General features: G+C 67.5%; 50 protein-coding genes, 2 tRNA genes, 2 rRNA genes and 1 pseudogene (2 of these 55 cut by a window edge). 35 read left to right on the top strand and 20 right to left on the bottom strand.

What is annotated here, in order from left to right:
* The 4 genes from DK427_RS25845 to DK427_RS25830 form a co-directional block, all read right to left on the bottom strand.
* Positions 1-203, bottom strand: the 5' portion of a protein-coding gene (locus DK427_RS25845) for a hypothetical protein (protein ID WP_109953880.1). The gene continues 784 nt to the left of window position 1, outside the view; the window shows 203 of its 987 coding nt (coding positions 1-203); it begins with the start codon at positions 201-203; the stop codon falls past the left edge of the window.
* Positions 204-730: 527 nt separating this feature from the next.
* Complete coding sequence (locus tag DK427_RS25840) at positions 731-994, bottom strand: hypothetical protein (protein ID WP_109953879.1); 264 nt, start codon at positions 992-994, stop codon at positions 731-733.
* Positions 976-1,872 carry a BRO family protein gene (locus DK427_RS25835; protein ID WP_162559898.1) on the bottom strand — a complete coding sequence of 299 codons (897 nt, stop codon included), beginning with the start codon at positions 1,870-1,872 and terminating at the stop codon, positions 976-978. The genes DK427_RS25840 and DK427_RS25835 overlap by 19 nt, the downstream gene beginning before the upstream one ends.
* A 110-nt stretch (positions 1,873-1,982) precedes the next feature.
* Positions 1,983-3,722, bottom strand: coding sequence for a DUF4214 domain-containing protein (locus tag DK427_RS25830; protein ID WP_109953877.1), 1,740 nt, complete (start codon positions 3,720-3,722; stop codon positions 1,983-1,985).
* Between the two features lie 77 nt (positions 3,723-3,799).
* On the opposite strand from DK427_RS25830, the gene DK427_RS26585 reads away from it, so the two are divergent.
* Positions 3,800-4,279, top strand: coding sequence for an N-acetyltransferase (locus DK427_RS26585; protein ID WP_162559897.1), 480 nt, complete (start codon positions 3,800-3,802; stop codon positions 4,277-4,279).
* 106 nt (positions 4,280-4,385) lie between these two features.
* On the opposite strand, the gene DK427_RS25825 is transcribed toward DK427_RS26585, so the two are convergent.
* From DK427_RS25825 to DK427_RS26575, 4 genes are all read right to left on the bottom strand, one after another.
* On the bottom strand, positions 4,386-4,949 hold the full coding sequence (locus DK427_RS25825) for a recombinase family protein (RefSeq protein WP_109953876.1): 564 nt from the start codon (positions 4,947-4,949) through the stop codon (positions 4,386-4,388).
* 1,210 nt (positions 4,950-6,159) lie between these two features.
* The gene (locus DK427_RS25815) at positions 6,160-6,597 is read right to left on the bottom strand and encodes a hypothetical protein (protein ID WP_109953874.1); all 438 of its coding nucleotides are present in this window, start codon (positions 6,595-6,597) and stop codon (positions 6,160-6,162) included.
* A gap of 131 nt (positions 6,598-6,728) precedes the next feature.
* Complete coding sequence (locus tag DK427_RS26580; protein ID WP_162559896.1) at positions 6,729-7,436, bottom strand: hypothetical protein; 708 nt, start codon at positions 7,434-7,436, stop codon at positions 6,729-6,731.
* 598 nt (positions 7,437-8,034) lie between these two features.
* Positions 8,035-8,412 (bottom strand): hypothetical protein, encoded by a 378-nt coding sequence (locus DK427_RS26575; RefSeq protein WP_162559895.1) that lies wholly within the window; start codon positions 8,410-8,412, stop codon positions 8,035-8,037.
* Positions 8,413-8,578: 166 nt separating this feature from the next.
* On the opposite strand from DK427_RS26575, the gene DK427_RS25810 reads away from it, so the two are divergent.
* The 3 genes from DK427_RS25810 to DK427_RS25800 all read left to right on the top strand — a co-directional run bounded on the left by DK427_RS25810 (position 8,579) and on the right by DK427_RS25800 (position 10,211).
* A complete protein-coding gene (locus tag DK427_RS25810) occupies positions 8,579-8,803 on the top strand; it encodes a hypothetical protein (RefSeq protein WP_109953873.1) in 225 nt (74 codons plus the stop codon).
* Between the two features lie 127 nt (positions 8,804-8,930).
* Positions 8,931-9,581 carry an SOS response-associated peptidase gene (locus tag DK427_RS25805; RefSeq protein WP_109953872.1) on the top strand — a complete coding sequence of 217 codons (651 nt, stop codon included), beginning with the start codon at positions 8,931-8,933 and terminating at the stop codon, positions 9,579-9,581.
* Positions 9,582-9,836: 255 nt separating this feature from the next.
* The gene (locus DK427_RS25800) at positions 9,837-10,211 is read left to right on the top strand and encodes a hypothetical protein (RefSeq protein ID WP_204165238.1); all 375 of its coding nucleotides are present in this window, start codon (positions 9,837-9,839) and stop codon (positions 10,209-10,211) included.
* Between the two features lie 380 nt (positions 10,212-10,591).
* On the opposite strand, the gene DK427_RS25790 is transcribed toward DK427_RS25800, so the two are convergent.
* Positions 10,592-11,146, bottom strand: coding sequence for a hypothetical protein (locus DK427_RS25790; RefSeq protein WP_109953870.1), 555 nt, complete (start codon positions 11,144-11,146; stop codon positions 10,592-10,594).
* Positions 11,147-11,244: 98 nt separating this feature from the next.
* On the opposite strand from DK427_RS25790, the gene DK427_RS25785 reads away from it, so the two are divergent.
* Positions 11,245-12,681, top strand: a complete 1,437-nt coding sequence (locus DK427_RS25785) for an IS1182 family transposase (RefSeq protein WP_109953869.1) — start codon at positions 11,245-11,247, stop codon at positions 12,679-12,681.
* A 226-nt stretch (positions 12,682-12,907) separates the two neighbouring features.
* Here the strand turns inward: DK427_RS25785 and DK427_RS25780 are convergent, their stop codons facing one another.
* Together DK427_RS25780 and DK427_RS25775 are read right to left on the bottom strand one after the other, a co-directional pair.
* Positions 12,908-14,194 carry a cation:proton antiporter gene (locus DK427_RS25780; RefSeq protein WP_109953868.1) on the bottom strand — a complete coding sequence of 429 codons (1,287 nt, stop codon included), beginning with the start codon at positions 14,192-14,194 and terminating at the stop codon, positions 12,908-12,910.
* A 508-nt stretch (positions 14,195-14,702) separates the two neighbouring features.
* Complete coding sequence (locus DK427_RS25775; protein ID WP_109953867.1) at positions 14,703-15,503, bottom strand: SDR family NAD(P)-dependent oxidoreductase; 801 nt, start codon at positions 15,501-15,503, stop codon at positions 14,703-14,705.
* Between the two features lie 400 nt (positions 15,504-15,903).
* Here DK427_RS25775 and DK427_RS25770 point away from each other — a divergent pair, with 400 nt between their 5' ends.
* The 4 genes and pseudogenes from DK427_RS25770 (at position 15,904) to DK427_RS25755 (ending at position 20,472) form a co-directional block, all read left to right on the top strand.
* A complete protein-coding gene (locus DK427_RS25770; protein ID WP_245930725.1) occupies positions 15,904-16,053 on the top strand; it encodes a hypothetical protein in 150 nt (49 codons plus the stop codon).
* A 115-nt stretch (positions 16,054-16,168) separates the two neighbouring features.
* A pseudogene (locus DK427_RS25765) lies at positions 16,169-16,948 on the top strand (FAD-dependent oxidoreductase); the annotation flags it as partial.
* Positions 16,949-16,997: 49 nt separating this feature from the next.
* On the top strand, positions 16,998-17,294 hold the full coding sequence (locus DK427_RS27465; protein ID WP_342772552.1) for a permuted SH3 domain-containing protein: 297 nt from the start codon (positions 16,998-17,000) through the stop codon (positions 17,292-17,294).
* Positions 17,295-17,319: 25 nt separating this feature from the next.
* Complete coding sequence (locus DK427_RS25755) at positions 17,320-20,472, top strand: efflux RND transporter permease subunit (RefSeq protein ID WP_109953866.1); 3,153 nt, start codon at positions 17,320-17,322, stop codon at positions 20,470-20,472.
* Positions 20,473-20,661: 189 nt separating this feature from the next.
* On the opposite strand, the gene DK427_RS25750 is transcribed toward DK427_RS25755, so the two are convergent.
* Positions 20,662-22,908, bottom strand: coding sequence for an HWE histidine kinase domain-containing protein (locus DK427_RS25750; protein ID WP_245930723.1), 2,247 nt, complete (start codon positions 22,906-22,908; stop codon positions 20,662-20,664).
* A 191-nt stretch (positions 22,909-23,099) separates the two neighbouring features.
* On the opposite strand from DK427_RS25750, the gene DK427_RS25745 reads away from it, so the two are divergent.
* Positions 23,100-23,651 carry a hypothetical protein gene (locus DK427_RS25745; RefSeq protein WP_109953865.1) on the top strand — a complete coding sequence of 184 codons (552 nt, stop codon included), beginning with the start codon at positions 23,100-23,102 and terminating at the stop codon, positions 23,649-23,651.
* Positions 23,652-24,779: 1,128 nt separating this feature from the next.
* Here DK427_RS25745 and DK427_RS25735 read toward each other — a convergent pair.
* The gene (locus DK427_RS25735; protein ID WP_109953863.1) at positions 24,780-25,931 is read right to left on the bottom strand and encodes an HPP family protein; all 1,152 of its coding nucleotides are present in this window, start codon (positions 25,929-25,931) and stop codon (positions 24,780-24,782) included.
* A gap of 262 nt (positions 25,932-26,193) precedes the next feature.
* Here DK427_RS25735 and DK427_RS25730 point away from each other — a divergent pair, with 262 nt between their 5' ends.
* The 5 genes from DK427_RS25730 (at position 26,194) to DK427_RS25710 (ending at position 33,079) form a co-directional block, all read left to right on the top strand.
* Positions 26,194-27,657 carry a sensor domain-containing diguanylate cyclase gene (locus DK427_RS25730; RefSeq protein ID WP_109953862.1) on the top strand — a complete coding sequence of 488 codons (1,464 nt, stop codon included), beginning with the start codon at positions 26,194-26,196 and terminating at the stop codon, positions 27,655-27,657.
* Positions 27,658-27,918: 261 nt separating this feature from the next.
* Complete coding sequence (locus tag DK427_RS25725) at positions 27,919-30,174, top strand: ATP-binding protein (protein WP_109953861.1); 2,256 nt, start codon at positions 27,919-27,921, stop codon at positions 30,172-30,174.
* A gap of 1 nt (position 30,175) precedes the next feature.
* Positions 30,176-30,637 carry a response regulator gene (locus tag DK427_RS25720; protein ID WP_109953860.1) on the top strand — a complete coding sequence of 154 codons (462 nt, stop codon included), beginning with the start codon at positions 30,176-30,178 and terminating at the stop codon, positions 30,635-30,637.
* Positions 30,619-32,361, top strand: a complete 1,743-nt coding sequence (locus DK427_RS25715) for a response regulator (protein WP_425452612.1) — start codon at positions 30,619-30,621, stop codon at positions 32,359-32,361. The genes DK427_RS25720 and DK427_RS25715 overlap by 19 nt, the downstream gene beginning before the upstream one ends.
* Positions 32,362-32,566: 205 nt before the next feature.
* Positions 32,567-33,079 (top strand): pilus assembly protein N-terminal domain-containing protein, encoded by a 513-nt coding sequence (locus tag DK427_RS25710; RefSeq protein WP_109953858.1) that lies wholly within the window; start codon positions 32,567-32,569, stop codon positions 33,077-33,079.
* Between the two features lie 200 nt (positions 33,080-33,279).
* Here the strand turns inward: DK427_RS25710 and DK427_RS25705 are convergent, their stop codons facing one another.
* Positions 33,280-33,735 (bottom strand): hypothetical protein, encoded by a 456-nt coding sequence (locus DK427_RS25705; protein ID WP_245930722.1) that lies wholly within the window; start codon positions 33,733-33,735, stop codon positions 33,280-33,282.
* Between the two features lie 299 nt (positions 33,736-34,034).
* Between DK427_RS25705 and DK427_RS25700 the strand changes: the two genes are divergently transcribed.
* Both DK427_RS25700 and DK427_RS25695 read left to right on the top strand, forming a co-directional pair.
* Positions 34,035-34,793 (top strand): AMP-binding protein, encoded by a 759-nt coding sequence (locus DK427_RS25700; RefSeq protein ID WP_162559894.1) that lies wholly within the window; start codon positions 34,035-34,037, stop codon positions 34,791-34,793.
* A 106-nt stretch (positions 34,794-34,899) separates the two neighbouring features.
* Positions 34,900-35,697: an enoyl-CoA hydratase gene (locus DK427_RS25695; protein ID WP_109953856.1), complete on the top strand. Its 798-nt coding sequence runs from the start codon at positions 34,900-34,902 to the stop codon at positions 35,695-35,697.
* A 13-nt stretch (positions 35,698-35,710) separates the two neighbouring features.
* Here the strand turns inward: DK427_RS25695 and DK427_RS25690 are convergent, their stop codons facing one another.
* The 5 genes from DK427_RS25690 to DK427_RS25675 form a co-directional block, all read right to left on the bottom strand.
* On the bottom strand, positions 35,711-37,105 hold the full coding sequence (locus DK427_RS25690) for a UDP-glucose dehydrogenase family protein (protein WP_109954394.1): 1,395 nt from the start codon (positions 37,103-37,105) through the stop codon (positions 35,711-35,713).
* 157 nt (positions 37,106-37,262) lie between these two features.
* Positions 37,263-38,732, bottom strand: coding sequence for a PAS domain S-box protein (locus DK427_RS25685; RefSeq protein WP_245930721.1), 1,470 nt, complete (start codon positions 38,730-38,732; stop codon positions 37,263-37,265).
* A gap of 236 nt (positions 38,733-38,968) precedes the next feature.
* Positions 38,969-39,133, bottom strand: a complete 165-nt coding sequence (locus DK427_RS26570; RefSeq protein WP_162559893.1) for a hypothetical protein — start codon at positions 39,131-39,133, stop codon at positions 38,969-38,971.
* A 474-nt stretch (positions 39,134-39,607) separates the two neighbouring features.
* On the bottom strand, positions 39,608-40,018 hold the full coding sequence (locus DK427_RS26565) for a hypothetical protein (RefSeq protein WP_162559892.1): 411 nt from the start codon (positions 40,016-40,018) through the stop codon (positions 39,608-39,610).
* A gap of 575 nt (positions 40,019-40,593) precedes the next feature.
* Entirely contained in the window at positions 40,594-41,430 is an 837-nt protein-coding gene (locus DK427_RS25675; protein ID WP_109953853.1) for a trypsin-like serine peptidase, read from the bottom strand.
* Positions 41,431-41,799: 369 nt separating this feature from the next.
* On the opposite strand from DK427_RS25675, the gene DK427_RS25670 reads away from it, so the two are divergent.
* From DK427_RS25670 to DK427_RS25605, 14 genes are all read left to right on the top strand, one after another.
* On the top strand, positions 41,800-43,683 hold the full coding sequence (locus DK427_RS25670; protein ID WP_109953852.1) for a methanol/ethanol family PQQ-dependent dehydrogenase: 1,884 nt from the start codon (positions 41,800-41,802) through the stop codon (positions 43,681-43,683).
* Between the two features lie 179 nt (positions 43,684-43,862).
* Positions 43,863-44,759, top strand: a complete 897-nt coding sequence (moxJ, locus tag DK427_RS25665) for a methanol oxidation system protein MoxJ (RefSeq protein ID WP_109953851.1) — start codon at positions 43,863-43,865, stop codon at positions 44,757-44,759.
* A 34-nt stretch (positions 44,760-44,793) separates the two neighbouring features.
* Entirely contained in the window at positions 44,794-45,387 is a 594-nt protein-coding gene (gene moxG / locus DK427_RS25660) for a cytochrome c(L), periplasmic (protein WP_109953850.1), read from the top strand.
* An 81-nt stretch (positions 45,388-45,468) separates the two neighbouring features.
* Positions 45,469-45,750 carry a methanol dehydrogenase [cytochrome c] subunit gene (locus tag DK427_RS25655; protein WP_109953849.1) on the top strand — a complete coding sequence of 94 codons (282 nt, stop codon included), beginning with the start codon at positions 45,469-45,471 and terminating at the stop codon, positions 45,748-45,750.
* Between the two features lie 46 nt (positions 45,751-45,796).
* The gene (locus DK427_RS25650) at positions 45,797-46,831 is read left to right on the top strand and encodes an AAA family ATPase (protein ID WP_109953848.1); all 1,035 of its coding nucleotides are present in this window, start codon (positions 45,797-45,799) and stop codon (positions 46,829-46,831) included.
* Complete coding sequence (locus DK427_RS25645) at positions 46,828-47,688, top strand: DUF58 domain-containing protein (protein ID WP_109953847.1); 861 nt, start codon at positions 46,828-46,830, stop codon at positions 47,686-47,688. Before DK427_RS25650 ends, DK427_RS25645 begins: the two co-directional genes overlap by 4 nt.
* A gap of 5 nt (positions 47,689-47,693) precedes the next feature.
* Positions 47,694-48,641: a nonribosomal peptide synthetase MxaA gene (locus DK427_RS25640; RefSeq protein WP_109953846.1), complete on the top strand. Its 948-nt coding sequence runs from the start codon at positions 47,694-47,696 to the stop codon at positions 48,639-48,641.
* Positions 48,638-49,705: a vWA domain-containing protein gene (locus tag DK427_RS25635; RefSeq protein WP_425452514.1), complete on the top strand. Its 1,068-nt coding sequence runs from the start codon at positions 48,638-48,640 to the stop codon at positions 49,703-49,705. Before DK427_RS25640 ends, DK427_RS25635 begins: the two co-directional genes overlap by 4 nt.
* A 23-nt stretch (positions 49,706-49,728) precedes the next feature.
* Positions 49,729-50,304, top strand: a complete 576-nt coding sequence (locus tag DK427_RS25630) for an MxaK protein (protein WP_109954392.1) — start codon at positions 49,729-49,731, stop codon at positions 50,302-50,304.
* Positions 50,301-51,284, top strand: a complete 984-nt coding sequence (locus DK427_RS25625) for a VWA domain-containing protein (RefSeq protein ID WP_109953845.1) — start codon at positions 50,301-50,303, stop codon at positions 51,282-51,284. Before DK427_RS25630 ends, DK427_RS25625 begins: the two co-directional genes overlap by 4 nt.
* An 8-nt stretch (positions 51,285-51,292) precedes the next feature.
* Positions 51,293-51,838, top strand: a complete 546-nt coding sequence (locus tag DK427_RS25620; RefSeq protein ID WP_109953844.1) for an SRPBCC family protein — start codon at positions 51,293-51,295, stop codon at positions 51,836-51,838.
* Positions 51,835-52,782, top strand: coding sequence for a YncE family protein (locus DK427_RS25615; protein WP_245930720.1), 948 nt, complete (start codon positions 51,835-51,837; stop codon positions 52,780-52,782). Before DK427_RS25620 ends, DK427_RS25615 begins: the two co-directional genes overlap by 4 nt.
* Positions 52,779-53,276, top strand: coding sequence for a hypothetical protein (locus DK427_RS25610; RefSeq protein ID WP_109953843.1), 498 nt, complete (start codon positions 52,779-52,781; stop codon positions 53,274-53,276). Before DK427_RS25615 ends, DK427_RS25610 begins: the two co-directional genes overlap by 4 nt.
* Positions 53,273-53,944: a response regulator transcription factor gene (locus DK427_RS25605; RefSeq protein WP_109953842.1), complete on the top strand. Its 672-nt coding sequence runs from the start codon at positions 53,273-53,275 to the stop codon at positions 53,942-53,944. Before DK427_RS25610 ends, DK427_RS25605 begins: the two co-directional genes overlap by 4 nt.
* A gap of 195 nt (positions 53,945-54,139) precedes the next feature.
* On the opposite strand, the gene DK427_RS25600 is transcribed toward DK427_RS25605, so the two are convergent.
* Positions 54,140-54,511, bottom strand: coding sequence for a hypothetical protein (locus DK427_RS25600; protein WP_109953841.1), 372 nt, complete (start codon positions 54,509-54,511; stop codon positions 54,140-54,142).
* Between the two features lie 539 nt (positions 54,512-55,050).
* On the opposite strand from DK427_RS25600, the gene DK427_RS25595 reads away from it, so the two are divergent.
* From DK427_RS25595 to DK427_RS25580, 4 genes are all read left to right on the top strand, one after another.
* A 16S ribosomal RNA gene (locus DK427_RS25595) occupies positions 55,051-56,533 on the top strand.
* A gap of 196 nt (positions 56,534-56,729) precedes the next feature.
* Positions 56,730-56,806, top strand: a tRNA-Ile gene (locus DK427_RS25590).
* 53 nt (positions 56,807-56,859) lie between these two features.
* A tRNA-Ala gene (locus tag DK427_RS25585) sits at positions 56,860-56,935 on the top strand.
* Positions 56,936-57,234: 299 nt separating this feature from the next.
* Positions 57,235-57,242 (top strand): 23S ribosomal RNA (locus tag DK427_RS25580) (it continues 2,842 nt past the right edge of the window).
* Together the 16S and 23S rRNA genes with 2 tRNA genes alongside form the textbook arrangement of a ribosomal RNA operon.

The following is a 57,242-nucleotide window of genomic DNA, read 5'->3' as shown; positions in this document are numbered from 1 at the left end:
CCATCAGGGGTTGTGACCACCTTCCGGCTGAACAGGATGACCTCTTCCCCCTCGATCCGTCCGAAGTCGGTCAGGGAGATGCCCGCCTCTGTCACCTTGGCCTTGAGCACAGCCGTAGGCGCGATGGACGAGGCAACGCCTCCGCTCCGATCTCGGTAGCCTCGCTCCAGGCTGAGCCACCCGATAGCATCGAGGGCCGCCAAGAGGTCACGGAAAGGCCGCCCGAAAGCTGGGCTATCGTACCGACTGAAGCCGCTGTCACCGTTGCCCGTGAGAAGCGCGATGCGTCCCGTAGGCGGGGGCATCAGCACGGCATAAGCGAGATTGCAAACGGTCGCTTCGATGGCCCTGAGGTGGTTGGCTTGGTCTGCTGAACGACGTTGACGCTGCCGATGTCGGGTCTCCCGTTCGTACTGAGCGACAAGGGCCGCACCTTCGTCCACGATCCTGCGAAGGCGTTGGGTTCCTGCTCCCTGCCACTCGTCAAGCCAACGATGGCGGGCATGGGTGTTCATCGCACGCCTCTCGGCGCACGGCATGGTGGTTCCGGCATGTGGGGTTCCTGTGGCGGGTGAAGTGGGCGGAGACGGGCGCTTGACGCGTCTTCGCTAGTGCAGGGGGTAATCCGGGCTGGGTCGCAAAAAACAGATACCCCCCATCTCAGATGGAGTGCGGCTCTTTTCCTAGTGCAGCGGGTAATATGTCTGTATGGACGTTTGATCTCTTGCCTTCAATGGCTTGAGCGATCCTGCCGAATCACCTCAGCGCGCACCTCCTTGGCCTTGTCGGTCTTCGAGAGGATGCAGATGAGGAGCGCCTGTTGCCGGTTGAGGTAGTAGGCCGTTCCGGGCCGCCCGCCTTTGGGACCGGAGGTAATCTGGCGGCGACAGACAACCCCGAACGCCTCCAGCTCCTCCATGTGATCCTTGATGAGCGTGCGGATGTTCTCAGGCTTGGTCATCCCGAGCTGGGCGGCTAGGGCCGTGTCCAGCACGCGGGGCTCGTTGTCCTGAAGCGTGATCGACAGGGACTGGGAGCGGCGCTGGGTGGGTCGCCAGCGGTTTTTCCTAGTGCGGGGGGTAATTGCCCCTGCATCGTGAGCACCGCGAGGGCGAAGAACTGCTCCTCAGTCATCTCCCCCGTGGCCAACTTCTCCTCGCCCTGGATGTAGCCGCCCGTCTGGCGGATCGTGGGGAGGACCGTTCCGGTGACCCAGGACTGGAACTCACGGGCCTTGGGGTTGGCCTTCTGGGCGCGCATGACGAGGGTGTAGAGGCCCTTCTCACTCACGAGAGTGGCGCTCGGCTGCTTAGGCTTGAAGATGCCGAGTGTGCCGTAAGTTGCGGCAGACACCACCCGGCGCTCCTCGATGGGCAGCTTCGCGGTGTGCTTCGACGCGTAGCCTTCGAGGCCGGTCATGCGGCACACGTCCTCGGCTACGAACAACGGCTGGCCCTCGATGGTGACGCAGCGCAGATCGAGGCCAGCGAACGAGAAGGTGGAGGTCTTGGTGGTCATCTCCGCCATGATCAGCTTGGCGGTCTCCAGGGGGTTGATGAAGTCGATGGCTGACTGCATCGGCTGGGCCGGGACGAGCTTGCCGTGGCGCCAAGCGGTGAAGACCCTGACGAGGAGCACCTTCACCTCGGTGGCCTTCTCGGTCTTGCAGTGCATCGTGACGTAGGCCGCTTGCTCCTCGTTGAGGTGGTAGGCGGTGGCAGGGCGTCCGCGACCGAGCGCGTCGCTGCTATTTGCACGCTCGGCGTGTAAAACCCCGAACCGCTCTAGTTCCTCCCGCAGACCCTTGATCATCGTGCGGATGTTGGTGGGGCGCTCCATGCCCAGAGCACGCGCGAGGTCTGTATCGAGCACGCGGGGCTCACCCCCGATCTCGCGGACCATGAGCGCGGGGAGGGGAAGCCACCGGAGCCAATGCAGCGGCTTCCCTGAAAGCTATAAGTCAAGTCGGCAAGAAGGATGCATTAGCCAACGAGCTGCCATCCCATCTCAATCTGAGAAAGGTGGTGCTTCTGGGCTTCGGTACTCAGACCGATTGCTGTCGTCACACCTACCCGCGATGCACCATGATCGAGTTCGGCAGTCCAATCAGCAAGCCCTTTGGGCTCCGCATGCCTGCCAAGCGCGTTCTGATAGATCATGTCAACATACTGGGAATTCGTAAGCTTTGCCGTTTTAGCCTGTACCTCAGGAGCCGCAAGGAAGCTCTTCGTCACGGCCTCCAGTGATTGGCCACCTTTAACAGCTGAAGTCCAGCCCGTAAGACCAGCGGCGTCAGGAGCACGATCAAGCACGGCATAGTAGAGCCGAGCTACGTTGGCCGCTACCGCGTCAGGAACGAAGATGCCAGCATCTAGCGCGCCTTTGAGGCTGTTAACATGCTCGTCTGATAGAGCGAAGCTTGTGGCAACTTGCGCCCTGGACGTGCCACTTTCCAGAGCCTTCACCCAGCCCTTAAGGCCGTTGGCATCAGAGTGCCGATGGAGGGTGGTGCTGTACAGCTGCTCCACGAAAGACGCGTTGTCCAACGCACCCGCGCGGGCCTGCCCTTCCGGCGAACGTAGGAAACCCTGAGCGATGTCTTGAACTTTGGTTCCCGCGCTTAGGGCCTTAGTCCAGTCCGATAGGCCAATAGGATCGGGCTCTCTTCCAAGCAGTCCCTTATAGAGCGCATATACTTCTCCAGCCGGGCTATGGCTATCGTAGAATTTCTTACCAAAGTATTGAGAGTGCGTATCAATGGTAAGTTTGTTCGATAAGGCTTCCCCTTTAAATCCAGTGACGTTCTGAACTTCTAGGCTTCCAATTACATTCCCATGCAAGCCTGAAAGATCAACCGAGAACTTACCATTTCCGCTAACAAATTTTGTTACAGTGTGACTCCCGTCTGTGAAAGAAGCTTTGTATGACTCGATGAGTTCGCCCCCAGTGCGAACGCTAGCGGTAGTGAGACCAGTTATCTTCCTGGGAATTCCAGAGACTTCAAACGACACATTAGACGATTCTTCCAGCGTAATGATGTGGTTCGCTGTGTCGTCAACCTTCAAAGCTATGCCATGTGCGATGCCGCCCTGTTGAACAGGTACGATGCCAACCGACGTTGAGGCTAGCATGACGGCCTTAGTATCTGTTAGCAGCGTTTGAACCTCGTCCTTAAATACAGCAAGAGTATTCTCCATCCGCTGCTTAAAGACTGTCTCTGTTATTTTATTATTCGCAGCGTCGGCGGATAGCAAATCGAAGCCTCTTTTAATCTCATCCATCCGCCTTTCCATCCAATTGGCATGTTCATCATACCAATCTTGGAAATTTTTCTTGGTGCCTTCATAGTAATCTTCAATCTTGTTCCAATAAAATGCGACAGTTGTCTCGATTTGATCCCCAACAAACTCGATGCCTCCATCAATATTCCAATCATCATCGATGGATGGCTCTTGCCCTTCGTTTAATCCGCCATTTCGAGAAAAGCCCTGCACAAAGGTATTCCAAACCTCTAGGGCAAACTTACCAGTTTCCTTCAGAACATGACCCCAATCGATCTTGGCAACCTCATTAACTATCGGGGTAATTAGGCCATTGTAGATTCCGCTACCAAGCGCAGCGATGCCTTGGCCGATTGGTTGAATGATGTGGTCATTAATTTGCCCACCAAGATGGGCGATCCCCCGCCCAATGTCAGCAAATATGCTCCCGCCCCCACACATGGCGCCCTCATAGTATACGGATTTTTAAGCTTGACAGACCATGGTGGATGCCCTTTGCGCCGTCAAGAGACTTCTCGATGTCAAAGCCCGTATCCACAGACAGCGGGGTTAGACTACTTACAGACGACGGGCTTGCCGAAGCTCACCTACTTGCCAAAGCCCTTCATCAAGAGAGCATATACCGAAATATCCGTTTCGATGATGCTAAGGTCAAAGCCTTGCTGAAATCGGCTTGCGATAATGCCAGTCCATTTACCGTCTGCTTCATTTATAAGCGTCGGGGAAGAATGTCAGGCATCCTGCTTGGGTACGTCTCAGAGTACTTTTTTTCGAGAGATCGAATCGCTCAAGACCTTTTCCTTTTCGTGCCGAGAAAGGCCAGGGGAGGAGTTATCGCCTTGATGCTCATTCGCCGTTTCAAAAAGTGGGCTCAAACTCAGGGCGCTAAGGAACTATGCCTGGGGCATACGACTGGAATCGACCCTGAGAAGGCGCATCATTTTTTCGATAAGCTGGGGTTAAACAGGGTGGGCAGCATATACAAACAAAGCCTCTGACGATCTCGATTTGTCGGCAATCTAGGCAGGCCAGCAAATTGCAATTCTCGTGCGGAAGAGAAGCTGGCCGCTATTTATCGTAATGGGGGCCGACAAGATCGTGGCCTCAACTGCCTGTTTCTGCTTTGGAGTTCAGCGCCCGGTGTACGCTGCCCTTGCCGATCCCCAGCTTGGTGGCGATTGCGCCCATGCTCAGCCCCTCTGCCGCTAGAGCCTTGATCTCCTCCGCCTTGGCCCGCGCGGTTGGCTTGCGGCCCTTGTAGGCGCCCTCAGCCTTGGCCTTGGCGATGCCTTCACGCTGCCGCTCCAGCATCATCTCTCGTTCAAACTGAGCTACGCCCCCGAGGACGTTGAGCATCAGCTTGCCGGTGGGTGTCGAGGTATCCACCCCGAGGTTCACGATGCGTAGCGCCACGCCCTTCGCCTCCAGGGCCTCGATGATCTTCCCCAGGTGGGTGACGCTGCGGGCTAACCTGTCGAGCTTCGTGACTACCAGCGTGTCACCCTGACGGGCGAACTCAACGGCTGCCTCAAGCTGCTTGCGAGGGGCCACAGAGGAGACCTGCTCCCGAAACAGCTTCTCACAACCGAGGGCCGTCAGGTCACGAACCTGAGCCTCTATGCCGGCCTCCTGTTCCAGGGTGGACGTGCGAGCGTATCCAATGAGCATGGCGGGGCGTTCCGGGTTAGGTCGTTCCACTAGGTTCCTAGACATAGAGCCTCATCCCGTTCCAAAATGCAATGGGACTTGTCTGGAACCGCTCTGCCTATCCTCTGGAACGTTCCGCTAGAGCTTGCCCTATTGGAACGCTGAGGGCTGACCCCACCACTCGTCTCAGACCCTCCGCATCTCGTCTCGCTTGAGCTTGAGCTTGCGTGTCAACGCTCTGCCGAAGCCGCCAACAAGAGTGATCTGAGCGCCTGGATAAGCAGCCCGCACAGCGTCTAGAGCGACCTCAGCGGTTGGCTGCACCACTGCATAAAGCCGGCGGCGCTTACCAGCCCGCTCGACCATGATCAGGTGCGCCTTGAGGCGTTGCGTCTTAACGCCTGTGCCGTTCGTCATCACCCCATCTATAGCCGGCAATCGACCAGTCGCGAGAGGCACGGCTGCTGATGGTGTGGATCGTATCTGAACGCTGCTGATGCCTTGATCTCTGGACTTATCGTGGGGAGCCGCGACGGGCCGACCGGGAGAGGAGACGAAGCCTTACCGGCCGACCCGCGACCCCGACCCTGGGGTTGAGACCTGGGAGGGGCACGACTGGTCTGCACACCACATGCCAACGGCCATGTGACATCGGGTCGTTCCTGAACGGGAATGGCAATCTCGCGTTAGCCCAGGTCACCCACGCAAGAGGTGGCAGGGAAACGTCGAAGGAGAAGGCCATGCGGACATCCGACTTGATCGTCGCAGCCGCCACGCTGGCACTCGGCACAGCCGCCTACGCCGCTGAGGGCAGCCCCGCTAAGGGCTCCGGTGAGACCCGCTCGGGCACCATGAACAGCACCGGGGCCAACGATGCAGGCTCAGGGTCATCCCCTGGTGCTTCCGGTAGTGGCCCCTCTACGGGCAGCATGAGCCGGTCAGGCACGTCCAACAGCACGGGTGCCAACGATGCCGGGTCAGGCTCGACACCGGGCGCTAAGGGCAACTCAGGGAGCCGCTGAAGAGGCGCGTAGGGGCTGCTGGAGACGGCGGCCTCTACCTCCACCATCCCACCGCATCCTCCAGGCACCCGTGCGTGCCTTTCTCGTGCGCTTGAGCGCGATACCGGGCGGGATACCACGCGCGTCTAGAGGGGGTGGCAGGGGGAAACTGGCCGACTCGAATTGGTCGATGCCGCCTCAGATTTTTTCGGTGAAACCTTCGGCGCTACTCAAGAGCCCGTAGAGGGCTGCTCATCGATCACGACAGGCGGTCGCCAGGAGCGCCTACGTGGCCGCCTCTTGGCTCTACGTTCCGCCTCTCGGACTTCCCGCTCGGCCCGCTCCTTCGCCCGCTCGATCCTGTAGGCGGTCGCATTCCCTGCTGAACGGGGCACGTCGGTGGATACCCTCTGGATATGCTCCTCAAGGAACTGAACGTCCTCAAGAGATGGTGGTCCCATCACGTAGAGTTCGTTCGTCAGTCGGCTCCAGACGCGGTGTAGTTCGTTCCGCAGCACCCTCACCCTGGCATATTCGGGCTTTTCCCAGCGGTCTCTGTGGCCGTCTTGTATGACCTTGAGGCGGTCCATCTCGGCCTGAATGACCTCGATGAGGTATGGGGCGTGGAACTCATCTATCGTGATGGTTCGCAGATCACGCCCGTACATTGATACCCCTCGCCTTCAGCCGCGCTGATATGGGGCAGCTTGGCAGCAAATCGAGGGGTGGGGAAGGCGGGACGGAGGGCTCCTGCTTCCGCGTCGAGTGCCAGCGGTTGGCGCCCGTTCCAGTGTACCTCTCAGTTGATCGATGTGCTGATCCCCTTGGGTGTCCCCAGGCGACGCAATGCTTCAGCATCTAAGCGCACAATCGGCCCATCGTGCCCATTCGTAATTTCGAAATCCCCTTCTTCAAGTCCGTTGGCAAGCATCAATATCTTCATGTCGCTGCCATCAAACTCATAGTTCTCCACCTCAAGGTCAATGCTTTTGAGTGCAATCCGAAATGCTCTCTGGCAACGTTCGCCTTTCGGAACTTCCGGCGCATACTCCTCATAAAGGGCATTGACGCGGACAGTCTCATTAGTCAGATATTTTGCTTCAGGGGCAGTTGAGACACGCTGACTGAGCCAGAATTTCCAGGCAGGTGCTTTGGCGCCATCTGGTAGAAGAACAGTCATGTCCTCACCAAGGCGATCCTTGCACCATTCAGCAAGTTCGTTTTGCTGCTGGAGGCGGTCTTCTTCTATCCATCGGCAGACTGTTTCGATGAAATTCCTCTCATCTTCCTTCGTGGCCTTGCCGCTGGCGAGATGGGCAACTTGCTGCCTGTAGGTTTTATTGCGTTGCGCCATCTCATCAATTTTAGTTCGAAGCTGGCTGTGCTCAGTTGTTCCCTTTTTCAAGCTTCTCAATTTGCGGCGGTCAGCGGCAACATGAGCCTCTACCCGAGAGACATAAGAGAGCATTTCGTTACGCTGATCGGGAGTGATCGTGACTTCAGACATAGGTGTGCCTTTCGATGCCAGCCACATGGCTGTCGATGACGCCCTGTAGGGCTAGTGCAGTGGGCAATTATTTTGGCCCTGGATGGCCCGCCAATCGGCGCCGACCGAGCGTATAGGGGGGCTGCTTGCGAGATTGGGTTGCCGCTAGGGCCTGGATGAGGCGATTTTCGAAGGTATGCCTCTCAGACCGCCTTCCAGCGCCTCCAAAAGGCCACCCAGTCCCCGACCTCCTCCCAGCACCAATCACGGCACTTCGACGCATCGCTTTCGTGGTGGAGGAAAATGCCTCCATCGAGAGGTGACGGTCCCCGCAGCATCGTCCAAGTCCGCGCTCCTACCTTCAACTCCCAATCGCCAGGGCGAACGTGGAGGTAGTGATTGCCAAGCTCAACGTTGATGGAAACGCCGTACATGCTGATTCCAAGCGCGACTGCCATTTTCGATCCCCAAGCGCCTCGTCTCGTTCTCGTTGCGAGGCGGTAGGAAGGTTTTAGATGTGCTGGCCGACCTATGGATAGCCGAGAAAGCGAAGGTCGCCCATGCGCCGGGGCTAGTAACTGGAGTGGAGATGTGAGATCAGTCTGACATTGTCTGCTTATTACCTTTCCACCCGTGCAATGGTTCCCAGGGGTGGAACGATCAATGTATTGGGAAAATCTGGCATTTCCTTCAGCCAACCCCTGAACACCCGACCCTGACGCGTCCGCACGCCACTCAGCATGGCCCTGAGCGCGCCTCTGGAGACCATCACCATCATGTGGTTCCCCTTGGCTGTCGGCAGGGTGGCGTAGCCCCAAGCGTCACCGTCCAGCGCCACCTCTCGGCGGTGTCTGAACGTGTCAGGGTGCCAGCCTATGGCCTGTCCGGCATCCTTGGCCGACAGCCAGAGGTCATCGGCATGGGGCATGCCTCGGAGCTTGAAGGCTGACCGGACGCCTCGCAAACGGGGATTGAAAGTATAGACCCTGAGGGTCATGGATGCCCTCCTGGGATTTAGTTGGATGGAAGGGGTTGGTCGTGGGTTAGTCGTCAGGCGTGAAGCACAAGGAAGCGTGTCAAGCTTGATCTTGACTGCCCCTCTGCGCTGGGAACGTTCTGCTCCGCCTCAAGTTGAGCTTCCGAGTTCATCGGAGGAAACAACCATGAGGACGAACCTCATCCTGGCTGCCAGTCTCGCTATCGGCATGGTGGCGGGTGTCAGCTCAGCGGAGGCCAAGGGCTGCATCAAGGGCGCTATCGTCGGTGGTGCAGCGGGCAGCATGGCCGGTCATGGCAAGATGGGTGCGGCGGCTGGCTGTGCCGTTGGTCACCACAAGGCCAACAAGAAGGACAAGCAGCAGGGTGGCGCTCAGGGCCAAGCCCAGTAAGGCCGCTTCATCGGCATAGAGACATTTAGGTAGGAGAGGGCAGGGGGCTTCAGGCGCTCCCTGCCTTTTGGTGTTCATCGCTGAGCTTGAAGCGGCTCCTAACGCGTCCTCAGAGCGAACTGACAGGATGTGCAACCTCTACAGCCTGAGAGCTGGCCCCGATGAGCTACGCAAGGCGTTCGGGGTCGAGCGTGACCAGACGGGCAACCTTCCCCCGCTCCCTGGCATCTTCCCCGACCAGATGGCCCCGGTGGTCTGGAACGCGCCTGAAGGTCGCGAGCTGACGATGATGCGATGGGGCATCCCTGGTCCCAAGGCATTCGGTGAGCACCCCGTTACGAACGTCCGCAACGTGAAGAGCCCCCATTGGCGGCCCTGGCTGAAGCCTGAGTACCGCTGTCTCGTGCCCGTCAGCTCGTTCTCGGAGTACGCCGACACCAAGCCACGCAAGACGCCCGTGTGGTTCGCCCTGAACGAGGATCGTCCTCTGTTCGCCTTCGCGGGCATCTGGCGGCCCTGGACGGGCGTGAGAGGGACCAAGAAGGAGAACCCTGACAGGGTGGAGGAGGAGCACCGGCTGTTCTCCTTCCTCACCACAGAGGCCAATGGTGTGGTCGGTCCGGTCCATCCCAAGGCAATGCCTGTGCTGCTGACCAAGCCTGAGGAGTGGGCGATGTGGCTTGAGGCACCGACACAGGACGCGCTGACGCTTCAGCGACCGTTGCCTGACGAGATGATGAAGGAGGTTGCGAGAGGTGAGAGAGGGGACGGGGCGTGAAACGTACCTCAGCGGTGCTACAGCTTTGCGCTACAGGTGAACGGCTGCACCCTGGCTAAGTCATTGTTATATTTGAATCAGTGAGGTTGGCTCGGAATGTCCCACCCCTTCCGCCACCGTCCTTTGTCTGAGAAGGGAAATTCGCTTCGACGGCCGGCTCACCCCACCATCTGCCCCACCAGTTGACGGCGCGTCCCATGTAGCTGTTGCTGGCGCGGCATAGCGGCCGGACAGGGCGACCCGTATCCCCCGCCGATGTCCGCGCACCTCGCCCCCGTCTCGACCTCCGACCTCTACACCTGGCGCTCCGGTGTCGAGAGCCAGAGCCCGGCGAAGAGCCCGTGCCCCGGCCTCTACGGCGAGCAGTGGCAGAAGACGCACGCCGCGAACCTCGACTTCCTCGATCGCTTCGGCGCCCAGGCGGTGGACCTGGGGTGGACGGATCTCGAGCTGTTCGCGATCCATCCGGTGATCGGCACTGGCCGCGCAGACTATTGCGGCGCGCTGGTGCTCACCGGTCGGCAGGTCGAGGCGATCGACGCGAAGACGATCCGCTACGGGAACCTGGCCTACCGCCGGGACAAGCCGGGCATGCCGCGCGGCATCCCGATCTGGGCGTTCAGGGGCTGATCCAGGGCCGCCGGGGCGGAACCGCCGCTTGCGACCCTCAGCGGACCTCCGGGCAGCGCACGGCGTAGACGTGTGTGCCCCCTTTCGCATCGAGATACTCGATGCAACCGGGCCTGTCCCGGCTGGGAACCTTCACAACGTCTAACGCGGTCAAGACTTCGGAGACGGACGTTGAACCATCGCCGTCAAAATCGATCTCCCTCATAGAGCGGAACCCCACCGAGTAAGCACCGACGGCGACATAGGACAGAAGGACGAACAATAAGCCTACGTGGAAAAGGACAATCCAGCGCATTGCTCTGCTTCACCAAATCGCAGCCATCTACTCCCCTTCATGCGCTTGTTAAGGTCCACAAACCACCCCGAGCAGGTAACCGGCGCTAAGGGACACGCACGTCCAAGTGGACGGGTATCCAGACGTGGCGGTCGGGCTGCTCGTCGTCGGAACCGAGGTTTCGGCAGCCGTCGCTTCGGTAGGTCAGGACCTGCCCCTCGGGCTGATACAGCGACCACGGCTCGTCGATCTCATCCGCGTAGGGCCATGTCGTCAGGCTTGCCCCGAGATCGAATGTGAACGTCGTCGTGCGTGTGGTCGCGTCGAGCGCGAACGCCGTCAGCTTCTGTCCATTTCCCACCCGCACCGCGGCCTCGATCAGATCAGCCGGGCTCTCGTCCTCCGCCAACACCTCGCCGGACACGGCGATGCGCCAGTGGCAGCAGAAGATGAACAGGTGCCACGCCCCGCAGGGACGGACGTGCCGCTGCGCGGCCCGCTCACGTATCCGGGCCGCGGGCGAGTTCGAGACGTAGGGCTCGGTTATCAGGAGGTAGGGCGGACCGAACTCGAAGGTGAGCATGCTGCCGTGCCCCCGCTGCACGCCCCAGCAGGGCAGGCCGATTAGGGGCACGAAGGCGGTTGTGATCGCGTCGTCCATCGGATCGAGTGTGGCAGCGCGTTGAACGGCTGCAAACCACCGAGACTGTGTGAAAACGTAGCGGTTATGATAGTCTCTGCGGGACAGCGGAGGCGTGTATGGCGCGGTTCATCTGTGGTGCGGATCGCCACCAAGTCACGCTGTTGCCGAACCGGTTGGACGACTATGTGTCTGAAGACAATCCGGTGCGCGTCGTCGACCTGTTCGTAGACGAGCTCGATCTCACGGCCCTGGGCTTTGCGAGCATGATGCCGGCCGCGACCGGACGGCCCGGGTACCATCCCGCGACGCTGCTGAAGCTCTATCTCTACGGTTACCTCAACCAAGTCACCTCCAGCCGCCGTCTGGAGCGTGAGGCCGGTCGCAACGTCGAGTTGATGTGGCTGACCGGCCGCCTCGCCCCCGACTTCAAGACCATCGCCGACTTCCGGCGCGATAATGGTCCTGCGATCCAGGCCGCGTGCCGCCAGTTCGTGGTGCTGCGCCGACAACTCGGCCTCCTGGCCGGTGGTGCCGTGGCTCTCGACGGCAGCCGCTTCAAAGCGGTGAACACGCGTGATTGCAATTTTACCCCGGCGGCGGTCCGGCGCCGCATCGAGCAGATTGAGGCCGGCATCGCGCGCTATCTCGCCGCCCTCGACACCGCCGATCGCCAGGAGGACGAGGTCGCCCACGTGCGCAAGGTGCGCATCGCGGAGCGTCTGGACGCCCTGCGGACGCGGATGCGCGAACTGCAGGCGATGGAGACGCTCGTCGAAGCCGCCCCCGACCGGCAGATCTCGCTGACCGATCCGGACGCGCGGGCGATGGCCACGCGCGGCAAGGGGACGGGGATGGTCGGCTACAACGTGCAGGCGGTCATCGACACCGAGCATCATCTGATCGTCGCCCACGAGGTCACCAACGTCGGGCACGATCGCACCCAGCTGGTGCACATGAGCCGCCAGGGCCAGGTCGCAACCGGGCATGAAGCGCTCAGCGTGCTGGCTGACCGCGGCTACTTCTCGGGCGAGGAGATCCTAGCCTGCGATCAGGCTGGTATCGCGGTGACACTGCCCAAGCCGCTGACCTCGGGTGCCAAGGCGGAAGGGCGCTTCGGCAAACAGGACTTCGTCTACGAGGCGGAGGCGGATACCTACCGCTGTCCGGCCGGTGAGCAGCTCCCCTACCGCTACACGAATGTCGAGGGTGGGCTGACGCTACGGCGCTACTGGACGACGGCCTGCCACGGCTGCGCGCTCAAGGCGCGCTGCACGCCAGCCAAGGAGCGGCGGGTGACGCGCTGGGAGCACGAGGCGGTCTTGGAAGCCGTGCAGCGCCGGCTCGACGCGGATCCTCACGCGATGCGCACGCGGCGGCAGACGGTCGAACACGTGTTCGGGACGCTCAAGGGCTGGATGGGGGCGACCCACTTCCGGACGCGACGGTTGAAAAACGTGGCGACCGAGATGAGCCTGCAAGTCCTGGCCTATAATCTGAAGAGGGTGCTGGCGATCCTCAGAGTTGAACCCCTCCTCACGACACTGCGGGCGTGAGAGCACGCCGCACCTCGCGCACCATCTCCGCTCCGCACCGATAAACCAAAACGCGTTCTCACACAGTATCCACCTCATCCGGACCTTCGCCAAAAATGGGCCGAATGTTCGCAATGAGGCAGGAGCTGGCTCCTCGCTTGCTTGACTGTACTTTCAGCCTCAAGTTGTTGGATGTCGTCTTCTGCCGGCGCGGCGGATGCTGATGCTGCGGACGTCAACCTATCGGTCATAAAGGCGCTGGTGTGTTGTGACTGCCTTTCGCACCATTGACCGTCCGACGGGCGACGATGCCAAGGGTCAAGCCCTGAACGATGATCGAGAACAGCACGACGGCATAGGTCGCGGCGAGCAGCGCCGGCTTGTGCTCGCCCTCAGGCACGGTGAGCGCTAACGCCACCGAGATGCCGCCGCGCACGCCCGCCCAGGTCAGGAACGGCACGTTCCGCGCCGAGAGGGAGTCGTCGCTCCAACGAAGTAGGAGCAGGGAAACCGAGACCGCTACGCCGCGCCCGAGGATGACGAGGGGTACGGCGGCAGCGGCCAGCCAGAGCGCCGATGCATCGAAGCGCAGGACGAGCACCTCCAGGCCGATCAGCAAGAACAGCACCGAGTTGAGCACCTCGTCGATGAGCGTCCATAGCGCAGAGACGTAGCCTTGGGTGCGCTTGCTCATCGCGTCGCGAGGGCCCCGCTCTCCCACCAGCAACCCGGCCGCAACCACGGCGAGCGGTCCGCTGGTGCCGAGCTTCTGCGCCAGTGCGTAGGTGCCGGTCACGAGCGCGAGCGTGATCAGCACCTCGACGGAAAAGTCGTCAATGGCGCGCATGGACCGGTAAGCGATGTAGCCGGTGACGAGGTCGAGCAAGATGCCACCACCCGCCTCCACCAACAGCAACTCGACGATGCCGAGCGCGCCTCGCTCGCCGCCACCAGTAGCAGCAGCAAACCCAAGGAATGCGGTGAACAGCACCACGCCGACGCCGTCGTTGAACAGCGCCTCCCCCTGCATTTCGACCTCCAAGGCCTGCGGCACCTGCACGTTCTTGAGCGTGGCGAGGACCGCGACCGGGTCGGTCGGACTGATCAGAGCGCCGAAGACTAAGGCCCAGACGAGCGGTAGGGCGTGGCCGAGTGCCTGACTCACGCCCCAGACAGCGAGCCCCACCACCGCGGTCGAGACCGCCGTACCGACCAGCGCCAGGGTCGCGACCGGCCAAGCCCGCTCTCGCAGCGCCTGCAGGTTGAGATTAAGCGCGCCGGCGAACAGCAGGAAGGCCAGCATGCCGTTCATCACGACCTCGGTGAAGTCGATCTGCTGGAGCGCCGTCGTGAGCGCGTCGTAGAGGTGCCGCTGCGGGAAGGCGAGGTCGACTGCAACGAGCACCAGCGACGCGAGCAGCCCCAGGATGAGGAGGCCAATGGCGTGCGGGAGCGGCAGGAAGCGCCGGTTGAGCCAGCTGAACAGGGCCGAGAGCGTCAGCAGCAGGGCGGCGAGGTCGAAGATCGAAATCATGGTGGCCCTCGCATCGGTGGAGGGTCAGCCTCACAAGCTGCCCGGTCGGGAAAGGTCAGAGATGCGCTCAGGCACCTCGTGGACCTGCTTGCGGCGCGTCCGTCCGTTGAGCCGAGAGTCGGACCTGTTCCCGTCGCCGGCTGAAAGTCCGTCCGCCGGAACCGTCTGCGCGATTAAACCGCTCCAGTGCCGGGGCGGCGGCACGTCGCCCGCGCGGCAGCCGGCGGCCAGCCTTGGGTGGAGCCTCGCAAGGGCAACCGGACGGCAAACTCGGGTGTTCCGTGCGGGCCACAGCAAGTGAGCTTCTGTGTCCTCACACCAGCTATATTTCTCGCGTCCAGCGCGCCGCCCGCTCATGCCGCGACAGACATTGGGCCGGCAGAGGCTAAGCCACCGCTCTCGACCCCATTCGGACCTTCGGCTGCAGCCCCTCGAATGTCCGCAAGGGGGCAGGAACTCACCCGCTATCGATAAGCAAGATCTAGGCGACGGCCTGCGAAGGCCTCCGCTACTCTGCGCCGCCTGGCTCGGACATCTTCCTGTGCCGCTCCGCCTTCATCGAGTCGGGCAGGATGCGGTTCAGCACCGCAGCTTCGAACTGCGTCGCGATGCTACCAGCTACAACCTTCTCCCGACCCGCCATCATCGCCTCGTAGCCGGCTTTGGCCACATCGGCCGGGTCGCTCTTCGGACCCGCTCCGATGCTGGTGTCGTCCATGCCGGCGTGATGGAAGAAGTTGGTCTCGGTCTGACCAGGCAGGAGGGCCGTTACGGTGACGCCGGTGTCGCGCAGTTCGTTGCGGATGGCTTCAGCGAATGAGAGGACGAAGGCCTTGGAGGCGCCGTAGACGGCCTCGAACGGCACCGGTGTAGTGCCGGAGATCGAGGACGTGAATAGGACGCGCCCGCGGCCCCGGGCGACCATGCCGGGCACAACGAGCTTGGCGAGGTGGACGGTCTCGACGACATTGACCCGCATGAGGTTCAGCTCGTCTTCCCAGCGGTTCTCGACGAAAGGACCGCCAAGGCCGACACCGGCGTTGATGGTGATGGCCTCAAGGGGCCGCTCGGCGGCTTTGATCGCCGCATGCAGTGTCTCGACGCCCGCCGGTGTCGACAGGTCAGCTCGACAGGCTTCGACAGACGTTCCGGCCTCGCGCATCCGGCTGGCCACCTCGTCGACGTGCTCGCTGCGGGCGGCGATCAGAAGGTCGTAGCTATCAGCTGCAAAGAGCTTCGCCAGTTCCAGACCGATGCCGCTGGAGGCGCCCGTCACCACCGCCAACCCCTTGCACTCACGCACTCCCATTGTCGGATCCGTCCCGCTATCCATCGCGCTCGTGCCGAAGCGGAACGCTCCGGTGGTCGAGATGATCCCGCGTAGATCTTCGTGCGCTGGAGTCCCTGGCCGTCGGGCTGGCGCCACTTCCGGACCTTTTGCCACAACCGCTGGAATGGCCGCTCTTCGCTCGCAAGCAGCCTCTGCACGGAGTGGTCGAGCCGGGAGACACAAGATATTCAGGCTGGGAACGCCGCGCCGCTCGGACCAAGACCGCCGAGGACGAGGGCGCCCGCGTCCAAGAGCGCCTCGCCAACGTCGAGAACCAACTAGACCGTTTCCGCGCCGAGGAGTTCTGGGACCGCGTCATGCAGGAGATAGCCGAGCTCCTCGTCGAGCGGGGCCGCTTACGCCGTCGGAGATCCTGCCGGTGCTCAGGGCGGTGACGGTCCGCGGCGCCACCCTACACAAGGAGCCGCTCACGCCGGGCACGCTCAAGAAGAAGATGGATGTCCGCGTCTTCCACGGCCGGTACTTCGAGGCACGGGACGAGGGCCGCTACGACCGCAAGGCAGGCTGAAGCCAGGATCGTCCACTGGATGGAAGGCCGGCCCAGCGCCTATACGCCTGGAACGATGCCAGTCCCCCAAGCACTGCCGCTTGTCCCGCGCGATGCTCGATCTCACCTTCGGCGCATGTACAACGAGTACGACGTCATCATCGTGGGTGGAGGCGCCGCCGGCATCGGCGCCGCGCGGCGGCTTGCTTCCAAAGGCAAGGCGGTACTGCTGCTTGAGGCGTCGGCGCGCCTCGGGGGTCGCGCGTACACCCAGGACCTCGAGGGGTTCCCGCTCGACCTCGGCTGCGAGTGGCTCCACTCGGGCGACCGCAACGCATGGGTCGGCATCGCCGAGGCATCCGGCTTCCCGGTCGACCGGAGCGACCCGCCGTGGGCGAAGGCGCATCCCGGCATCGCCTGGGACGAGGATGGCGAGGAGGCGGCGCGAAAGGCGTTCGGCGACTGGGAGGAGCGGCTCCGCACGGTCGCAGGAGGAAGCGACCGGGCCAGCGATGCCCTTGAGCCCGGCGGCGCCTGGAACGCCTACGTGCGGGCCATCGCCGGCTTCATGAGCGGCGTCGGGCCTGAGAACATCTCGGCCGCCGATTACCTGGCCTACGACGATGCCGCGACGGGCAAGAACTGGAACCTGCCGCTCGGCTACGGCACGTTGGTCGCCGCCAGCCTGCCGTCCTCGACGGACCTGCGCCCGGCCACCCCGGTTGAGCGGATCGATTTGACGGCGGATGGCGTCGCCGTCACCACCCGCGCCGGCACCGTCCGCGCCGGGGCCGCCATCCTCACGGTCTCGACCGCGGTCCTGGCCAGCGACGCGATCCGCCTGCCTCCCGGGACCGAGCCTTGGCGCGAGGCGGCCTTCGCCCTGCCGCTCGGACGCAACGAGAAGGTCTTCCTTGCGGGCCACGTTCCCGAATCCAAGGGTCGCGTTGCTGCCGGGCACCTACGTGCGCGTCCGCGTCGCACAGGGGACGCTGCCGGGTGCGGTCATCGTCCCGGCCCAGGCCATCCAGCGCTCAAGCGCCGGCGTGGCGCAGGCCTTCGTGGTCGGCACGGACAAGGCCGTCGCGCTGCGGCCCCTGCACACCGGCGCCCTGACCGATGCCGGCTGGATCGTCGAGGACGGGCTGAAGCCCGGCGAGACCGTCGTCGTCGAGGGCTTCCAGAAGATCCAGCCCGGCATGGCGGTGAACCCGGTGCCCTGGCAGGGCGGCCGCACGGTCGCCGCCTCCGCGAAGCCCTGACCCAGCCGCACAGGACCGGCCCGCCATGACCCGCTTCTTCATCGAGCGCCCGATCTTCGCCTGGGCGGTCTCCATCTTCATCATGCTGGTGGGGGCCATCTCCATCGCCTTCCTGCCGGTCTCGCAGTACCCGGACGTGGCCCCCGTCACGATCCAGGTCACGGCCAATTATCCCGGCGCTCCGCCCGAGCGGCTCTACGACGGCGTCACCCGCATCATCGAGGAGGAGCTGAACGGCATCCCGGGGCTGATGTACTTCGAGTCGACCAGCGACACGTCGGGCATGGCCCAGATCATGGCCTCCTTCGCCCCGGGCTCGGACCCGTCGAAGGCGACGGTCGCGGTGCAGAACCGGATCAAGCGCATCGAGGCGCGGCTGCCGCGCGCGGTCACCCAGCAGGGCGTCATTGTCGAGGAGGCCAGCACCAGCTTCCTCCAGTTCGTCATCGTCTCTTCCAAGGACGGTTCCTTGAGCGAGAGCGATCTCGGCGACCTCGCCGCCCGCCGTCTCCTCGGCGAACTGCGACGCGTGCCGGGCGTCGGGCGCGCCACCCTGTTCTCGTCCGAGAAGGCGCTGCGCATCTGGATCGACCCGGTGAAGCTCGTCGGCTTCGGCATGACGCCGGGCGACGTCACGGCGGCGGTCGGCGCCCAGAACGCGCAGGTCGCCTCGGGCATCGTCGGCGCCCAGCCGGCGAAGGAAGGCCAGCGCATCGCTGCCAACGTGCTGGTGAAGGGGCAGCTCACCACCGTCGCCGAGTTCGAGGAGATCGTGCTGCGCGCCAACCCGGACGGTTCGCTCGTGCGCCTGCGCGACGTGGCCGAGGTCGAGCTCGGCGGCCAGTCCTACACGATGCAGACCCGCCTCGATGGCCGTCCGGCGGCCGGCATCGGCATCCAGCTCGCCCCGGGCGGCAACGCGCTCGCCGCCGCCACCGGCGTCAAGGCGAAGCTCGCCCAGCTCTCCAGGACGCTGCCGGCCAACGTGAGCGTCACGGTGCCCTACGACACCACGCCCTTCGTCGAGGTGTCGATCAAGAAGGTGCTGATGACGCTCGCCGAGGCGATGGCGCTGGTCTTCGCCGTCATGTTCCTGTTCCTTCAGAACGTCCGCTACACCATCATCCCGACCATCGTGGTGCCGGTGGCGCTGCTCGGCACCTGCGGCGCCCTGCTGCTGGCCGGCTTCTCCATCAACGTGCTGACCATGTTCGGCATGGTGCTGGCCATCGGCATCCTCGTCGACGACGCCATCGTCGTGGTCGAGAACGTCGAGCGCATTATGACCGAGGAGGGCCTGCCGCCGCGCGAGGCCACCCGCAAGGCCATGGGCCAGATCACCGGGGCCATCGTCGGCATCACCGCGGTCCTGATCGCCGTCTTCGTGCCGCTGGCCTTCTTCCCCGGCTCGGTCGGGGTGATCTACCGCCAGTTCGCGGTCAGCATGGCGACCTCCATCGCCTTCTCGGCCTTCCTGGCGCTGTCGCTGACGCCCGCGCTCTGCGCCACGCTCCTCAAGCCGGTCGAGGCCGGCCACGGCCACGCCAAGGGCGGCTTCTTCGGCTGGTTCAACCGCCGCTTCCAGGCCGGCACGCTGGCCTACCGCTCGGGTGTCGCCGGGATGCTGCGCCGGCCGGTGCGCGCGCTCCTTGTCTACGCGGCGCTCGTCGCGGCGCTGGGCTGGGGCTACGTCCGCATGCCGACGAGCTTCCTGCCCATCGAGGACCAGGGCTACATCATCGTCGACGCGCAGACCCCGCCGGAATCCTCCACCGAGCGCACCCTCGACGTGGCCAAGCGCATGGAGGCACATTTCGGGACCGAGGCGGCGGTCGCCACGCGCGTCGTGCTCCTTGGTTACGGCTTCTCGGGTCAGGGCCAGAACGCGGCGCTCTCCTTCGTCACCCTGAAGGACTGGAAGCAGCGTGGGCCCGACGACGGCGCCGAGGCGCTCAGCGCCCGGGCCAACGCGGTGCTGGGGGGCCTGCCTGATGCCATCGCCATGTCGCTGTCGCCGCCGGCCATCGAGGCGCTCGGCAACTCCAGTGGCTTCGCCTTCCGCCTGCAGGACAAGGGTCAGCAGGGCTATGCCGCTCTCGCGGCCGCGCGCGACCAGCTCCTGAAGGCGGCGAGCCAGAGCCCGATCCTGCAGGGCGTCTACGTCGAGGGGCTGCCGACCGCCCCGCAGATCGAGCTGACCCTGGACCGGCAGAAGGCGAACGCGCTCGGCGTCACCTTCGCCGACGTCAACGACGCGCTCTCGACAAGCCTCGGCTCGGCCTACGTCAACGATTTCCCGAACCAGGCGCGCATGCAGCGGGTCATCGTGCAGGCCGAGGCGTCGCGGCGCATGCGGGCGGAGGACCTGCTCGATCTCAACGTCCGCAACGCGAAGGGGCAGATGGTGCCGCTCCAGTCCTTCGCCCGGGTCTCGTGGACGATGGGCCCGGCGCAGGTGGTCGGCTTCAACGGCTACCCGAGCATCAAGATCTCCGGCAGCGCGGCCCCCGGCTACGCCAGCGGCGACGCCATGGCAGAAATGGAGCGTCTTGCCGGACAGCTGCCTGCCGGCTTCGACTTCGCCTGGACGGGGCAATCGCTGCAGGAGAAGCTCTCGGGCAGCCAGGCGGTCTACCTGCTCGCCTTGGCGCTGTTCTGCGTCTTCCTCTGCCTCGCCGCGCTTTACGAGAGCTGGTCGATCCCGCTCGCCGTACTGCTGGTGGTGCCCACCGGCGTGGTCGGGGCCGTCTTCGCCATGCTGCTGCGCGACATGCCGAACGACGTCTACTTCAAGGTCGGCCTGATCACGGTCATCGGCCTGACGGCGAAGAACGCCATCCTCATCATCGAGGTCGCCAAGGACCTCGTGGCGCAGGGGCGTTCCGTGCACGAGGCGGCGCTGGAGGCGTGCGAGCTGCGCTTCCGGCCCATCGTGATGACCTCGCTCGCCTTCATCCTGGGCGTGGTGCCGCTCGCCATCGCCACGGGCGCCAGCATGAACAGCCAGCGGGCCATCGGCACCGGCGTGCTCGGCGGCATGATTACCGCGACGGTGCTCGCGGTGTTCGTAACCCCGCTCTTCTACGTCCTGATCGCTCGGGCCTTCCGATCACGGAAGGCGAAGGGGGCGACGGGTGGCCAAGCCGCCCCTGCCGGACAAGGCGTTCCCGCCGGTTGATCGAGCCATTCGGAGATCCGGGCCTCGGCTCGGAACAGGTCGCGCGACCGCGCCTTCCCGCGGTCGGCGATAGCGGTCGGCCCGCCTCCTTGCCCTCTCGGCAGGCCGACCGCGACCCATTCACGACCGGCCTTGACCAAGCGCCGGCGGGATCGCGGTGTGACCCTGGGTGCAACAGCCATACGTCCGTCAGGGGAATGCGCGTCGTAACTCGTCGGCGCCGTAGGGCTTCTTCATCACCGGGATGTCGCCCAGGTCGGGCGGCACCTTGAAGCTCTCGCCGTAGCCCGTCGCGAAAGCGAATGGGACGCCGAGCTCGGCGAGCCGGCGCGCCACCGGCACGCTCGTCTCGGAGCCCAGGTTGACGTCGAGCACCGCCCGGTCGGGCCGCGACGCCTCTATCAGGCGCAGCGCCTCCCGGACCGAAGCCGCCATGTCGACCGCGGTCGCGCCCAAGGCGGTGAGCACCTCCTCGGCCTCAAGCGCGATGATCATGTTGTCCTCGACCACCAGCACCGTGCCGTCGAGGCGGGTCGCGGGCGCCGGCTCGCGAGGGGTCGGCTGGGCCCGCTTCGGGGGCGCGGAGCGGACGTATGCGGGCGGCACTACGAAGCGGGCGCGCAGGCCGGTGAGCTCGTAGCGCACCTCGGCCTCGCCCTTGAGCTCGTAGGGGATGGAGCGCTCGATGATGGTGGTGCCGAAGCCGCGTCGGGTCGGCGCCCGCACCGCCGGGCCGCCGCTCTCCCGCCAATGGATGACGAGATGGTCGAGGGCGTCGCGTTCCCAGCGGACGTCGACCCGGCCGGCGCTGTCGCAAAGGGCCCCGTACTTGGCCGAGTTCGTCATCAACTCGTGGACGACGAGGGCCACGGTCGTGAACGCCTGCGGCTCCAGCAAGACATCGACGCCGTCGAGCACGACGCGGTCGGCCTTCCTCCCGAGGTAGGCCCCGGCCTCCAGGAGCACGAGCTCGCGCAGCGACCCCGGCCCCCAATTGGAGGAGGTGACTTGGTCGTGGGCGCGGGCCAGCGCCTGGATGCGCTCGCCGACGACCGCGGTGAAGTCCTCGGGCCGGTCCACGTTGGCGCGGCTCTGCGTGACCACGCCCCGAATGAGGTTGAGGATGTTGCGCACGCGGTGGTTCAGTTCGGCGATGAGCAACTCCTGCCGCTCCTGCGCCTCCTTGCGCTCGCGCTCGGCCGAATCGGACAGGCGCAGGATCACCTCCAGTAAGGTGACGCGCAGCGCCTCCGCGGTGCGGAGCTCGACCTCGGACCAGGGCAGCGAGCGCCCGCGCACGGTCTCGGTCCAGGCCTCGAAGCTCTTGCGCGGGGTGAGCCGCACCCCGTTCGGGCCGAGGCTCGCCGGCTTCTCCGGGTTGCCGGCCCAGGTCACGGTCCGCGCGACTTCGCGGCGGAAGAAGACCAGGAAGTCGCGCGGCGTGCGCGAGACCGGCACCGCCAGCACGCCGGCGGCGCGCTCCGTGAAATCGCGGCCGGGCTCGTGCGTCCGCCCGATCTCGTCGACCGCATAGACGCGGCTCGCCGCAGTGCGGTTGAGGAAGCGCACGAGCCCGGCAAACTCCTCGGCGGTCGGTGTCGCGCCGTGCACGAAGACTTGGCCGTTGACCCAGAGGCCGATCCCGTCGCTCGGCACGATGGCGGCGAGTTCCTCGACGAAGTCGGGCAGGCTCTCCAGGCCGGTGACGCCGGAAGCGAGCGCGCCCATCAGCCGGTTGTGGATCTCGCGCGAGCGCGCCTCCTGGGCGGCCTCCTCCTCGCGCTGCCGGCTCTCCAGTATCCAGGAGAACATCTGCCCGAACAGCTCGGCGGCGGTGCGCCGCTCCAGGGAGATGTGGCGCGGCTCCATGTGGTGGCAGGCGAACAGGCCCCAGAGCCGGCCGTTGCGCAGGATCGAGACCGACAAGGAGGCGGCCACGCCCATGTTGCGCAGGTACTCGATGTGGATGGGCGAGACGGCCCGCAGCGTCGAGAGCGACAGGTCGAGCGGCTCGCCCTCGGGGTCGCGCTGCGGCAGGACCGCGGCGGCCGGGGCGCCGACGTCGGCGATGATGCGCAGCCAGTTGCGCTCGTAGAGGGCGCGGGCCTGTTTCGGGATGTCGGAGGCCGGGTAGTGCAGGCCGAGGTAGCGGTCGAGGCCGGAGCGCGCGGCCTCCGCGATGACCTCGCCGTGGCCGTCCGGCGCGAAGCGGTAGACCATGACCCGGTCGAAGCCGGTGAGCGCGCGCATCTGGCGGGCGGCCTCGCGGCAGAGCGGGTCGTAGCCCGCGGTCTGCTGCAGGCGCCCGACCATGCTGCGCACGAGGTTGCCCGCGCTGAGGTGCTCGGGCGCGCTCGGCTCGGCCTCGATGACGATGGCCGAGCCGGACAGGTGCAGCGCCACGTCGAAGGGCGGCCGGTCGGGCAGGAGGCGCACGCCGAAGATGCGGTCGACCGCGTCCGGCCCGCGCAGGGTCTGCAGGTGGTCGAGAGCTTCTGCGGCGCATCAGCTTTCGGAAGGGCAACCAGCGTGGCGACCGTGAGCTGGCGAGGGTCGTGCGAGCCTGCCTTAATGGACCGGGGGCCACGCTCCTCGCAGCGGAAGTCGCCGGCCGGCTTAAGAGGGCCGTGGCCGCCTCCGAGACCTACTCGTTCGACAATGACGACGTCCTGAAGGCCCTGCTAGCTGTCCAGCCAAAAGCCGTTCTGGATGCTCTGTTTGAGGGAGATGACCAGCAGCAACGGGCAGGTATTGGCGTGTTCGATCACCGGTCAAACCCGGCGGACGAAATTTCGTGCGAGGACCTCATTGCGTGGTGCGACCAAGACCGCGAGAGACGCTATCCCCTTGCGGCCTCGTTCGTCACGTTCGCGCATCGCACCGAAGAGAGTGGGCCCAAGGTCTGGTCGGAGCAGGCAAAGGCTCTCCTCGCCTATGCGCCCGACCCCCGGAGCGTGCTGGTGGTGTTCGTCGAGCGGTTCCGGCCCACTAGATGGAGTGGCTCGCGCGCCGCGGTGATGGAGGCGAACGCTCGTCTACTCGACAGCTTAGAGACGGATGTCTCAGCGAGCCTCATGCCTATCGCGATCGACGCGAAGGCCCAACTCGCGCGAGAGGTTACGAGAGAGCGGGAATGGGAGACGGCGAGGGATAGAGAGCGAGACGAAAGGTTCGAATGATGCCAATCGGTCCGGCGCTCAGCCGATTGTTCGACGCTTAGTCTGTTTTCGGGCAAATACCTCGAGTTCGCTTCTGGCGCAGAGCCGAAATTGCTGGAGTGCTGACGAACGGCCGCTTTCTAGAAGCGCCGATGGCGGTTTGGGTGGCTGGATTGGGTCGCATACGGAACGTCCGCTTCCGGCCAGACCGCCAGCTTGCTCTCTCGGCGAATGGCGGGTCCACCGCCATTCCCCAAGCTGTGGAGCGCTCCAGAACGAGCGTTGACCAAGGTCCACGCCAATGGTCCATTCCCTAGGTCCGATGCCGCTTAAGACGGGTGATCGAGGGTCTAACTCCTTGATGTCGTACCCCTTCGGCTTTGGCTGAGAATCCTGGCGCCCAAGCCATACCACGATTTTTCTTACCCGCCGAGTTGTCCACCTGGACGAACAAAAGCGTGAGCAGCCTGCTTGGGCAACTGCTTGGGCAGGGTCCCCAAGAATCAAAAAAACTTAGCAATATCAATGCCTCGGGTCGGACACCCCTTCCGCCAATAGTCCTTGTTCAGCAAGGAAATCCTCGTCGCTCGATGGCCCACCTTGCCATCCGCCTCATCCGCAATCTCGCCGCCCGCGGTGATCTGAAATTCGCCGCGCCGCCGCCTGCAATTGCCGCAACATCGTCGAGCGGGCTGCCCGTCCGGCGCAGGTGCCGAAGCATGCCGTCCGCACTGCGATTTGGATCCAGACAAAGGTCGTGGGCATCGATGGCGGCGAGCCCCCGCGACCACTGCGATGTCCCGCAGGGTCCGGACCGGGGTAGGCTGGACTGCCATCGCGGTCTCGGTGGCGTTCGCGCCGGTCTGCGCCGTGAACCCGCTGCCTGGCTTAGCGGACGAGGGGCCGCCTCGATCAGGGTTTGCGGAGGCGATAGACCTGCCAGGTGAGCATCATGCTCGACGCCATCAGGGCAGCGTGAAGCAGGTGAAGGAGTAGCGGCCCATCGTGCATCGGCTCGATCCTGCGGACATGGCGGCGCCAGGGAACCATGTACGCAGCAAGGATCGGGCCAAGGGCGGGCAGCGCGGCCCGCATCCGCCCGCCATCGGTTGGTCTCACATCTGAGCTGGGTTCGGCCGATGGGCGCGCTCAGACGCGAGCCGGCCGCGGCAATGGACCGGGAACGGCGATCGCCCGGCCGGAGAGCAGGCGCGTCAGGGTCGCGAGCAGGTCGGTCTGGGTGATGATCCCCAGGACGTGCCTGTCTATATCAACGACCACGACCGCGTGGGTGCGGCCGTCCGTCAGGGCCGCGGCCAGGGCGACCACCGGATCGTCCGGTCCGGCGGTCCTGGCGTCGGACATGGCCCGCGCGACACCACTGTCGCCGTGCCGCGCCAGCTCGCGCAGGCCCAGCGTTCCGGCGAGGCGCCCGTCCGCCTCCAGCACGGGCAGCGTCCGGATGTCGTGCGCGATCAGAAGCTCCCGCGCCCGCTCGGCGCTGCCGTCCAGGCCGATGGTGACGACGTCGCGCGACATGACTGCGCCGCAGGTCAGGTCGCCCTCTTCGCGCACAAGCGCGTGGTGCTCGACCTGCCGGAGAAGGCGGTCGAGGTCGGTCCGGTCGATGTCCAGCGTCTCGTTCAGCGCGAGCAGAGCCGCGTCGACATCCTCTGCCCGGAAGCCGACCCGGAGCGGTGCGGGCAGGTCGGCCGTCCCGTGCGTGTTGGCCGGGATCGCGACCGGCACGTGCGGGTAGTTGCGGCGCGCGATCCGGTGGAAGGCGACGCCGAGCGCGACCAGGATGAGCGAGTTCACGCAGACCGGGAAGAGGGGGAACAGGAACCCCGCCGAGGTGACGGCCGGGCCGCCGATGAGCGCCGTGAGGGCGGCCGCGCCGCCGGGCGGGTGAAGCGAGCGGGTCAGCGACATCGCGGCGATCGCCAGCGAAACGCCGACCCCGATCGCCACGACCGGGTCCGGGATGAAGCGCGCGGCGAGCACGCCCATGAAGGCCGAGATCGTGTTGCCGCCGATGATCGGCCAGGGCTGGGCGAGGGGACTGGCGGGCACGGCGAACAGCAGGACCGCCGAGGCCCCCATCGGTGCGACGATGAGCGGGATGTCGGGCCCCTGGCCGAAGAACAGGCCGCAGATCAGGCCGGTCAGGGTGATGCCGGCGAGCGCCCCCAGGCAGGCGATCAGCCGCTCCCTCAGGGTCGCTCCCGCCAGGATCGGCCTGAAGAGCCGGAAGCCGGGCCCTCCGCCCGCCTTCGGTTGCGAGCCGACGGTGTTGGACATCGCGTGCGTCCCTCGTTCGCCCAGTCCGCCGCCGGAGCCGTCGACCCGCGGGGCGGACGGCCCTGCTAGGCGAAGGGCTTGGTATACCAGTGGATGTTGGCGGGTCGGCGCCGAAATTGCAACGCGGTTGAGCAATCTGCTCGAACATAAGGCAGTGCCGGCGAGGTTGGTCGAGGCCCTCACGTCCAGCGGGGCACGCCTCGGGCTCGAACGGCCCGTTTACCGGCACGCGCTACAGGTGCGGGGGAGGCGGGAGAGCGGCATGCCGGACAGCGAGCGGGAAGCGGTGCGCCAGAGGGCTCTGGCCGATATCGGGTTGCTCGACACGCCCCCGGAACGGCCGTTCGACGCGCTGGCCAAGCTCGCCCAACGCATGCTGGGGACGAGCATGTCCTCGATCACGCTGGTGGATCGCGAGCGCCAATGGTTCAAGGCGCGCTGCGGCCTACTCGCCCCTGAGACGCCCCGCGCCCAGGCCTTCTGTCCCGTGGTGTTCGAGACCGAGGCTCCGCTAATGGTTGCCGACGCGCGCCTTGACCCGCGCTTCGCGGCGAGCCCCCATGTCACCGGATCTCCCGGCATCCGGTACTATGCGGGGGTGCCGCTCCGCATCTCGCGCGATGACGGCGATGCCGTGACCATCGGTGCGCTCTGCGTGCTGGACGACAAGCCCCGCGCGACCTCCGCAGCCGCGTCGGCCGCCGATCTGGCGATCCTCTCGGAACTGGCCTGCGCCGCCGAGGCGCTCCTCGAGGCGCGGCGGGTCGCGCTCCGGGCCGCCGAGGCCGCCGAGGACCTTCGCCGCACGGTCGAGCACCTCGAGCGCGAGCGCCGGCAGTTCAAGCAGGCCGAGCGCATGGCCGACATGGGATCGTGGCGCTACGACCTTCAGGAGCGCCGGCCGACTTGGTCGGACGGCATCTTCGCCATCCACGAACTGCCGGTTAGCGCGGGCGTGCCGAAGGCGGGACTTCTGGACTTCCTCCCGCCGCCCGACCGGGCGCGCTTTCTCGATGCGGTGAGGCGCGCTCTGGATACGGGCGAGCCGTTCGACCTGGATATCGACTTCGTCACCGCGCGGGGCACCCGGCGGCGCGTGCGCTGCATGGGCGAGCTGGAACTCTCGAAAGGCATTCCGGCCGCGCTGGTCGGCCTGATGCAGGACATCACCGAGCGGCACCGCATGGAGCAGAGGCTGCTGCACCACGCCCGCACCGACGACCTCACGCAGCTGTCGAACCGAGCGGCGTTCAACCAGCTCCTCGACGACGGCCTTCGGGACGCCCGCGCGCGCGGCCGGGAGGTCGCGGTCCTGCTGATCGATCTCGACGGGTTCAAGGCCGTCAACGACGCCCTTGGGCACGCCGCGGGCGACGCGGTCCTGCGCCGCGTGGCGGACCGCCTACGGGCCCCGTACCTGGCCGCCTGCACCCCGGCGCGGCTCGGCGGCGACGAGTTCGCGGTGCTGGTTCCCGCGGCGGTAGGGCGGGCGGCCCTGGACCCGCTGGTCCAGAGGTTGCTGCGCGACCTGCACATCATCGTCGACGGGCCGGGCCGGATCGCGAGCGTCACCGGGACGATCGGTGTCGCCTGGTCCGGCGACGCCACCGGGGGGCGGGAGGAGATCCTGCGCCACGCCGATGCGGCGCTCTACGAGGCCAAGCGAGCCTGCAAGGGCACGGCCCGCACCTATATCGGAGCGCTCAGCCGGCGTCTCGCCGGCTAGCCGGCCGGCCCCTGCGGCCGTTCGCCGGCGCTGGCGGCGGGGCGTCGCCGGCTTGAGGGAGTGCGGACGCACGGCAGGACCCTGCGGGGCTGCCCGATGCCGCACTTTGGTCTCCCTATGAGTGCCGCGCCCCGGCTGCTAAGAGCCTTCGAAGAAGCCCCGGCCTGCCGGAGCGCCCGCTTGCTGCCCGGGAGGCGCGGGTGCCCGTAGCCCGAGGGACATCCAGGGACGGAAGACGATCGCTCGAGGAGGACGTCCGAGTTGAATCGAGCGAGTGAGGCTGCCCGGCGCATCGATCTGTCGGCCTGCGACCGCGAGCCGATCCACATCGTGGGCAGCGTTCAGCCGCACGGTTTCCTGCTCGCGCTCGACGCCCGAACCCTGATGGTCGTCCAGGCGAGCGCGAACGGACCGCCCGCAGCCTCGGTTGGCACTCCCCTTGAGAGCGCCTTCCCCGAACTCGCCGCGCTCGCGCGCCGCTATCTTGAGGCGGGCGGTGAGCCGGACGGCGCCCTCTACCTGCGCACCGTCACGCTGGGAGCGGGCTCAACGCGCCAGGCCTACGAGGTCGCGGCGCACCGGGTCGACGACCTCCTCGTGCTGGAGTTGGAGGAGACCGACGACGCCTCGGGGGATGCCGGGCTCGATGCGCTCACGCCGCGGCTGCGCGCCTTCGTGCAGCGGCTCCACACGGCCCGGACCGTCGAGGATCTCTGTGAACTCCTCGCCCGGGACATCCGCCACGTCACGGGCTTCGACCGCGCGCTCGTCTACCGGTTCGATCGGGATTGGCACGGCACGGTCGTCGCCGAGGACGGCAACGGCGCACTGCCCTCCTATCTCGACCTGCGCTTTCCCGCCTCCGACATCCCGGCCCAGGCGCGCGAGCTCTACCGGCGCAACCGCCTGCGCATCATCCCGGATGCCGGCTACGCGCCGGTGCCGATCCGCCCGGGCACCACGCCCGCGGGCCGGCCCCTCGACCTGAGCCAGTCGGTCCTGCGCTCGGTCTCGCCGGTCCATGTCGAGTACATGCGCAACATGGGCACGATGGCGTCCATGTCGGTCTCGATCCTGGTGGACGGTGCTCTCTGGGGTCTCGTCTCCTGCCACAACCGGGAGCCGCGGCGCGTGCCGCTCCAGGCGCGCAACGCCTGCGACTTCCTCACCCAGATCTTCGCCCTGCAGCTCTCCGCGAAGGTCCGGGGCGAGCAGGCCGAGCAGCGCCTCGCGCTGGGCGCCGTGCAGGCCCGCCTCCTCGGCTTCATGGCGGAGGAGGACAGCTTCGTCGACGGGCTGCTCAACCATCCGGACGACGTGCTCGGGCTCGTGAACGCCTCGGGCGCGGCCATCGTCACCGCCGACCGCTGCCGGCTCCTTGGCGCGACGCCCCCGGAGCGCGCGGTGCGCGCCCTCTACGCCTGGCTGTCGGCGCGCGCGGAGAGCGACGAGGTCTTCGTGACCGAGGCCCTGGCCGAGGCCTTCCCGCGGGCCGAGAACTTCGCCGACCGGGCGAGCGGCCTCCTGGCGATCTCGGTCTCGAAGCGCTACGCGAGCTACATCCTCTGGTTCAGGCCGGAGGTGGTCCGGACGGTGAAGTGGGGCGGCAACCCGGTGAAGGCGGCCCGGCCCGACCCCGAGGGGGGCCCCGACCGGCTGCATCCGCGAAAATCCTTCGAGATCTGGAAGGAGACGGTCAAGGGCCGCTCGATGCCCTGGTCGCTCCCGGAGATCGAGGCGGCCAAGGACCTGCGCGCGTCGGTCCTCGGCATCGTGCTGCGCAGGGCCGAGGAGCTCGCCGCCATGAGCGAGGAGCTGCAGCGCTCGAACAAGGAGCTGGAGGCCTTCTCCTACTCGGTTAGCCACGATCTGCGCGCGCCCTTCCGGCACATCGTCGGCTACGCGAACCTGCTCAAGAACCGCGAGGGACCGAACCTCTCGGACAAGGGACGGCACTACGTCGAGACCATCATCGAGGCGGCCTTCTCGGCCGGCACGCTCGTCGACAACCTGCTGAGCTTCTCACAGATGGGGCGCCACGCCCTGAACCGGGTGCCTGGCGACATGAACGCCCTCGTCGAGGAGGTCCGGCGCAAGGTCCTGCGCGATGTCCCTCCGGAGCGGGCGGTGCGCTGGGAGTTGGGCCCGCTCGGGCGCGCCTACGCGGACCCGGCGATGCTGCGCCTCGTCCTCGAGAACCTGCTCTCGAACGCGCTGAAGTACAGCCGCGGCCGGGCGGAGGCCGTGATCGAGGTCGGCCGGCTGCCGCCGCGCGAGGGCGAGGACGTGTTCTACGTCCGCGACAACGGTGTCGGCTTCGACATGGCGTATGTCGACAAGCTCTTCGGCGTGTTCCAGCGCCTGCACCGGGTCGAGGAGTTCGAGGGCACCGGCATCGGCCTCGCCAATGTCCGCCGCATCGTGGAGCGCCACGGCGGCCGGACCTGGGCCGAGAGCCGCCTCGGCGAGGGTGCGACCTTCTACTTCACCCTGCCGACCCGGGAGGAGGCGCACTGAGATGGCGGCCCTGAAGCCCATCCTCCTCGTCGAGGACAACCCGAACGACATCGAGCTTACGCTCGCCGCGCTCGAATCGAGCCAGCTCGCCAACGAGATCGTCATCTGCCGCGACGGCGCCGAGGCGCTCGACTTCATCTACCGGCGCGGCGCCCACGAGGGACGGCCGCAGCAGGACCCCGCCGTGGTGCTGCTCGACCTCAAGCTCCCGAAGGTCGATGGCCTGGAGGTGCTCGCCAAGGTGAAGGCCGATCCGGTCACCCGGGCCATTCCGGTTGTCATGCTGACCTCCTCCCGCGAGGAGACCGACGTCGTGCGCTCCTACAATCTCGGCGTGAACGCCTTCGTGGTGAAGCCCGTCGCCTTCGATGAGTTCTTCGCCGCCATCAAGGAGATCGGGGTCTTCTGGGCGCTCCTGAACGAGCCGCCGCCGCACCGGGGAGGCTGGCCATCGAACGCCTGACCGAGGCGGCGTCCGCGCCGCTGCGCATCCTCCATCTCGAGGACAGCGACCTCGACGCCGAGCTGATCGAGGCCGAGCTTGATCGGCTCGGGCCTGCCGTCCGGATCGTGCGGGTGATGAGCCGCGAGGCCTTCGCGGCCGAGGCCGTGCCGGACCGGCACGACCTGATCCTCGCCGACTACGTGCTGCCGACCTTCGACGGCCTCAGCGCGCTGGGGCTTGCCGGCGCACAATGCCCCGACACTCCTTTCGTGTTCTGCTCGGGCACGCTCGGCGAGGATGTCGCGGTCGAGGCGCTCAAGAACGGCGCCACCGACTACGTGACCAAGCAGCGGCTCGACCGCCTGCCGCGCATCGTCGTGCGGGCGCTTGCCGAGGCGCGCCTCAGGGCCGAGAAGCGCGCCGCCGAGGCTGCCCTGCAGGCCCTGAACCGCACGCTTGAGGCCCGCGTCGCCGAGCGCACCCGCGAGCTGGCCGAGGCCAACGCCGCGCTCGAGGCGCAGATCGCGGAGCGCGAGCGGATCGAGGAGGCCCTGCGCCTTGCCCAGCGCCTGGAGGCGGTGGGGCAGCTGACCAGCGGCGTCGCGCACGACTTCAACAACCTGCTCACCGTCATCGCCGGCAATATCGAGTTCCTGGAGCGGGCCGTGAGCGACGAGCGCTCGCGCCGGCGCCTCGACATGATGCGGGGCGCGGCCGCGCGCGGCGCCAACCTGACGGCGCAGCTCCTCGCCTTCTCCCGGCGCCAGCGGCTGGAGCCGACGCCGGTGAGCCTGAACCGCACGGTCGCCTCGATGCGCGACCTGCTCACCAGCTCCATCGGGGGCGCGGTGCGGATCGAGACCGCGCTGCACGACGGGCTCTGGCCGGCGCTCGTCGATGCCACCCAGGTCGAGCTGGTCATCCTGAACCTTGCCATCAACGCCCGGGACGCGATGGCGGTGGGTGGCCGCCTCACCATCGAGACCGCCAACATGACGGTGCGCGCGGGCCCGACGCGGCCCGAGCACCCGCAGCCGGGCGAGTACGTGATGGTCTCGGTCAGCGATACCGGGACCGGGATGACGCCCGAGGTTCTGGCGCGCGTCTTCGAGCCCTTCTTCACCACCAAGGCGGTCGGCAAGGGATCGGGACTCGGGCTCGCCCAGGTCTACGGCTTCGTGAAGCAGTCCGGCGGCGGCCTGCGCATCGACACGGTTCCGGGCGAGGGTACCTCGATCAAGGTGTACCTGCCCCGCGCCGAGGCGGAAGGGGCGGCCGCGCCGGTGGCGGACGCGGCAGTCGATTGCGCGCGCGCGCAACCGCCGGGAGCCCGGCCCGCGCTTCTCGTCGTGGACGACGATGCCGGAGTGCGCGAGGTGACGGTGACCCGTCTCGTGGAGGCGGGCTACGCCGTGCGCGAGGCGGCCTCCGGCCTGCAGGCCCTGGCGGCGCTGGAAGCGGACCCGTGCGTCGATCTCGTCGTCATCGACTTCGCCATGCCGGGCATGAACGGGGCCGAGGCCGCGATCGAGCTGCGCAAGCGCTGGCCGCAGATCCCGGTCCTGTTCGTCACGGGCTACGCCGACACCGCCGCCCTGGCCCAGGCCGGGGCAGTGGGGGTTGAGGGCATCGTGCAGAAGCCGTACCGGGACGGCGAGTTGGAGCGCAAGGTCGCCGCCTCCCTCGCGGGCCGGCCGGCGCCGCAGTTGCGGCTCGTCTCGGGCCGCGACCGGAGCACATAAGCGGGATGCCGGTTCTCCAGCGTGAGACGCCCGGCCCCCTCGAACCGGGTCTCCAGAGGCCGGAGGCCGTCGAGGATCAGCCGCGAGCCGGTTCGAGAGGTCGGGCCGGCTTAGGCCTTCCTTCATCAATCCGCGCTTTTCTGACCGGGAGTTGCGGAGCCGCCGCCCGGCCGGAGCCCGCCTTCGTCCAAGAGTGCCGCGAGCCATGCGCCGTATCCTGCCCCGCCTCGCCAAGGGTCCTGCACGCAAGGCTCTCGCACGGCGCCTTGGCCCGGTTGCCGGCCTCCTGCTCACCGCCTCCGCCGTCGGCGCCGCACCGGAGACGCCCGCCGTCGTCACGGTCTTCGTCGACAACGCCAAGGTGATGCGCCTGCCCGAGCGGACGCAGACGATCATCGTCGGCAACCCGATCATCGCCGACGTGACCCTGCAGAAGAACGGGGTGATCGTGCTGACCGGCAAGAGCTTCGGCTCGACCAACCTCATTGCCCTCGACGGCGCGGGCGCGATGATCGCCGAGACGACCATCCGGGTCGATGCCGCGCAGACCTCCGTGGTCACGGTCCAGCGCGGGGCGCTCGACCGCAACTCCTATTCCTGCACGCCGGTCTGCCAGCCCTCGGCGCAGCTCGGCGACGCCGCCGAGTATTACGGCTCGGTCAGCGGCCAGGCGGATGCCCGCCGCAAGATGGCGACGGGGGGCGGACCGGAGCGCTGAGGGGCCCGGATCCCCGGCTCAGATGGTCTGGTTGTCGGCGCCGACTTGCCGATTCTACTCGAGCACGCCGTCGGCCGTCGCCTAGTCCACGATCCGCTGGCCCGCCACCGACTCGCCCGAGGCCTGCAGAGCCCGAAATTGCTCCGTCACCCGATCCTTCGCGCCGTCATCCGGGAGACCCCCGGTAGCCCTGACTTCCGCTACTGCACGGGCTTCGCGGCGGACCCGCCAGAGGGCGGCTGCGCGGATCCGGAAGCGGGCGGCTGCACGGTGCTCTCGGCGGGCAGGAGCACATTCTTGGCGACGTTGCCCTCGGGGCCGTACTCGCCGGCCACCGCGAGGCAGGCCTGCTCGCGGTTCAGCGCCATCTGGTTCGACATCAGCGCGAACATGGTCTGGACCCGATTGCCGAAGGGGCCGCGCGGGGCAACGTCCTCCGCCCTGGCGTTCTGCTTGGCGAGCAGGGCCTCGAAGGCCTCCGTGCCGATGCGGTAGCCGCAGACGTTCGAGGCGGCGAAGATGTAGGCCGCGAATTCGAGCGCGCGCGGGGCGGGGGCGTTGCGGATCTGCGCCGCTGCCGGCGCGGCGGCGAGAAGGGCGGCGGCCAAGCTTGCCGTGAGGGCCGCGGCGCGGGCGGGGCGATAGGGGTGGTGCATTCCAGGGGTTCCTCGCTTCGCGGATTCTGCCGATCCGTTCGACGGTGCCCGGGATAGATCGGCATCGTGCGCAGGGCGAGATGTCGCGTGCGCGCACCAGGACTTTATCCGCCGTCGTCGTCACGCCCCGGCGAGCCGTCGTTCAGGGCTGGGCGCGGCTCTCGGCGAGCATTCGACCCGTCCCGGAGGGGAAATCTTAAGACCTCGGACGCACGTCTTGGCCTCTCGTCTCGCGACGAAGCACAATCCCGGGCTGGAAACGCATGCTGCACGCCGCTCACCCCCGCACCGACACTCCGATGCCGACCATTCGGCCCGGAGCCGGGCGGCAGGGTCTCGCCGCCTTCCGCCCGCAGATCTGCCTTCCGCAGATCGTGGCGGAGGCTGCTGCGGTGCACGGCCCGGCCCCGGCCTTCGCCGGGCCGGCGGGCTGCACCAGCTATGCCGCGTTCGGCGCGGATCTCGCCCGCTACGCTCGCTACGCCGAGGCGGAGGGGTTCGGGTCCGGCAACACCGTGGCCCTGCTGATGCGCCACGGCCCCGCTAGCCTCGCCCTCTGGCTCGGCTTCGCGCTGGCGGGCGCCCGGGTTGCGCTCGTCGACGCGAGCCTCTCCGGCGCGTGCCTCGCTCGAACCCTGGCTTCTCTGGCCCCGCGCCTCCTCGTGGCCGATCCCGATTGTGCCGAGGGCGTCCAGGCCCTGGCGGCGCTGATACCGGAGATGCCGGCAGTGCGCTGGCACGGGCCGGGCGCCGACTTCGCCCGGATCGACATCGAGGCGGCCGAATACGAGGGCGAAGAGCTGGCCGGACCGGGTGAAGTCGGTGCCGACGATGCCGCGCTGCTCGCCTGCTCGGGTCACCGGGGCGCGGCCCCCACGGTGGCGGCGGCGAGCCACCGGCAGATCCTGGCCTGGGCTCAGGGCGCGAGCCTCGGTTTGCCCCGCGCCATCGAGGTCTGCCCCGCGGAGTTTCGCGCGGTCGCCGAAGCCTGCGGCGTCCTCCTGCGCGGCGGAGTCGTGGTGGTTGAGAGCGGCCCGCGTCCGGGCACCCTGTGCTAGCGCGCCGACGACGCGGGTGCCGGCCTCCCATGCCGGGCGGGCTCTCCGGATTGCAGTGCGCCCGCGGACGGCTCTAGGCTCGCGGCTCCTGCAACGAGGTACCCCGATGCCCGCCGTCGCGCCATCCGTCCCGGAACCCCTGCTGCTGCGCGAGGACGCGGACGGGATCGCAACCCTGACCCTCAACCGCGGCGCGGCGCGCAACGCCCTCTCGCGCGGGCTGATGGCGGCGCTCCACGGCGCGCTCGACGTCATCCGCGACGACCGCTCGGTGCGGGTCGTGGTGCTGCGAGGCGCGGGGCCCGCCTTCTGTGCCGGGCACGACCTCAAGGAGATGCGGGCCGATCCCTCGGCCGATTCCGTCCGGGCCCTGTTCGAGGCCTGCTCGGCCCTGATGCTTGCGATCACCCGCCTGCCGCAGCCCGTGATCGCGCAGGTGCACGGGGTCGCCACTGCGGCGGGTTGCCAGCTCGTGGCCACCTGCGACCTCGCGATCTGCTCGGAGGAGGCGCGCTTCGCCACGCCCGGCGTGCAGATCGGACTGTTCTGCTCGACGCCGATGGTCGCCCTCTCGCGGGCGGTCCCGCGCAAGGCGGCCATGGAGATGCTGCTCCTCGGCGAGCCGATCGACGCCGCAGAGGCGCTGCGCATCGGCCTGGTCAACCGGGTGGTCCCCGCCTCCGACCTCGCGGCGGGCGCTCGGGCGCTCGCCGCCCGCATCGCCGCGAAGGCGCCGCGCGTTCTGGCGATCGGCAAGAAGGCCTTCGGACGGCAGGCCGAACTCGGCCTCGCGGAGGCCTATGCCGATGCCTCCGCGGTCATGACCCGCAACATGCTGATGGCCGAGGCGGCCGAGGGGATCGACGCCTTTCTGCAGAAGCGCCCGCCGCGCTGGGATACCTGACCGCCACGGCCCGTCAGGCGGGCGAGGCCGCAAGCTCGGAATCGATCCGCGCGCCGCGCCGGCTCCCCCGGACCCGGGCGATCTGCGCCGGCGCCGCCGGCCGGGCGGGGCGGCAGCCGATGCCGATATGGTGGAAGCCGGCCTCCGCCGCCGCTTCCGGCGCGATCAGGTTGCGGTAATCCACCAGAACGTCGCCCGCCATCCGTCCCCGGAGCCGCGGCAGGTCGAGATCCCGGAAGGCGTCCCACTCGGTGATCAGCGCTAGGGCGTGCGCGCCCTCGGCCACCGCCTCGGCGCTTGCGACGTAGGTGATCTCCGGCATCAGCGCGCGGGCCTGCGCCATGCCCTCCGGGTCGAAGGCCCGCACCTCCGCGCCCTCGTCGAGGAGCGCCGTGATGATCGTGAGCGCGGGCGATTCGCGCATGTCGTCGGTGTTCGGCTTGAAGGTGAGGCCGAGCACCCCGATCGTCAGCCCGCGCACCGAGCCGCCGCAGGCCTGGATCAGGCGGCGCGCCATGCGGCGCTTCCGCTGCTCGTTAGCCGCCGCCACCGTCTCGACGATCCGGGCTGGCGCGCCGAGGTCCTGGGCCGACTTGATCAGGGCCTGGATGTCCTTCGGGAAGCAGGAGCCGCCGAAGCCCGGGCCGGCCTGGAGGAAGCGTGCGCCGATGCGCCTGTCGAGGCCGATGCCGTGGGCGACGTCGTGGATATCGGCATCTGCCTGCTCGCAGAGGTCGGCCATCTCGTTGATGAAGCCGATCTTGAGCGCCAGGAAGGCGTTGGCGGCGTATTTCACCAGTTCCGCCGAGCGGCGGCCCGTGAACAGAATCCGCGTGCCGGGCTCCAGCGGCCGGTAGAGGTTATGCATCACGGCCCGCGCCCGCTCGTCCGCCGTGCCGATAACGATGCGATCGGGCGTCTTGAAGTCAGCGATGGCCGCGCCTTCGCGCAGGAATTCCGGGTTCGAGACCACCGCGAAGGGTGCTTGCGGCCGCAAGCTGCGCAGGATGTGCTCGACGCGGTCGCCGGTGCCGACCGGCACCGTCGACTTGGTGACGATCACCGCGTAACCCGTGAGCGCCCCCGCGATCTCGTGGGCGCAGGCGAAGACGTGGGCGAGGTCGGCGTGCCCGTCCCCGCGGCGCGCCGGGGTGCCGACCGCGATGAAGATCACCTCGGCGTCGCGCACCGCCTCTGCGAGGTCTGTGCCGAAGCCGAGCCGCCCGGCCGCGACGTTGCGGGCGACCAGGGCCTCGAGATGCGGCTCGTAGATCGGCATCCGCCCCGCCCGGAGCGCCGCGATGCGCCCCGCATCCCGGTCGACGCAGCGCACGCTGTGGCCGAGATCTGCGAAGCAGGCGCCCGAGACGAGGCCGACATAGCCGACGCCGATGATCGCCACGTGCATGGTGAAGCTCTCCCTCCGCGGCGTGGCGGATCCGCTACCGCGCATGGGCAGGAGCATGTCGCGCCGCAGCACGGAGCGTAACGCTTCTTAACGGGTAGGCTGCTCTCCTCTCCGGGCTAGTCCGAAGGTGCGGTGCCGATGGGAGCGGCTGCGGGCGCTACTCCTGCACGATCGCGGGGAGCGGCGCCTCGGCCACGAAGACGAGGCCGCGCGGTCGGTACTCGATCTCGGCCGTGCCGCTGATCTCCTTGGCGAGCGCCCACTCGATCATCCGGCTGCCGAACCCCTTTCGGTCCGGCACCGAGACATCCGGGCCGCCGACCTCCTGCCACTGGAACCAGAGATGGGGCGGCTGCGCGCCTAGCACGATGTCCCAGCTCACCAGGACGCGCCCGCCGTCGGCGGAGAGCGCGCCGTACTTGACCGAGTTGGTCGAGAGTTCGTGCAGGGCGAGCGAGAAGGCCAGGGCCACCCGTGGGGCGAGCTGGATCTTCGGGCCGCCCGTCTTGAACCGGTGGGTCTGCTCGACGCCGAAGGGCTTGAGGGCCGCGGTCACCACCTCGGCCAGAGTCGCCCAGTCGCCGCCTTCGCGGGTCAGCACGTCGTTGGCCGCGGCGAGCGACTGGATGCGCGCCTCCAGCACGGTGCCAGCCTCCCCGACCGAGCCGGCGCTGCGCAGGGTCTGCCGGGCGATCGACTGGACGGTGGCCAGCGTGTTCTTGACCCGGTGGCTCAGCTCGCGCGCCAAGAGGTCCCGGTGCTCCTCCGCCCGCTTCCGGTCGGTGAAGTCGAGGATCACGCCCGCCATGTAGAGCGGCGTGCCGTCCGCCTGATAGGTCGGCCGTCCCCGCACCAGTAGCCAGCGGATCTCGCCCTGGGCCGTGACGATGCGGTACTCGATGTCGTAGTCGGCCCGCTCGGCGATGCAGCGCTCCATCTCGGCCTGCATCCGGGCCCGGTCGTCCGGATGCACCGTCGCGACGAGCTGGTCGTATCCGAAGGCGTCGCCGGGGCTCGCGCCGAAGATCCGCCGGCACTCGTCCGAGGCCATCAGGCGCCGGGCGTCGAGATCGAGGGTCCAGGACCCGAGCCGGCCCGCCCGCAGGGCGAAGCGCAGGCGCTCCTCGCTGCGGCTGAGGTCGAGCGCCCGCTTGCCGACCTCGGCCTCCAGGGCGTCGCGGTCGCGCTGAAGGCGGACCAGCCGGTCGCGCTCCAGCGTCACGTCGAACTGCGAGGCGAAGAAGTAGGTCAGCTCCCCGTCGTCGTCGAAGACCGGCGAGACGAGGAGGCGGTTCCAGAAGACCGAGCCGTCCTTGCGATGGTTCAGGAGTTCGATCTCGATCGGGACCCGGCGCTCGACCGCGTCGCGGATCCGGGACACGGCCTCTCGGTCGGTCTCGGGACCTTGGAGGAAGCGGCAATTATGTCCTAGGATCTCCGCCCGGGTGTAGCCCGTGAGCCTCTCGAAGGCGCGGTTGACGAAGATGATCGGGTTGTCGGGCTGGCGCGGATCCGTGATCAGCATCGGCATCCGTGTGGTCCGCACGGCCGCCGCGAACGGGTCCGGCCCGTTGCCGAACCGGGCGAGTTCCCGGTTGATCCGCTCCTCGTTCCGGCTGTCGCTCAAAACTGGGGAACCTTCCTCGGGCATGGATCGGGGTGGGTGCGGGCGACAGGGCGGCTCGTCGCCGCGCTGCAGGGGCGCGGAGACGGTGACCCGGATCCTTCCCTGGGATAGGACCCGTCATAGGCAAGACCGGGGCGACATCCAACCCGCCACGCGCGCGGGCGTTCCTGGCGCCGTGTCGCAGATTGGCACGCCCTATCCTGCAGATACCTGCAGCCCGGGCACTTGCAGCCCGGTCAGCGGAAGAGCGGAAGGCCGGTGCCGAGCAGGGCAAGACCCGTCACAAGCAGCGTGCCGGCCGCCATCTCCAGACGTTCGGCCGCGAGCGGGCGCCGCACTGCGGTCTGGGCAAGGCCGGTGCCGAGGATCAGGGCTGCGGTGGCGAGGGCGAGATAGGCCATGGCGGATCTCAGGCGATCCGGGGGCGGTGCGGAGAAGCCCCGCCCGCGCAACGGGACCGCATCGTGTGGAAGCTCCGCCCGTGCCGGGCCGGTGAATGGACGGCGAGCCTAGCTCCGGTGCTGTCCCCGTCGCCTCCTCCATCGAGGGGATGCCGCCGGACTTCCGGTGACAGATCGAGCCTGCCCGTCGGGGGCGGACCGGACCGGCCCCAAGAGCCGCAAGGTCCGCGCGCGATAGTCTGGCCGAGCCGGCTGGTGTTCGAATTTCTCGCTCCGTCGTCTCAAGGGTCAAGGCGGAGATGAGCAGCCGCATGAAGCGGAGGAGCCGGACTGAACGCACGGTCCGATGTCGGTCGACCGCAAGGCGTGAACATTGCCGGCGGGCGGTAGAGACCCGCTCCGTCGGGCGGCGCGAGATGCGATCGGTGCTTCCACGCCTCCCCCCGGTCGCTCCGGCGGCTTGTCGAGCCCTGGCTAGCCCTCCTCCAGATGGCCGCGCAGAACGGGCCAGTCATCCACAGGCCAAGTCTTGCGCTGAGAGCAGGGTGGGCTCTCCGACTGCTGATCGAGGCACAATCTAAAGTAGAGTTGTCGCTGCCTCTCAAGACGCTCGTAGGTGGCACGGGGCCGTGCGCTGAGAAGCTCTGGTCCGTCTGGTACCCGGTCGAATGTGTCGTTCGCCAGATCGACCACGAAGCCGCGCGGTCCCGTGTACAGACCGTCGCGGTTCTTCACGTCCACAGATCCGCAGATCGTCCGGCCCTCGCTTCGGCGAAGCGCCGAGACCTTCGCGTCCGGGCTGTTCAGGTGGCGGCCGATCAGGTCCAGGACCATCCGTGCGTCCTCCGTCCGGAGCCCCGCGTCGGACCCGTCCTCGACGCTCATGGCACGTCCCAAACCCGGCCATCCGATGAACACGCCCATGAGGGCACCCATGAGGGCGCCAGAGCGGGCACCCTTGAGCGCCCTCGTGAGCGCAAGGTCTGGGGGGACGCGGCGCCGCGCGATCATCGGAGCGTTCCGGAAGCGGCGCGCCGCCTGCCAGGATCCGAAGTCTTCCCGGGCCGTGCCCGGACAGAAGAGGCCGTGTGTCGCACGACCCTGAGCCGAGATTGCCGAGGCCGCAATCCTCCGCGCCTCCACCTCGAACATCGCGGATGCAGCCTCGTCGCCACGCTTGACGTCGGGTGATCGACCTTTCCGACTGCCGTCCACATGCGTCCCCACGCTCATCCGGATGCCGCGACGCTGTCGCCGCCATGGCAACGTCTTTCCGCCGAGCGGGTCGACTGGAAGGACGCTGTTGAGACTAAATTCTTCATTTCAGCTCACTATTGATCAGAGGAGATTGCAATGGTTGGAATATGGCCAAAATAAAACTGGAACGATTGTTGAAAAAATTTGGCAACTTTCGCGCGCAACGAGGCCGCCGTAGGGGGGCGGCAGCGGAAAGGCCGGGATCAACGCTTCGAGAGGGCCGCCCGGACGGCGGCCGCGAGTTCGCCCTCGAACAACAGCGCCGAACCGTAGTGGAACTCGATATCGAAGGTGCGGCGCGAGTTCATCGAGAGCGACGCGCTCTGCAGGGCGATAAGCCGCCCGGCTTCATCGAACAGCCCGGACCCGGAGCCGCCGTAGCCGTCGTTGCAATCGTGCCGGACGCGCCGGATCGCGTCCTCGCTCGGGGCGTCGATCTGCCGGATCGTGCAGGATTCGAGGCTGGCACCTCCGCGGTAGTTCTCGTGCCCGGCTGGAGAAACCATCGTGACGGGCAATGCGACCGGGCCGACGGAGAGGTCGGGCGGGTCGGGCACCGGCTGCGGGCGCACATCTGCGGCCGGGCTGGCGAGCCGCAGCAGCGCCCAGTCATCGGTGATATGCAGCGCCTGCGCGCCCGCGGGCGTGCCGAGCCGCAGCGAAGACGCGATGAAATCGTAGTTCCGGCCGCCGATCTGGAAGAAGCAATCGGAAACGGAGCGCGTCTCCGCGAGGCGCCGGTCGCGAAAATTGTGCGCGTTCAGGACGACGAGGTCGGGTGCGCCGACGAGCCAAGCGGCGGCAGCCTTCTGCGGCACGCCGTCCCGGCGCCGGCACCAGAGCGTGCCCGCACCGGGATATCGGCTGAAATCCTCGCCGCTCATCTCGCGCCGCCCGTCGCGGGGATAGAGCGCGGCCTCCTGCACCCGCTCCGCCGCCTCGGCCCCGCAGGTTGCGCCGGCGAGCAGGAGGCCGAGCCGCGCGAGCCCGAACCGGCTCTTCGACCCGCACGACCCACGCAGGCGCGATGACTCCCCCATCCGCGACGCCTCCAAGCCCCGAGTTCGCGGGCCCCGATGCCGGCGTGACACGCCCCGCCGATACCCTTTCTTCGACGGGAGCGCGGATCCGGTCAAGAACTCTGCCGACGCATGCGAAAAGTACTGGCGCTATTTGCCGGATCTTCCCGGCGAAAAATAACCGTTTCCCTGAAGACATCGGCCTGCATATGGTCCTAGACATACAAGGGACTGAAGCAGTAATAAGGCTTTTATAAGATAAGTCTCTTCTGAGATGTTCTTATAGATACTTCGAGCCTCCGAAGGGCTTGGGCTGCTTCAGGCTTCCGGATCAGAGGTTCCGCGTGACCGCTTGGTCGAGAGACGGAACGAGATGGCCAGGAGACGCATATGAAGAGGCTCATGAATTCGGTCTCGCTCGTTGCGATGATGGCGGTGGCGCCGTTCGCGCTCGCCGCCGCCGCTCAGGCGAACGACAAGCTCGTCGATATGGCGAAGAGCGAAGATAACTGGGTCATGCCCGGGAAGAACTACGACTCGAACAATTACAGCGAGCTGACACAGATCAACAAGGACAACGTCAAGAACCTCAAGGTTTCTTGGAGTTTCTCGACCGGTCTGCTTAACGGCCACGAGGGCGCGCCGCTCGTCGTCGGCAACAAGATGTACGTCCACACCTCCTTCCCGAACAATACGTTCGCGCTCGATCTCGACGATCCGGGCCGGATCCTCTGGCAGGACAAGCCCAAGCAGAACCCGGCCGCCCGCGCGGTCGCCTGCTGCGACCTCGTCAACCGCGGCCTCGCCTACTGGCCCGGTGACGGCAAGACCCCGGCCCTGATCCTGAAGACCCAACTCGACGGCCACGTGGCGGCGCTCAACGCCGAGACCGGCGAGACCGTGTGGAAGGTCGAGAACTCCGACATCAAGGTCGGCTCGACGCTGACCATCGCGCCCTACGTGGTGAAGGACAAGGTCATCATCGGATCGTCCGGCGCCGAGCTCGGCGTGCGCGGCTATCTCACCGCCTACGACGTGAAGACCGGTGAGCAGAAGTGGCGCGCCTACGCCACCGGCCCGGACAAGGACCTGCTGCTCGCCGACGACTTCAACATCAAGAACGCCCATTACGGCCAGAAGGGCCTCGGTACGGCAACCTGGGAGGGTGACGCCTGGAAGATCGGCGGTGGCACCAACTGGGGCTGGTACGCCTACGATCCCGGCACGAACCTGATCTACTTCGGCACCGGCAATCCGGCGCCGTGGAACGAGACCATGCGGCCGGGCGACAACAAGTGGACGATGACCATCTTCGGCCGCGACGCCGACACGGGCGAGGCGAAGTTCGGCTACCAGAAGACGCCCCACGACGAGTGGGATTACGCCGGCGTCAACGTGATGATGCTGTCCGACCAGAAGGACAAGGACGGGAAGATGAGGAAGCTCCTCACCCACCCGGACCGCAACGGCATCGTCTACACCCTTGACCGCACGGACGGCTCGCTGGTCTCGGCCAACAAGATCGACGACACCGTCAACGTCTTCAAGTCGGTTGACCTGAAGACCGGCCAGCCGGTGCGCGACCCCGAATACGGCACGCGCATGGACCATCTCGCCAAGGACATCTGCCCCTCGGCGATGGGCTACCACAACCAGGGCCACGACTCGTACGACCCGAAGCGCCAGGCCTTCTACATGGGCATCAACCACATCTGCATGGATTGGGAGCCCTTCATGCTGCCCTATCGGGCGGGTCAGTTCTTCGTCGGCGCGACGCTGAACATGTATCCGGGCCCGAAGGGTGATCGGCAGAACTACGAGGGACTTGGCCAGATCAAGAGCTACAACGCGATCACGGGCAAGTTCAACTGGGAGAAGATGGAGCGCTTCGCGGTCTGGGGCGGCACGACGGCGACCGCCGGCGACCTCGTCCTCTACGGAACCCTCGACGGCTTCATCAAGGCGCGCAACTCCGAGAACGGCGACCTCCTCTGGAAGTTCAAGCTGCCGTCGGGCGCGATCGGCTACCCGATCACCTACAACCACAAGGGCACGCAGTACGTCGCCATCTACTACGGCGTCGGCGGCTGGCCGGGCGTCGGCCTGGTGTTCGACCTCGCCGATCCGACCGCGGGCCTCGGTGCGGTCGGCGCCTTCAAGAAGCTCGCCAACTACACCCAGATGGGCGGCGGCGTGATGGTGTTCTCGCTCGACGGCAAGGGCCCCTACGACAACCCGAACGTCGGCGAGTACGAGCAGCAGGCCGCCAAGTGAGCCTGCAAGTGAGCCTGCAAGTGAGCCCGGCCGACAGGGTCTGAAGAGCCCGGCCGAACCCCCGCCGGCCACCGGCCGGCGGGGCCTCCACGAGACGCGCGGGTGCGACCATCGCGGGCACGCCATGCCCGGCCGCACCGCCGTCGCCGAGTAATTCCCGAGGAAACGGAAGACGATCCATGTCGCGCGTCACCGCACGATCCCGCGCCGCCCGCCCGGTCGCCATGCTGCTCGCGCTGGCCTGCCTCGGGGGCACCGCCGCGGCCCAGGAGCCGGCGGCGAGATCCGCGCAGGCCTCGCCCGCGGAGCAGCCCGCCGATCCGAACACCCTGCGCATCTGCGCCGCCGAGCAGCCGCCACTCTCGATAAAGGACGGTTCCGGCCTCGAGAACAGGATCGCGGCGGCCGTCGCCGAAGCGATGGGGCGCAAGCCCGTCTTCGTCTGGTCGGGCAAGCCCGCGATCTACTTGGTCCGGGACGGGCTCGACAAGAAGACCTGCGACGTGGTCGTCGGGCTCGACAGCGACGACCCGCGGGTGCTGACGACCAAGCCCTATTACCGCTCGGGCTACGTCTTCCTGACCAAGGCCGACAGCGGCCTCGACATCAAATCTTGGTCCGATCCGCGCCTGAAGGATATCGGCCACATGGTGGTGGGCTTCGGCACCCCCGGCGAGGCGATGCTCAAGGACATCGGCCGCTACGAGGAGGACATGGCCTACCTCTACTCGCTGGTGAACTTCCGCGCGCCGCGCAACCAGTACACCCAGATCGACCCGGCCCGGATGGTCTCGGAGGTCGCGCAGGGCAAGGCCGATGTCGGCGTGGCCTTCGCCCCGGATATCGCCCGCTACGTGCGCGACTCGACCGTGCCGCTGCGCATGACGCCCGTGCCCGACGACACCAAGCGCAGCGACGGCCAGCCCCTGCGCCAGAGCTTCGACCAGTCGATGGGCGTGCGCCGGGATGACACGGCCCTGCGCGACGCGCTCGACGCGGCTCTGGCGAAGGCCAAGCCGCAGATCGCCGCCATCCTGAAGCAGGACGGCGTACCGACCACGCCCCCGTCGAACTGACCCCCCCCCGCGCGACAGCGACCCGGAATCCTGCATGATCGACGTCAAGACAACACTTGCGGCCGTCCTTGGCCTCGCGCTCGCCGGGGCGGGCCTCGCGGCGCTCGCCCAGCCGAGCGCCGGCCCGCAGACGGGCATCGTGCTTCGCAACACGGTGACGGGCGAGCCCCTGGACACCGCGGAGGGCAAGGAGGGAGGCCGCGACACGCAGGCCGTGAAGACCTTCCTCCAGACGGGCAAGAACCTCTACATCGACGACAAGTCCTGCCTCAGGAATGGCGAGAGCCTGTTCGCAACGTCCTGCTCGGGCTGCCACGGGCATCTTGCCGAGGGCAAGCTCGGACCGGGCCTCAACGACAATTACTGGACCTATCCGGCCAACACCGAGGATACGGGCCTGTTCGCCACCATCTGGGGCGGGGCCAACGGCATGATGGGCCCGCACAACGAGAACCTGAATCCGGACGAGGTGCTGCAGGTCATCGCCTGGATCCGGCACCTCTATACCGGCCCCGTCGCCGACGCCGTCTGGCTGAACGACGACCAGAAGAAAGCCTACACGCCCTACAAGGAGGGCGAGAAGATCCCGCAGGACGCCAAGGGCCAGTGCAAGCCGCTGGAGAACTGACGTCCGAGGGAAGCCCCGCGCCGCAACGACGGCGCGACGAGAACCCCACCCCCAAGAACCCTGCCCCAAGGAGGAAGACGCATGCGCAGCCTGATCATCGCTCTCGGCGCCACCCTGGCTCTCGCCGGCCCCGCGCTCGCCTACGACGGCACCAAGTGCAAGGCGCCGGGCAATTGCTGGGAGCCGAAGCCCGGCTTCCCCGAGAAGATCGCCGGCACGAAATACGATCCCAAGCATGACCTGAAGGAACTCAACAAGCAGGCCGAGTCGATCAAGGCGATGGAGGAGCGCAACAGGCGCCGGGTCGAGAACGCGAAGAAGACCGGCAAGTTCGAGTACGACGTCGCCAAGATCGCGAACTGAACGGGCGCGCGCCCGCGTCCCGCGCGGGCGCGCCACGGAGGTCGGCATGAACGACATTCGCCGCGGCGACGCGATGCTCACCGACTGGCGCGCCGCCGCACGCCGCTTCGAGGCGGCGGTCTCGGGCGCCGTGCTCGGGCAGGAGGCGGTGGTCCGGCTCGTGACGATCGCGGTCTTCGCCCGCGGGCACATCCTGCTCGAGGGCGATGTCGGCGTCGGCAAGACCACGCTGCTGCGTGCGGTCGCCCGGGCGATGGGCGGTGCCTACGAGCGCGTCGAGGGCACGGTCGACATGATGCCGACGGACCTCGTCTACCACACCTATCTGGGTGATGACGGGCGCCCGCGCGTCGAGGCCGGCCCCGTGCTCGCGTCCTCGGAAGACCTCGCGATCTTCTTCTTCAACGAGATCAACCGGGCCCGGCCGCAGGTCCACGCGCTGCTGCTCCGCCTGATGGCCGAGCGCAGCCTGACCGCCTTCAACCGCGAGTACCGTTTCCCCCACCTCCAGGTCTTCGCCGACCGCAACCGGGTCGAGCGCGAGGAGACCTTCGAGCTGCCGGCCGCCGCCCGCGACCGCTTCCTGATGGAGATCGGCATGGAGGCGCCGCGCAACGCGGACATCCGCCGCTCCCTCGCCTTCGATCCGCGCTTCCACGACACCGAGCGTCTGGTCGCGGACATCGAACCCGGCATCCTCGACCCGACCGCTCTCTCCGGAATCGCCGCGTCGATCCAGCACGGGATCCGGGCGAGCGAGGCGATCCAGGCCTACGTCGTCGCCCTGTGGGAGGCGCTGGTGCGCCCGCACGCCTCCGGCATCCGGCTCGCCGGCATCGACGACATGGCCCGTCTGGTCCAGGGCGGCGCCTCGCCCCGCGGCGTCGCCGCGCTGGTCCGGGCCGCGCGCGTGCGCGCCTGGTTGGAGGAGCGCGACTGGCTGGTGCCCGAGGACATCCGCGCGGTCTTCCGGCCCGTCATGGCCCACCGCGTCTTCCTGGAGCCGATCCACGAGATGGCCCGCGCCGAGATCGTGCCCGACCTCTGCCGCGCGGTGTTCGAGACGGTGCCGGCCCCGTGACGGAGGAACCCCGGACCGGCGCCGACATCGTCTACCTGCCGCGCTGGCACGCTCGCGGATCCACGCCCGGCGCCCATCGCGGGCGCGAGCCCGGCGGGCCCGGCACCTTCAAGGATCAGGTTCCGTTCCTGCGCCTGCCCGACGCGCGCCGGCTCGACCTGCGCGCCACCTTACGCGACCCGTTCGAGGGCACGTATGTGCGCCGGTTCGAGGCGCGCGTCGCCGTCGAGGTCTGGGCGCTCGTCGATCTCTCGGCCTCCATGCGCTTCCGCGGCGTCGCCGACCGCCTGGCGCTCGCGGGCGCGCTCTGCGCGAGCCTTGCCGGCTCGGCCACGCGGATCGGCGATGGCTTCGGGCTGATCGCCTGCGACGAGGATCTGCGCGAGGATCTGTACCTGCCGGCCACGCGCCACCGCGCCACGGCCGCGGCGGCCGCTGAGCGGCTCGCCCGGGCGGTCCCCGCGGGCGCCGGGGCGGGAGGCCTGCGCGCCGCCGCCGCCCGCATCGCGGGTCGGCCCAAGATCGTCTTCCTGGTCTCGGATTTCCGCTGGCCGGCCGCGCTCGTCGAGCAGGTCTTCGCGAGCCTCGCCTTCCACGATCTGGTGCCGGTGCTGCTCGCCGATCCCGCGGAGGCCGAGGCCCTGCCGGACTGGGGCCTCGTCGAGCTGGAGGATCTGGAGGGCGCCGGCACACGGCTCGTCCTCATGCGCCCCGGCTTTCGCCGCCGCTGGATCGCCCGGGAGGCCGAGCGGGTCGCCGCGCTCGCCCGCGTCGCCCGCCGCTACGGCCGCGCCCCGTTCCGCCTCGCCGAGCGCTTCGATGCCGCCGCGCTCAGCCGGCACTTGATGCGGACCTGAGCCCGATGCACCGCCTGTCTCGGGCTCTCCTCGTCCTGATCGCCACGACGGTGCCTGCGGCGGCGCAGCTGCGCGGCGTCGAGGTGCGCGCGCCCCGCACCTTCGGCTACTTCCTTGGCGACCTCGTGGAGGTCACCGTGGATGTCGAGGCCGAGCCCGGCTTCACGCTGCAGGCCGCGTCCCTGCCGAGCCCAGGGCCGGTGACCTACTGGCTCGACCTGCGCAGGGTCGAGGCCCTGCCCCCGGGCGGGCGGGACGGCACGCACCACCGCTTGCGCCTGACCTATCAGACCTTCTACGCGGCCATCGACGCGCGCAGCCTGGAGGTGCCGGGCTTTTCCCTGGTGCTGGCGAGCGGGTCCGCCCACGGCGCCACCACGGCGGCCGTGCCGGTGCCGGGCTGGAGCCTCGGCCTGTCGCCCCTGCGCGAGGTGCAGCCGGCACGCCGCACCGATCCGGCCGAGTATCTCCGACCCGACGGACAGGGACCGCGGCTCGATCCGGGCCCGCCCCGCGTCGCGGCCCTGGCGCTCGCGGGACTCTTTCTCGCGGCGCTGCTCCTCCTCGCCCGCGACCGCGCCTGGTGGCCGTTCCAGCCGCGGCCGGCCCGCGCCTTCGCGGAAGCCGCCCGCCGCCTCGCGGCGCTCGGCCGGGCGCAGGGCAGGGGACCGGAGGACGAATCCGAGGGCGAGCTGCGCTACCGCGCGGGACTGCTCGCGCTCCACCGCGGGCTCGACGCGAAGGCCGGGCATCGCGTGCTGGCCGACGACCTCGACGCCTTCCTCGCCCACAACCCGGCCTATCGCGGGCAGCGCGACGCGCTCGTCCGCTTCTTCGCGGCGTCGCGGCTCGCCTTCTTCGGGGGTGCCGTGGCGGAGGCGCGGGAGCGCCTGCCCCTCCGGGAGGCGCGAGCCACGGCCGAGGGACTCGCCGCGGCGGAGCGGGCCGCGTGACCGGGCTTCCGAACGGCATCCTCGCGGAACTCGCCCGGCTCGGCGCTGAGCGTCCCGCCGTGCTCTGGCTGCTGCCGCTCGCCCTCCTGCCGCTGGTCGCCGCACCGCGGCGCCGGGCGGCCTGGGCGGATCTCGGCGCGGTGCCGCCGGACGCCCTCTCGCGCGCGCTCGGCCACGCCCTGCGCGCGGCCGGCTGCCTCGCTCTGGCCGGCCTCGTCCTCGGCATCGCCGGTCCCTACCGGACGGGCGAGCGCGTCATCCGGACCGGAATCGGGGCCGAGGTCTCGATGCTGATCGACCGCTCGGGCAGCATGAACGAGACCTTCGCGGGACGGCAGCCCTCGGGCGCCGAGGAATCGAAGGCCGCGGCCTCGCGCCGGATCCTGGGCGACTTCGTGGGCAGCCGCGCGCACGATCTCTTCGCCGTCACCGCCTTCTCCACGGCGCCGATGCTCGTCCTGCCGATGACCGACCGGCACGCGGCGGTGCGCGCCGCGATCGCCGCCATCGACCGGCCGGGCCTCGACTACACCAACGTCGCCCGCGGGCTCGCCCTGGCGCTCGGCCGGTTCGGCGCGGCCTCGGGCGACGCCTCGCGGGTGCTGCTCCTCGTCTCCGACGGGGCGGCCGTGATCGACCCGCGGGTGCAGGAGACCCTGCGCGCCGCCTTCGCCAAGGTTCGGCCGAACCTCTACTGGCTGTTCCTGCGCACCAAGGGCTCGCCCGGCATCGGTGACCGGCCGGCCGGGGAGGACACGCCGCAGGCCGCGCCCGAGCGCCATCTCGACCTGTTCTTCAGGAGCCTCGGCGTGCCCTACCGTGCCTTCGAGGCGGAGGGGCCGGAGGCGGTCGCCGCCGCGATCGCCCAGATCGAGAGCCTGGAGCGCGACCCGATCCCCTATGTCGAGGTGCGCCCGCGGCGCGACCTCGCGGGCCTCGCCTACGGCCTCGCCGCCTTCGGGCTGGTGCTGCTCGTGCTCGCCAAGCTCGCCGAGACCGATCTGGCAAGCGGGCGGCCGGCGCGGGCGGAGGCGCGCGCGGCCGAGCGGGGGATGGCGGCGTGACGCGCGCGACCCGGGCCGATCCGATGCCTAATCTCTACGGTGCGTGGACCCGCACGCGCCCACGCCTGCTCCTCGCGCTCCCGCCGCTCCTGCTCGCGGGCGCTATCGTCTGCGCCGGCTTGTCCTGGCGGACGGAATCCGCGAACCGGGAGATCGCCGCCCTTGAGGCGGGCCGGGACCGCCCAGTCGCCGCCGACGCACCCGCGCCGATCCTGCTCGCGCGCGTGCTCCAGCTCGCCCGTCGCGACGCCACCGAGGAGATGGAGCCGCTGGTGGCGGCGCTGGAGTCCCGCGACGCCCCCGCGCTTCTGGCGCGCGCGCGCTACGCGCTCGGCAATGCCCGCCTGCGCCGCGCCCTCAACCTGATCGAGCGCGGCCAGCTCGATCCGGCCGGGCCTCTGATCGTGCTCGCCCGCCAGGAATATCGGCGCGCACTGCAGGCCCGCCCCGAATTCTGGGACGCGAAGTTCAACCTCGACGTCGCCTCGCGGCTGATCCGGGACTTCCCCGAGATCGACCGCCAGGTCGGCGACGAGCTGAAGGCCGAGCCCAAGAAGATCTGGACCGACATACCGGGCCAGCCGCGGGGGGCGCCGTGACGCTTCCATGGCGGCGCAACCTGCGCGACGGGCGCTTCGGGCTGCTGGCGGCGGCCCTCCTCCTCGCACTCGCGGCCCTGGCGGCACCGCCGCTGCCGCTGACGCGCGACGGCGTGCGGGTGCTGGCCGTCGTCGACATCACCGGCAGCATGAACGTGCGCGACTATTCTGCGGCGGGCCAGCCGCAGAGCAGGCTGGAGGCCGCCAAGACCGCGCTGCGCCACCTCCTGGCTGGCCTCCCCTGCGGCTCCCGCTTCGCCCTCGGCCTGTTCACCGAGCGGCGCCCCTTCCTGCTCTTCGCGCCGGTGGAGGTCTGCGAGAATTTCGCCCCCCTCGACGGTGCCGTCGCGGCGCTCGACTGGCGCATGGCCTGGGAGGCCGACAGCCGCGTCGCGGCCGGGCTCTACCGTTCTGTGACCATGGCGGGCGAGATCGGCAGCGACCTCCTCTTCCTCACCGACGGGCAGGAGGCCCCGCCGCTCCCGGCCGGGCGGACCCCATCCTTCGAGGGCGCGCCCGGCGCGGTGCGCGGCCTGATCGTGGGGGTGGGCGGATACGCCCTCTCGCCCATTCCGAAGTTCAACGACCGCGGCCGCGAGACCGGCTTCTACGCCGAGACAGAGGTGCAGCAGGAGAACCGCTTCGGCCCGCCCCCCGCGGATGCCGAGACCCGCGAGGGCTACAACCCGCGCAACGCGCCCTTCGGCGCGCAGGCCGCGCACGGCAGCGAGCATCTCTCCTCGGTGCGCGAGCCCTACCTCCGGGACCTCGCCGCCCGCACCGGCCTCGCCTACGCCCACCTCGATGGGCCGGCCTCGCTCGACTCCCCCTTGCGCGCCGCAGCCACGGCCCGGCCGGTACCCGGGCAGCTCGACCTGCGCCCGTTCCTCGGCACGACCGCGCTCCTCCTCGCGCTCGCGGCCTTCGCGGCCGGACCGCTCCGCGCCCGTTCCGGGCGCCTCACCCTCCGAAAGGCCTGAGACCTCGCATGCGACCCAAGATTCCGACGCTTCTCCCGACGCTCCTCCTGGCACTCGTCGCGACCACCGCGCTCGCCCACGGCCCGACCCCGCAGAAGGTCGAGCGGACGGTGACCATCGCGGCGCCCCCGGCGGCCGTCTGGAAGGTGGTCGGCGATTTCGGCGGGATCGGCGCCTGGCACCCCGACGTCGCCAAGGTCGAGGCCAGCGGCGGCAACGCGGCGGGTGCGACCCGCGCGGTGACGCTGAAGTCGGGCGGCACCCTGAGCGAGGGCCTCGACGAGTGGAAGGCCGAGGCCATGACCTATTCCTACCGGATGAGCGACCCGGACCTGAAGGCGCTGCCGGTCTCCTCCTACTCCGCCACCCTGACGGTGAGCCCGGACGGCCCGGGCGCTAAGGTGATCTGGGACGGCCGCTTCTACCGGGGCGATACCGGCAACGAGCCGCCGGAAGAGCTGAGCGACGCGGCCGGCCGCACCGCGATGGAGCGCTATCTCGCCGACGGGCTCAGGGGCCTGAAGGCGAAGGTGGAAGGAAAGGTCTCGCCGTGAGACGGGCTCCGGCCCTGCTTGCGGCTGCGCTGGCCACCAGCCTCGCCCTACCGCCTCTGGAGGCTCGGGCGGCGGTCTACGTAGCGAGCCAGGACGGCGGAGCGGTGACCCGGATCGACGGGCCGGACGAGGCGTCGCCGATGGCGGTCGGGGCAGGGCCCGCGGGCCTCGCGGCCGTACCCGACGGCACGCTCTATCTCGCCCATCCTGACCGGGGCGCGATCACGGCTCTGGAGGCCGCGACCGGCCGCGGGCTGCGCCGCCTGCCCTTTGCCGGGCAGCCCTTCGGCCTCGCGGTCTCGAGGGACGGCCGTGCGCTCTTCGTGGGCGACTGGCAGGGCAACCGGCTCGTGCGGATCGATGCGGAAAGCGGCGCCGTCGAGGCCGAGCTCGCGCTCGGGCGCGAGCCCGCAGGGCTCGTGCGGGACGCGGTCGGCCGCCTGTTCGTGGCCGAGCGCGGCGGCGATTCCGTCGCCGTCGTGGACGGGACGGCGATGCGGCTCCTCGCCCGAATCCCGGTCGGCCGCGCACCCTTCGCGCTCGCCCTCTCGCCGGACGAGGGCCGGCTCTACGTGGGCAACGTGCGCAGCAACGACCTGACCGCGATCGACACCCGCGCGCTCGCGGCGATCACGACGCGGCCGGCGGGGCGCAGCCCCTACGGTGTGGCAGTCCAGGGCGACCGGATCCTCGTGACCAACCAGGAAGCCGGCACCGTCTCGGTGCTCGCAGCCGACCTGACGCTCGCCGGCACGGTATCGGTCGGCCGCTACCCCGAAGGCGTCGCCGTCGCGGAGGGCCGAGCCTACGTGGCGAACTGGTTCTCGGACGACGTTTCGGTGATCGACCTCACCGCGATGCGCGAGGTCGCGCGGCGCAAGGTCCCAGCCGGCCCGCGCGCGATTCTCGCACTGCCCTCCGCGGGCGAAGGGGGCGGGCAGTGAGGCGCCAGCACGCCTTCCTCGTGCTCGTGCTCGCGATATCGGGCTGCGGCGAGGGCGCGCCCGAGCCCGAGCCCGAGCCGGTCGCGGCGCGTGACGGTGGCATGGCAATTCCGGCCGAGTGGCTCGGCCCCACCGATCCGACCGAACCCGCCCTCTGGCTCGCTCGGAGGGCAGCCGGGGATGGGCCAGTCGACCCCGGGATGCTCGCTGGTCTGCGCACGGCCCTCGCAGCCGCCCGCGCACGCTTCGTCGAGGATCCGCGCATGATCGCCAATCGGACCGCCCAACTCGATGCGATGCTCGCCGAGATCAATGCGACTGAGGACCCGGTTTCCCTGATCGGTGCTCTGACGGGCATCGCCTCCGCCAGCGAGCGCCGCCAACTCTACGGCGAACTCTGTCAGCACTACGCCACCGTGCGCCGTGCCGGCCTCGGCCGGGATGCGGCGCTGGCCCGTCTGCGGGAGCGCTACGCCGCTCAGGATCGGCCGTGAACGTCCCGCCACGCCTTCCCGTGACGGCGCGGGTTCTCGTCGTGGACGACCATCCGGTCGCTCGTCAGGGCGTCCGGTGCGCGCTCGAGGAGGCCGGGATCAGGGAGATCGCCGAGGCGGGCGATCCCGTCGCGGGCTACCGCCTGTTTCACCGGATCCGACCGGATGTCGCGATCGTCGACTTGGCCTATCGGGGCATTGGCTTGTCCGGTCTCTCCCTGATCCGCCGCATGCGCGCCTTGGACGCAAGGGCGCGCATACTCGTCCTGAGCATGCATCACGACCCAGTCGTGGCGGCCCGCGCCTTGAAGGAAGGCGCCATCGGCTTCGCCTTCAAGGACTTGCCGGTTCAGAATTTCCTCGAGGCTTTCACCGACGTCTACCAAGCCATTCCGCACCTGCCGCACACGCTCGCGATTGCAATCGCGAGCCAGGAGAACTCAGAGAAAACGGCATCTTACGGAAAATTCAGCGCAAGGGAGCTTGAGATCTCCGCTCTGATCTTGGACGGCAATGATTACAAAAAAATTTCTCGCGAACTCTCGCTGGGATATAGGAGTGTCACGAGTGCTGTGTCGAGCATGAAAAACAAACTGGGAAGTCGCGGAATGAGTGATTTCCTCAAAGATATTGTGTCCATCATGGATCATAGTCAGGGGAATGATTAGTAAAAATTAGATGATGCGTAATAAATCTACGGCTTAACTCGGGCGCAGAGCCGTGAGCCCATGAGTCTCACGGCTCTGCTTCGCGGATGGGGATGTCGGTGCACCGTCCGCCCCTTCGCGGTCAACGGGGTTGCGCCGCCGCAACAGGGCCGTGTCGGTGCGGCCTGATGAGCCGTGGGAGCGCGCGCCGGCTTCTCAGTACGGGCGATGTCGGGCGAGTCGAGCCGCGCGAAGCGGCGGATCGATCCAGCTGTGCGGCTGCTCGGCCTCAACGCGTTCCGCCTCTTGGACCTGTTCGGCGTCTGCCGGACCGCGCCTTGCAATCGAGCCGGTCATGAGCGGCTCGTCCCATGCGGAGGGCTGCGCTGCGACCCGGTCGGGGTGGTTGTGCAGGTAGCCGCTGGCTGCAGCCGTAAGGCCGACACCAACCAGCCCCACGGCCGCGGCGTCGACGAAGATCTGGCGAAGGATCGGCATGGCATCGTCCTGACGATCGTACTGGGGTACGGCGCCATGCTTAACGATGTCTTGCGGCAGGTCAGGCGGGATCAGGTCGGTGACAGGCATTCGCGCACGTCGAGACGGTAGTCCAGAAATCGCGACCCCATGCTCGAACGGCCTTCGTCTGGCGCTTCGGTTCACGACCGTCACGGTCCCGTCGCGGATTTTTTGCGGTCCCGTCATTTGGGGAGTTGACGGGGGCGGGGGCGGGGCGTAGACACCGCTCATCGGCGCCGGCCGCAGCAGCGGCCCGGTCGCTGAGCCGTCTCTTGAGGCGGCTCGCTCTCTGGAACATCGTGAGCTGACCAGACCGGTGTGGTTGATCCGGGCGGGCGCTCTCGTCTCTTCCCTAGAGTGTGGGGCGGTTCGGCACGGGCCGAGCTGTCGGGCTCTTTGACAAGTTGATCTGAGAAAGAGAAGCGTGGGCGGCGTCGTCCTTGCGGTCTCGGGGTTCTCGCGGCGCTGGCTTTGGCTGGTGCGTGGGGGTTCTGGGACGTGAGATGAGACGCTGGTTCCAAAGCTTCTTTAGGAGCTCCGGATTGCTGGAAACGGTGATCTGATGTGCTTCTGTCGATGATTTGTGATTGGTGTCATGATCAGCTCTTCAACTTGAGAGTTTGATCCTGGCTCAGAGCGAACGCTGGCGGCAGGCTTAACACATGCAAGTCGAACGCATCCTTCGGGGTGAGTGGCAGACGGGTGAGTAACACGTGGGAACGTGCCCTCCGGTTCGGGATAACTCAGGGAAACGTGAGCTAATACCGGATACGTGCTTAGGCAGAAAGGTTTACTGCCGGAGGATCGGCCCGCGTCTGATTAGCTAGTTGGTGGGGTAACGGCCTACCAAGGCGACGATCAGTAGCTGGTCTGAGAGGATGATCAGCCACACTGGGACTGAGACACGGCCCAGACTCCTACGGGAGGCAGCAGTGGGGAATATTGGACAATGGGCGCAAGCCTGATCCAGCCATGCCGCGTGAGTGATGACGGCCTTAGGGTTGTAAAGCTCTTTTCTCCGGGACGATAATGACGGTACCGGAGGAATAAGCCCCGGCTAACTTCGTGCCAGCAGCCGCGGTAATACGAAGGGGGCTAGCGTTGCTCGGAATCACTGGGCGTAAAGGGCGCGTAGGCGGCGTTTTAAGTCGGGGGTGAAAGCCTGTGGCTCAACCACAGAATGGCCTTCGATACTGGGACGCTTGAGTATGGTAGAGGTTGGTGGAACTGCGAGTGTAGAGGTGAAATTCGTAGATATTCGCAAGAACACCGGTGGCGAAGGCGGCCAACTGGACCATTACTGACGCTGAGGCGCGAAAGCGTGGGGAGCAAACAGGATTAGATACCCTGGTAGTCCACGCTGTAAACGATGAATGCTAGCTGTTGGGGTGCATGCACCGCAGTAGCGCAGCTAACGCATTAAGCATTCCGCCTGGGGAGTACGGTCGCAAGATTAAAACTCAAAGGAATTGACGGGGGCCCGCACAAGCGGTGGAGCATGTGGTTTAATTCGAAGCAACGCGCAGAACCTTACCATCCTTTGACATGGCAGGCTTGTTCCAGAGATGGATCGTTCCCTTCGGGGACCTGCACACAGGTGCTGCATGGCTGTCGTCAGCTCGTGTCGTGAGATGTTGGGTTAAGTCCCGCAACGAGCGCAACCCACGTCCTTAGTTGCCATCATTCAGTTGGGCACTCTAGGGAGACTGCCGGTGATAAGCCGCGAGGAAGGTGTGGATGACGTCAAGTCCTCATGGCCCTTACGGGATGGGCTACACACGTGCTACAATGGCGGTGACAGTGGGACGCGAAGGGGTGACCCTGAGCCAATCTCCAAAAGCCGTCTCAGTTCGGATTGCACTCTGCAACTCGAGTGCATGAAGGCGGAATCGCTAGTAATCGTGGATCAGCATGCCACGGTGAATACGTTCCCGGGCCTTGTACACACCGCCCGTCACACCATGGGAGTTGGTCTTACCCGACGGCGCTGCGCCAACCGCAAGGAGGCAGGCGACCACGGTAGGGTCAGCGACTGGGGTGAAGTCGTAACAAGGTAGCCGTAGGGGAACCTGCGGCTGGATCACCTCCTTTCTAAGGATGCTGTTTGCAGGATGACCGGCCTGTCCGGTCCGCTCCTCGTACGGCGTCATTTAGATACAGGGTCCAGTCAGGACCCATTTGGCGGGACGAAGCCGTCCTCGTTTCTCTTTCTCATCCGGACAAGCGGATCGCTGGTCGACAGCCGTTGCGTGCAGACGCGAGGCAGCACCGATCAGGCGACCAGCTCGGGCCTGTAGCTCAGGTGGTTAGAGCGCACCCCTGATAAGGGTGAGGTCGGACGTTCGAGTCGTCCCAGGCCCACCACGATCGGGTGCCATGCGCACCACTGACCATCACCGACTGCAGCTGACACCTTCGGGGACATAGCTCAGTTGGGAGAGCGCGTGCTTTGCAAGCATGAGGTCGTCGGTTCGATCCCGTCTGTCTCCACCATCCTCCACACGCTGCCTCGTTGGCGCGGGGAGGGGTGTCGAGCGGCCCAGTCCGGAATTCCAGTTTTGCGATACGCTGCGAGGCTTCGGCCCGGTGTGTCTGCAAAAACCAATCTGACATCGTGAAGAGGGAATGTGTGCCGGTTTGGCAGCGAGAGCTGATCCACACCGGTCATGTTCGGCAAGCATACGGTGATGCGCTCCGAGAGGACGCGCATCACTGGTCTTTTTGTGACCGCGCAGGTCGTGTCCCGCCAGCCTTACGGCTGTCGGTCACGGCGGCGCATGGATCACGAGAGCGATCAAGT

The sequence above is a fragment of the Methylobacterium radiodurans genome (assembly GCF_003173735.1).
GTDB classification, from domain to species: Bacteria; Pseudomonadota; Alphaproteobacteria; order Rhizobiales; family Beijerinckiaceae; genus Methylobacterium; species Methylobacterium radiodurans.
The sequence above is the reverse complement of the archived record's forward strand: the minus strand, read 5'-3'. Positions and strand labels throughout refer to the sequence as shown.

Coding starts and splice junctions, on each gene's coding strand:
- DK427_RS25620 (WP_109953844.1), top strand. CDS start 51,293: ATGCGACCCAAGATTCCGACGCTTCTCCCGACGCTCCTCCTGGCACTC.
- DK427_RS25675 (WP_109953853.1), bottom strand. CDS start 41,430: ATGGGGGAGTCATCGCGCCTGCGTGGGTCGTGCGGGTCGAAGAGCCGG.
- DK427_RS25755 (WP_109953866.1), top strand. CDS start 17,320: ATGACCCGCTTCTTCATCGAGCGCCCGATCTTCGCCTGGGCGGTCTCC.
- DK427_RS25780 (WP_109953868.1), bottom strand. CDS start 14,194: ATGATTTCGATCTTCGACCTCGCCGCCCTGCTGCTGACGCTCTCGGCC.
- DK427_RS26580 (WP_162559896.1), bottom strand. CDS start 7,436: ATGTCTGAAGTCACGATCACTCCCGATCAGCGTAACGAAATGCTCTCT.
- DK427_RS25670 (WP_109953852.1), top strand. CDS start 41,800: ATGAAGAGGCTCATGAATTCGGTCTCGCTCGTTGCGATGATGGCGGTG.
- DK427_RS25700 (WP_162559894.1), top strand. CDS start 34,035: ATGCCGACCATTCGGCCCGGAGCCGGGCGGCAGGGTCTCGCCGCCTTC.
- DK427_RS25695 (WP_109953856.1), top strand. CDS start 34,900: ATGCCCGCCGTCGCGCCATCCGTCCCGGAACCCCTGCTGCTGCGCGAG.
- DK427_RS26570 (WP_162559893.1), bottom strand. CDS start 39,133: ATGGCCTATCTCGCCCTCGCCACCGCAGCCCTGATCCTCGGCACCGGC.
- DK427_RS25800 (WP_204165238.1), top strand. CDS start 9,837: ATGTCCGCGCACCTCGCCCCCGTCTCGACCTCCGACCTCTACACCTGG.
- DK427_RS25640 (WP_109953846.1), top strand. CDS start 47,694: ATGCACCGCCTGTCTCGGGCTCTCCTCGTCCTGATCGCCACGACGGTG.
- DK427_RS26575 (WP_162559895.1), bottom strand. CDS start 8,412: ATGACCCTCAGGGTCTATACTTTCAATCCCCGTTTGCGAGGCGTCCGG.
- moxG (WP_109953850.1), top strand. CDS start 44,794: ATGATCGACGTCAAGACAACACTTGCGGCCGTCCTTGGCCTCGCGCTC.
- DK427_RS26565 (WP_162559892.1), bottom strand. CDS start 40,018: ATGAGCGTCGAGGACGGGTCCGACGCGGGGCTCCGGACGGAGGACGCA.
- DK427_RS25785 (WP_109953869.1), top strand. CDS start 11,245: ATGGCGCGGTTCATCTGTGGTGCGGATCGCCACCAAGTCACGCTGTTG.
- DK427_RS25655 (WP_109953849.1), top strand. CDS start 45,469: ATGCGCAGCCTGATCATCGCTCTCGGCGCCACCCTGGCTCTCGCCGGC.
- DK427_RS25650 (WP_109953848.1), top strand. CDS start 45,797: ATGAACGACATTCGCCGCGGCGACGCGATGCTCACCGACTGGCGCGCC.
- DK427_RS26585 (WP_162559897.1), top strand. CDS start 3,800: ATGTCAAAGCCCGTATCCACAGACAGCGGGGTTAGACTACTTACAGAC.
- DK427_RS25815 (WP_109953874.1), bottom strand. CDS start 6,597: ATGTACGGGCGTGATCTGCGAACCATCACGATAGATGAGTTCCACGCC.
- DK427_RS25830 (WP_109953877.1), bottom strand. CDS start 3,722: ATGTGTGGGGGCGGGAGCATATTTGCTGACATTGGGCGGGGGATCGCC.
- DK427_RS25630 (WP_109954392.1), top strand. CDS start 49,729: ATGCCTAATCTCTACGGTGCGTGGACCCGCACGCGCCCACGCCTGCTC.
- DK427_RS25730 (WP_109953862.1), top strand. CDS start 26,194: ATGCCGGACAGCGAGCGGGAAGCGGTGCGCCAGAGGGCTCTGGCCGAT.
- moxJ (WP_109953851.1), top strand. CDS start 43,863: ATGTCGCGCGTCACCGCACGATCCCGCGCCGCCCGCCCGGTCGCCATG.
- DK427_RS25735 (WP_109953863.1), bottom strand. CDS start 25,931: ATGTCCAACACCGTCGGCTCGCAACCGAAGGCGGGCGGAGGGCCCGGC.
- DK427_RS25690 (WP_109954394.1), bottom strand. CDS start 37,105: ATGCACGTGGCGATCATCGGCGTCGGCTATGTCGGCCTCGTCTCGGGC.
- DK427_RS25720 (WP_109953860.1), top strand. CDS start 30,176: ATGGCGGCCCTGAAGCCCATCCTCCTCGTCGAGGACAACCCGAACGAC.
- DK427_RS25600 (WP_109953841.1), bottom strand. CDS start 54,511: ATGCCTGTCACCGACCTGATCCCGCCTGACCTGCCGCAAGACATCGTT.
- DK427_RS25825 (WP_109953876.1), bottom strand. CDS start 4,949: ATGCTCATTGGATACGCTCGCACGTCCACCCTGGAACAGGAGGCCGGC.
- DK427_RS25775 (WP_109953867.1), bottom strand. CDS start 15,503: ATGGGAGTGCGTGAGTGCAAGGGGTTGGCGGTGGTGACGGGCGCCTCC.
- DK427_RS25790 (WP_109953870.1), bottom strand. CDS start 11,146: ATGGACGACGCGATCACAACCGCCTTCGTGCCCCTAATCGGCCTGCCC.
- DK427_RS25810 (WP_109953873.1), top strand. CDS start 8,579: ATGAGGACGAACCTCATCCTGGCTGCCAGTCTCGCTATCGGCATGGTG.
- DK427_RS25805 (WP_109953872.1), top strand. CDS start 8,931: ATGTGCAACCTCTACAGCCTGAGAGCTGGCCCCGATGAGCTACGCAAG.
- DK427_RS25705 (WP_245930722.1), bottom strand. CDS start 33,735: ATGCACCACCCCTATCGCCCCGCCCGCGCCGCGGCCCTCACGGCAAGC.
- DK427_RS25710 (WP_109953858.1), top strand. CDS start 32,567: ATGCGCCGTATCCTGCCCCGCCTCGCCAAGGGTCCTGCACGCAAGGCT.